At 60.9% G+C, this 57,671-nt stretch carries 44 protein-coding genes (1 of these 44 running past the window's edge); 29 read left to right on the forward strand and 15 right to left on the reverse strand.

Annotated elements, in window-relative coordinates; genetic code table 11:
* The first annotated feature begins 963 nt into the window (after positions 1–963).
* The 3 genes from ACILSO_RS25910 (at position 964) to ACILSO_RS25920 (ending at position 6,676) form a co-directional block, all read left to right on the forward strand.
* Complete coding sequence (locus ACILSO_RS25910; RefSeq protein ID WP_395740380.1) at positions 964–2,277, forward strand: PcfJ domain-containing protein; 1,314 nt, start codon at positions 964–966, stop codon at positions 2,275–2,277.
* Positions 2,278–2,877: 600 nt separating this feature from the next.
* Complete coding sequence (locus tag ACILSO_RS25915) at positions 2,878–5,076, forward strand: DUF1549 domain-containing protein (RefSeq protein ID WP_395740381.1); 2,199 nt, start codon at positions 2,878–2,880, stop codon at positions 5,074–5,076.
* Positions 5,077–5,251: 175 nt separating this feature from the next.
* Positions 5,252–6,676 carry an FAD-dependent oxidoreductase gene (locus tag ACILSO_RS25920; protein WP_395740382.1) on the forward strand — a complete coding sequence of 475 codons (1,425 nt, stop codon included), beginning with the start codon at positions 5,252–5,254 and terminating at the stop codon, positions 6,674–6,676.
* 61 nt (positions 6,677–6,737) lie between these two features.
* On the opposite strand, the gene ACILSO_RS25925 is transcribed toward ACILSO_RS25920, so the two are convergent.
* A complete protein-coding gene (locus tag ACILSO_RS25925; RefSeq protein ID WP_395740383.1) occupies positions 6,738–7,778 on the reverse strand; it encodes a LacI family DNA-binding transcriptional regulator in 1,041 nt (346 codons plus the stop codon).
* Positions 7,779–7,952: 174 nt separating this feature from the next.
* Complete coding sequence (locus tag ACILSO_RS25930; protein ID WP_395740384.1) at positions 7,953–9,407, reverse strand: aminoacyl-histidine dipeptidase; 1,455 nt, start codon at positions 9,405–9,407, stop codon at positions 7,953–7,955.
* Positions 9,408–9,806: 399 nt separating this feature from the next.
* Between ACILSO_RS25930 and ACILSO_RS25935 the strand changes: the two genes are divergently transcribed.
* The 15 genes from ACILSO_RS25935 (at position 9,807) to ACILSO_RS26005 (ending at position 28,493) form a co-directional block, all read left to right on the forward strand.
* Complete coding sequence (locus ACILSO_RS25935; protein ID WP_395740385.1) at positions 9,807–12,461, forward strand: sialidase family protein; 2,655 nt, start codon at positions 9,807–9,809, stop codon at positions 12,459–12,461.
* A complete protein-coding gene (locus tag ACILSO_RS25940; protein ID WP_395740386.1) occupies positions 12,458–13,666 on the forward strand; it encodes a phosphotransferase in 1,209 nt (402 codons plus the stop codon). Before ACILSO_RS25935 ends, ACILSO_RS25940 begins: the two co-directional genes overlap by 4 nt.
* Positions 13,663–14,376, forward strand: coding sequence for an HpcH/HpaI aldolase/citrate lyase family protein (locus ACILSO_RS25945; RefSeq protein ID WP_395740387.1), 714 nt, complete (start codon positions 13,663–13,665; stop codon positions 14,374–14,376). Before ACILSO_RS25940 ends, ACILSO_RS25945 begins: the two co-directional genes overlap by 4 nt.
* A 518-nt stretch (positions 14,377–14,894) precedes the next feature.
* Entirely contained in the window at positions 14,895–15,284 is a 390-nt protein-coding gene (madL, locus tag ACILSO_RS25950; protein WP_395740388.1) for a malonate transporter subunit MadL, read from the forward strand.
* A gap of 6 nt (positions 15,285–15,290) precedes the next feature.
* The gene (gene madM / locus ACILSO_RS25955; protein WP_395740389.1) at positions 15,291–16,058 is read left to right on the forward strand and encodes a malonate transporter subunit MadM; all 768 of its coding nucleotides are present in this window, start codon (positions 15,291–15,293) and stop codon (positions 16,056–16,058) included.
* A gap of 12 nt (positions 16,059–16,070) precedes the next feature.
* Entirely contained in the window at positions 16,071–17,558 is a 1,488-nt protein-coding gene (locus tag ACILSO_RS25960; RefSeq protein ID WP_395740390.1) for an acyl-CoA synthetase, read from the forward strand.
* Positions 17,559–17,615: 57 nt separating this feature from the next.
* A complete protein-coding gene (locus tag ACILSO_RS25965) occupies positions 17,616–18,017 on the forward strand; it encodes a YlbF family regulator (protein WP_395740391.1) in 402 nt (133 codons plus the stop codon).
* A 12-nt stretch (positions 18,018–18,029) separates the two neighbouring features.
* On the forward strand, positions 18,030–18,950 hold the full coding sequence (locus tag ACILSO_RS25970; protein ID WP_395740392.1) for a DUF4886 domain-containing protein: 921 nt from the start codon (positions 18,030–18,032) through the stop codon (positions 18,948–18,950).
* Between the two features lie 36 nt (positions 18,951–18,986).
* Positions 18,987–21,029 (forward strand): FAD-dependent oxidoreductase, encoded by a 2,043-nt coding sequence (locus ACILSO_RS25975; protein ID WP_395740393.1) that lies wholly within the window; start codon positions 18,987–18,989, stop codon positions 21,027–21,029.
* 11 nt (positions 21,030–21,040) lie between these two features.
* On the forward strand, positions 21,041–22,309 hold the full coding sequence (locus ACILSO_RS25980; protein WP_395740394.1) for a polysaccharide pyruvyl transferase family protein: 1,269 nt from the start codon (positions 21,041–21,043) through the stop codon (positions 22,307–22,309).
* 44 nt (positions 22,310–22,353) lie between these two features.
* Positions 22,354–23,769 carry an alkaline phosphatase D family protein gene (locus ACILSO_RS25985; protein ID WP_395740395.1) on the forward strand — a complete coding sequence of 472 codons (1,416 nt, stop codon included), beginning with the start codon at positions 22,354–22,356 and terminating at the stop codon, positions 23,767–23,769.
* Positions 23,759–25,702, forward strand: coding sequence for a DUF4838 domain-containing protein (locus tag ACILSO_RS25990; protein ID WP_395740396.1), 1,944 nt, complete (start codon positions 23,759–23,761; stop codon positions 25,700–25,702). Before ACILSO_RS25985 ends, ACILSO_RS25990 begins: the two co-directional genes overlap by 11 nt.
* Entirely contained in the window at positions 25,699–26,580 is an 882-nt protein-coding gene (locus ACILSO_RS25995; RefSeq protein ID WP_395740397.1) for a metallophosphoesterase, read from the forward strand. Before ACILSO_RS25990 ends, ACILSO_RS25995 begins: the two co-directional genes overlap by 4 nt.
* On the forward strand, positions 26,577–28,016 hold the full coding sequence (locus tag ACILSO_RS26000) for a DUF1080 domain-containing protein (protein WP_395740398.1): 1,440 nt from the start codon (positions 26,577–26,579) through the stop codon (positions 28,014–28,016). The genes ACILSO_RS25995 and ACILSO_RS26000 overlap by 4 nt, the downstream gene beginning before the upstream one ends.
* Before the next feature lie 54 nt (positions 28,017–28,070).
* A complete protein-coding gene (locus ACILSO_RS26005; RefSeq protein ID WP_395740399.1) occupies positions 28,071–28,493 on the forward strand; it encodes an OsmC family protein in 423 nt (140 codons plus the stop codon).
* A gap of 52 nt (positions 28,494–28,545) precedes the next feature.
* On the opposite strand, the gene ACILSO_RS26010 is transcribed toward ACILSO_RS26005, so the two are convergent.
* The 3 genes from ACILSO_RS26010 to ACILSO_RS26020 all read right to left on the reverse strand — a co-directional run bounded on the left by ACILSO_RS26010 (position 28,546) and on the right by ACILSO_RS26020 (position 30,314).
* Positions 28,546–28,956, reverse strand: a complete 411-nt coding sequence (locus ACILSO_RS26010) for a DUF1398 family protein (RefSeq protein ID WP_395740400.1) — start codon at positions 28,954–28,956, stop codon at positions 28,546–28,548.
* Positions 28,957–29,053: 97 nt separating this feature from the next.
* On the reverse strand, positions 29,054–29,887 hold the full coding sequence (locus ACILSO_RS26015; protein ID WP_395740401.1) for an RNA polymerase sigma factor: 834 nt from the start codon (positions 29,885–29,887) through the stop codon (positions 29,054–29,056).
* Between the two features lie 43 nt (positions 29,888–29,930).
* Positions 29,931–30,314 carry a winged helix-turn-helix transcriptional regulator gene (locus ACILSO_RS26020; protein ID WP_395740402.1) on the reverse strand — a complete coding sequence of 128 codons (384 nt, stop codon included), beginning with the start codon at positions 30,312–30,314 and terminating at the stop codon, positions 29,931–29,933.
* Positions 30,315–30,393: 79 nt separating this feature from the next.
* Here ACILSO_RS26020 and ACILSO_RS26025 point away from each other — a divergent pair, with 79 nt between their 5' ends.
* From ACILSO_RS26025 to ACILSO_RS26035, 3 genes are read left to right on the forward strand one after another with little or no spacing between them, the layout of a single operon-like run.
* Positions 30,394–30,981: a DinB family protein gene (locus tag ACILSO_RS26025; RefSeq protein WP_395740403.1), complete on the forward strand. Its 588-nt coding sequence runs from the start codon at positions 30,394–30,396 to the stop codon at positions 30,979–30,981.
* A 34-nt stretch (positions 30,982–31,015) separates the two neighbouring features.
* Complete coding sequence (locus ACILSO_RS26030; protein WP_395740404.1) at positions 31,016–31,453, forward strand: DUF5069 domain-containing protein; 438 nt, start codon at positions 31,016–31,018, stop codon at positions 31,451–31,453.
* Complete coding sequence (locus tag ACILSO_RS26035) at positions 31,453–32,862, forward strand: MATE family efflux transporter (protein WP_395740405.1); 1,410 nt, start codon at positions 31,453–31,455, stop codon at positions 32,860–32,862. The genes ACILSO_RS26030 and ACILSO_RS26035 overlap by 1 nt, the downstream gene beginning before the upstream one ends.
* Before the next feature lie 8 nt (positions 32,863–32,870).
* Here the strand turns inward: ACILSO_RS26035 and ACILSO_RS26040 are convergent, their stop codons facing one another.
* The gene (locus tag ACILSO_RS26040; protein WP_395740406.1) at positions 32,871–34,361 is read right to left on the reverse strand and encodes a hypothetical protein; all 1,491 of its coding nucleotides are present in this window, start codon (positions 34,359–34,361) and stop codon (positions 32,871–32,873) included.
* Positions 34,362–34,472: 111 nt separating this feature from the next.
* On the opposite strand from ACILSO_RS26040, the gene ACILSO_RS26045 reads away from it, so the two are divergent.
* The 5 genes from ACILSO_RS26045 (at position 34,473) to ACILSO_RS26065 (ending at position 41,360) form a co-directional block, all read left to right on the forward strand.
* Positions 34,473–36,581, forward strand: coding sequence for an agarase (locus tag ACILSO_RS26045; protein ID WP_395740407.1), 2,109 nt, complete (start codon positions 34,473–34,475; stop codon positions 36,579–36,581).
* Positions 36,582–36,685: 104 nt separating this feature from the next.
* Positions 36,686–38,290, forward strand: coding sequence for a fucose isomerase (locus tag ACILSO_RS26050; protein ID WP_395740408.1), 1,605 nt, complete (start codon positions 36,686–36,688; stop codon positions 38,288–38,290).
* Between the two features lie 16 nt (positions 38,291–38,306).
* The gene (locus ACILSO_RS26055; protein ID WP_395740409.1) at positions 38,307–40,313 is read left to right on the forward strand and encodes an FG-GAP repeat domain-containing protein; all 2,007 of its coding nucleotides are present in this window, start codon (positions 38,307–38,309) and stop codon (positions 40,311–40,313) included.
* 53 nt (positions 40,314–40,366) lie between these two features.
* On the forward strand, positions 40,367–41,119 hold the full coding sequence (locus ACILSO_RS26060; protein ID WP_395740410.1) for a sulfite exporter TauE/SafE family protein: 753 nt from the start codon (positions 40,367–40,369) through the stop codon (positions 41,117–41,119).
* A gap of 37 nt (positions 41,120–41,156) precedes the next feature.
* Positions 41,157–41,360 carry a hypothetical protein gene (locus ACILSO_RS26065; protein WP_395740411.1) on the forward strand — a complete coding sequence of 68 codons (204 nt, stop codon included), beginning with the start codon at positions 41,157–41,159 and terminating at the stop codon, positions 41,358–41,360.
* A 96-nt stretch (positions 41,361–41,456) separates the two neighbouring features.
* On the opposite strand, the gene ACILSO_RS26070 is transcribed toward ACILSO_RS26065, so the two are convergent.
* Genes ACILSO_RS26070 through ACILSO_RS26080 form a run of 3 tightly spaced genes read right to left on the reverse strand, consistent with a single transcriptional unit; the run spans position 41,457 to position 45,810 of the window.
* On the reverse strand, positions 41,457–43,631 hold the full coding sequence (locus ACILSO_RS26070; RefSeq protein WP_395740412.1) for a protein kinase domain-containing protein: 2,175 nt from the start codon (positions 43,629–43,631) through the stop codon (positions 41,457–41,459).
* A 50-nt stretch (positions 43,632–43,681) separates the two neighbouring features.
* A complete protein-coding gene (locus ACILSO_RS26075) occupies positions 43,682–44,401 on the reverse strand; it encodes an RNA polymerase sigma factor (protein ID WP_395740413.1) in 720 nt (239 codons plus the stop codon).
* A gap of 44 nt (positions 44,402–44,445) precedes the next feature.
* Positions 44,446–45,810, reverse strand: coding sequence for a Gfo/Idh/MocA family protein (locus ACILSO_RS26080; protein WP_395740414.1), 1,365 nt, complete (start codon positions 45,808–45,810; stop codon positions 44,446–44,448).
* 169 nt (positions 45,811–45,979) lie between these two features.
* Between ACILSO_RS26080 and ACILSO_RS26085 the strand changes: the two genes are divergently transcribed.
* A complete protein-coding gene (locus tag ACILSO_RS26085; RefSeq protein WP_395740415.1) occupies positions 45,980–46,639 on the forward strand; it encodes a hypothetical protein in 660 nt (219 codons plus the stop codon).
* Between the two features lie 63 nt (positions 46,640–46,702).
* On the forward strand, positions 46,703–49,933 hold the full coding sequence (gene mfd, locus ACILSO_RS26090; RefSeq protein WP_395740416.1) for a transcription-repair coupling factor: 3,231 nt from the start codon (positions 46,703–46,705) through the stop codon (positions 49,931–49,933).
* Here mfd and ACILSO_RS26095 read toward each other — a convergent pair.
* The 6 genes from ACILSO_RS26095 to ACILSO_RS26120 all read right to left on the reverse strand — a co-directional run bounded on the left by ACILSO_RS26095 (position 49,930) and on the right by ACILSO_RS26120 (position 56,303).
* Positions 49,930–52,107 (reverse strand): VIT domain-containing protein, encoded by a 2,178-nt coding sequence (locus ACILSO_RS26095; RefSeq protein WP_395740417.1) that lies wholly within the window; start codon positions 52,105–52,107, stop codon positions 49,930–49,932. The two genes, mfd and ACILSO_RS26095, sit on opposite strands and share 4 nt — an antisense overlap.
* Before the next feature lie 251 nt (positions 52,108–52,358).
* Complete coding sequence (locus tag ACILSO_RS26100) at positions 52,359–53,207, reverse strand: patatin-like phospholipase family protein (RefSeq protein WP_395740418.1); 849 nt, start codon at positions 53,205–53,207, stop codon at positions 52,359–52,361.
* The gene (locus ACILSO_RS26105; protein ID WP_395740419.1) at positions 53,204–54,214 is read right to left on the reverse strand and encodes a lysylphosphatidylglycerol synthase transmembrane domain-containing protein; all 1,011 of its coding nucleotides are present in this window, start codon (positions 54,212–54,214) and stop codon (positions 53,204–53,206) included. Before ACILSO_RS26105 ends, ACILSO_RS26100 begins: the two co-directional genes overlap by 4 nt.
* A gap of 22 nt (positions 54,215–54,236) precedes the next feature.
* Entirely contained in the window at positions 54,237–54,491 is a 255-nt protein-coding gene (locus ACILSO_RS26110) for a phosphopantetheine-binding protein (RefSeq protein ID WP_395740420.1), read from the reverse strand.
* Positions 54,492–54,527: 36 nt separating this feature from the next.
* Positions 54,528–55,256 (reverse strand): SDR family oxidoreductase, encoded by a 729-nt coding sequence (locus ACILSO_RS26115; protein ID WP_395740421.1) that lies wholly within the window; start codon positions 55,254–55,256, stop codon positions 54,528–54,530.
* Positions 55,257–55,292: 36 nt separating this feature from the next.
* Positions 55,293–56,303: a galactose oxidase gene (locus tag ACILSO_RS26120; RefSeq protein WP_395740422.1), complete on the reverse strand. Its 1,011-nt coding sequence runs from the start codon at positions 56,301–56,303 to the stop codon at positions 55,293–55,295.
* A gap of 65 nt (positions 56,304–56,368) precedes the next feature.
* Here ACILSO_RS26120 and ACILSO_RS26125 point away from each other — a divergent pair, with 65 nt between their 5' ends.
* A protein-coding gene (locus tag ACILSO_RS26125) for a DUF1501 domain-containing protein (protein ID WP_395740423.1) crosses the window boundary here: on the forward strand, positions 56,369–57,671 show its 5' portion. 59 nt of this gene lie beyond the right edge of the window; the window shows 1,303 of its 1,362 coding nt (coding positions 1–1,303); its start codon is at positions 56,369–56,371; its stop codon lies off the right edge, out of view.

The raw sequence follows: 57,671 nt of genomic DNA on the forward strand, positions 1-57,671 counted from the left end.
AGCGCTCAGGAAAGCAGCACAGCACTGAAGGCAAAATCGCTTGGCAGAATGCCAGAATTTAACCGGCATTCCGGGCAGGCCTCTCTAAAAAGAGTGTTTTCACACAGCCTGTGTCCCCAGCCCGCCGCCGCCGAAGCCCACACCAGTCGAACAAAAACACAGCCTCTGACCGGCAATCACTTTCTCCATTCACGACAGCGGCCCTCCACGTCATACATAAGGGTGCCCGCGCCACGCGACAGCGTTTTGGAGTGCGGTCGCGCAGATGCAAGGCGCAAGCCTTGCATCGCAGCTACCGCTTTCGTGGGGTAATGGGTCTTCTTCGTCTCATCCTGCCCTTCGGCTCCCCGGCATAAGCAAACGGCGCCTCACCCAAACAACCCGCAAGCACCAATTCGTCGAGGACCCCAACGTCTGTCCAACGCCGCCGCGTCACAGCGCATCCATATCACCCCACGAGGAGTCTGCCCGCAGGGCCGGTAGGGAACCGCTGCGTCGGGTCCGTGTTTATGGGTCTATGCTGCCGCAGGCGCTCAAAAAGGTGCGCCGTCCTCAAAGCCTGGAACAACGGCAGCTGCGTGATTCTTCCACAAAGTCTTCTTTTAAACACGCATCGTCTCTCCACCCGCCGCTCTCCTCTGCCACGCGCCGTAAAACCGTAAGCCTCTGCTCGCCCAATTTTCTCCCATCGCTAATACCACCTCCTGGTATCCAGCCCCCACCCGCGCTAAAAATTCAACCTCAACAAAACACTTTCCCCACACTTCCGCTGGAAATCCACCAAGCCACCGCTACTCTCCCGCATGATTCTGTCTCCCTTCGCTTGATCCTCGTGATCGTTTGAAGCCCCGGCCACGACGCCGGGGAAAACAAACCATCGTATCCGCACTCGTCGCGTTTGCCGTCATCTAGGCGTGTGCCTGCGCGGGTCGATCAAGCCAGACCCCATCCCATTTCAGAATCATGAACTTGCATCATGGGCGCGCCGCCTCGCGCCCGCAGGCCCCGGTCATGCCCGTGGTCCTTTCCGGCCGCGCCTGGACGGCGCGCCTCCTTCGAAACAACTGCTTTCGCCAGCACTGCCATGCCGCCGCCCGCAGTCGGCGTGTCATCGGCGTGCCGCACTGGCCCGTTCTCGGCACGCGCCTCCTCACCGTGCTGGAGGCACGCAGCCGTGTCTTGTTTGACCTCCATCCCAAGGAATTCGGCGTCGTGCCCGCCATCGTCCGCCTCGCCGCCTATGCGCCCTCCTGGGTGCGTCAGCCGGAAGACTGGCAGCCGGATCCCGCACAGCATGCCCGCGCTCAGTGGGCTTCCTTCCTGCGCCACCTCCTGGTCCTGTATCCCGTGCCGGAGTTTCTCGACTCCGCGTGGCACGTCTTCGGTCAGCCCGAGCATTTTGACCGCGACTGCTGGGTTGCGGTGGCCCAGGGCCGTTCCTTGAATGAGGTGCCAGGCTTTCCCGGCAGCATGAAAAGCCGTGTACTCCATGCCGCGCTCCATGGCAGCGACGGCGAGGCAACCAGCCTTGCCTCCGCCGTCTGGCACGCCGAACTGGATGCAGCAGGCGCGACGCCCGCGCTGCATGACGCGGTGCTGACCCACCGCGTGTTTCAAAACCTCGCCTGGCATGCTCTGGGGTCGCGGCTCGTGGAAAAATTCGCCGCCGCTCCGGTCGAGGCCCCGGTGGCTGCTCATTTCTCTTTGGTAGCGGACGCTTTGCATACCATCGACGCACATCAGGGCCGTGCGCAGGCGGAGCAGTTGCTGCGCCTGCCGTTGTTCGCGCTCATGCGCCACGCCGTGAAGTTTGTCACCCGGCTGATGCAGGAGGTTGGGCATGACCTCACGGAGGAGCAGGTGCGCGCTGCAGCCGGTAGCGCCGAGTTGCTGCGTCTCGCCGCCAGGCGCTGGCGGCCCATGCTCGGTGGCATCCCCTTTGAAAGCCGCAGCGGCTGGGTGGACGGCCATCCCACCTGGCGCGTGGAAGAGCTGTGCACGACCGAGGCCCTCAAGGCCGAGGGGCGGGCCATGCGCCATTGCGTGTCCGGCTACACCGGCCGCTGCCACAGCGGCCGGTCCGCCATCTTCAGCGTCCGTTATCTAAAGCGGGAAAAGGCCGTGGTGGAGGCCCTTTCAATGGCCACCGTCGAGGTGGCGCAGGCCACGCGGTCAATCATCCAGATCAAAGCCCCTCGCAACACTTCACCCAGGCACCATGTCATGCGAATCATCCACGAATGGGCCGCCGCCAGCCACCTGGAGCCTTTGAAATGATCGCATCGCCTGGTCACGTTTGAAAACCTCAAAGAGTCGCTGCCCTCCCGCCGTTCCGTAGAACGCGGAGCGTCTTGGAGTGCTCCAGTCCTCTGGAGCTTTCCGCAGGCCGTTGGACCTCCGAAAGCGCCAGAGAACCGTCGCAGTCCAAAACGCAAAGCGCACGCCCCACCAGTTTTTAAACGCAGCCAAGCTCATGCCTGAGCACTCACGGGCACCTGTAGCAAGCTGCCTCTCATCGCCGCTCCTTGCTTCCGCTCGCCCCTTCCGCAAGCCCGTAGGGCTGGCACAAAAGTAGCCGTGGGTGCCAACCCACGGACCCCATCACCCCATGTCTTTCAAAGCGCGCTGAACCGCGTAGCGGTGACACAAACCCTCTCATACCCATCGCCATCAAAAGCAGTCTCCCTCTCCTCGCCCCTGCCTTGCTCAAACACATGCTGTTTCCCTCGGGGAGAGGGCCGGGGTGAGGGGCGATCCCAAGCCCGCAGCCGCGATTCACAGCCTTTAATCATGGCACCTCTTCTTCCCCCACCTCTCCTCCAAGCCAGAATACCAAGAGAAGAACCTCCGCTCTCCGCTCGTTTGTGTCGCATTCTTATGAACTCTCAGGTCCGCACACTCCTGTGTCTTACATTGCTTGGCGCCGCCATGCCGCTGCATGCAGCCACGCCCTCTCAGCAGATCGACACCCTCCTCGCCCAAGACTGGCAGCAGCACAAGCTCGCTGCCAATCCTCCCGCGACCGACGAAACCCTCGTCCGCCGCCTTTACCTCGACATCATCGGCCGCATCCCCACGCTTCAAGAAGCTCAGTCCTTCCTCACCAGCACAGACAAAGACAAGCGCGCCAAACTCATCGACCATCTCCTCGCCAGCGAAGGCTCCGCTCAGCGCATGTTCCACTTCTGGGCCGACCTCCTGCGCGTGCAAACACGCTCCAACGGCGGGCAAGGCGACATGACCTCAAAGCCCTACCTCGAGCACGTCAAACAGCGCATCCGCGAAAACATGCCCTACGACGCCTTTGTGCGCGAGCTCCTCACCGCCCAGGGCAAGGTCTGGAACAATCCCGCCATCGGCTACTACATGCGCGATATTGGCATGCCCTTGGAAAATCTCGCCAATACCACCCGCGTCTTCCTCGGCACCCGCATCGAATGCGCCCAATGCCACAACCACCCCTTCGACAAATGGACGCAGATGCAGTTCTACCAGATGGCCGCCTTCACCTACCCGCTGGAGACAAACTTCACCGGCATCTCACAGCAAAAAGGCGCCTTTGAACTCATGGTGCAGGCCCGCAAGAAGCCCGAAATGGAAGCCTCCACCCGCAACATGGGCCGCGTCTTTGAAAACCTCGGCGACTTCGTCCGCTACAGCAAAGTCCAGGCACTCCCCACCCGCCTCCTCAAGCTCCCGCACGACTACCAGTACAACGACGCCAAGCCAAAGGACGTCATCTCTCCGCAGACCATGCTGGGCCAGTCCGTGAAATGCGAGCCCACCGGCGAGACCACCAAGGCCTTCGCCGACTGGATGACCTCTCCCGAAAATCCCCGCTTCACCCTCGTCATCGCCAACCGCCTTTGGAAAAAAGTCTTCGGCGCAGGCTTGATCGAACCTGTCGATGAAATCCTCGACAGCACCGTCGCCTCCAATCCCGCGCTCATGAAATACCTCGAGCAGTTCATGCGCGACTCCCGCTACGACCTGCAGGCCTTCCAGCGGGCCCTCTACAATACACGCGCATATCAAAGCGAAGTCACCCGCGCCGAACTCCTCCCCGGCGAAGTCTGCCACTTCACCGGCCCGCTCCTCCGCCGCATGAGTGCCGAGCAAATTTACGACACCTTCGTCACCCTCATCCAGCCCACGCCCGATCTCCCACGCCGCCACGGCATCGACAGCGAGATGGCCCAAAAAATCGTCTATCGCGGCAAGCTCAGCGATGCCCTCGATCTCCTCACCTCTCAGGAAATCTTCGACGGCGCCGCCAAAGCCTCCGAAGGCTACGAGCGCATCGCCGCCCGCTCCAAAGTATTGCGCGATCAATACACCCTCGCACAAAAAGCCAAGGACAAGCCCCTCATCGAAAAGCTCAATCTCGAAATTCGCTCCCTCGAGTTCGTCGCACGCACCGGCATCCACGACTACGTCGTCGTCCCCGCCGTCGCCCGCTTGTACGAAAAGAAGACCGGCAAGCCCGCCCCACCACCCATTCCCGTCAAACAGCCCACGCTCGAAGAACTCAAAAAAGCCGGCCAAAATCGCGCTTATATCGACATCCCCGGCTACGACATCGACCAGGCCATCCCCCGCGAAGAAAAAGCCGCTGAAGACGCCCGCGAAGCCATCTATCGCGAGGAGATCAAACGCCACCGCATCACCGACAGCGACGCCTACCTCCAGTCCCGCCGCGTCCAGGCCAAAGACTGGCCCCGCGCCGCCGATCTCGAATCACCCGCGCCCCGCGGCCACTACCTCCGCGAGTTCGGTCAGAGCGACCGCGACATCATCGAAAACGCCAATACCGAAGCCAGCATGCCCCAGGCCCTCGTCCTCATGAACAGCGAGCTCTTCCAGAGCACCCTCAAGCCCCACACCCAGCTCCGTCTCAATCTCGCCGCCGCCAAATATCCCGACGACCAGCTCACTACCGTTTACCAGACCCTCCTCTCCCGCGCCCCAACGGCATCCGAGAAAGCCTCCTGGACCCAGGCCTCCCAATCCGGCCTCACCATCGAAGACCTCATCTTCGCCCTCATCAACACCCAGCAGTTCATCTTCGTAAAGTAGTCATGAGCTTCAGCTCGTTCCGGCTGACGCGTTCATAGTCATTAAAACTCCCGGGAAACCTTGCACACGCTCCAAGTAGGCGGCCCCCATCGCAAAAACAGTGCGTGCTTCGTTTGCTGCCCTTGAGGCTACAGTTCCGATAGCTCCTCCCCCGTCCCTCCGTCATACTGCCCCCATGAAACCCTCTCCCGTTTCCCGCCGCCATTTCCTCCACGCCGCACTCGCCGGCGGCGCTGTCAGCCAGACCCCTCTCATCGCCGCTGACGCCCCCGCATCCAAACCCGGCCTCTTCAACGAACCCGCCCACGATATCCCCCTCGCCAACGACTCCGACGTCATCGTCTGCGGCGCAGGCCCAGCCGGCGTCACCGCCGCCATCACCGCCGCGCGCGCAGGAGCAAAAGTCCGCCTCTTCGAATGGCGCGGCTGCCTCGGCGGCATCTGGACCGCCGGCCTCCTCGGCTACTTCCTCGACTTCAACAAACCCGGCTTCGCCAAAGAACTCCGCGACAAGCTCGATGCCCGCGGCGCACGTGCCAACTCCACCAGCGCCAGCCGTTTCTGCTACGACCCCGAAGCCCTCAAGCTCCTCCTCGAAGAACTCTGCGTCGAGGCCGGCGTGAAGTTCCAATACCACACCAAAGTCTGCGCCGCCTTCCGCGAAGGCAAACGCCTCACCACCATCATCACCGAATCAAAATCCGGCCGCCAGGCCTGGAAGGCCCCCGTCTTCATCGACACCACTGGCGATGGCGACCTCGGCTTCCAGGCAGGCTGCGCCTTCGAAATCGGCGAGGCCAACGAATGCCCCTGCCAGCCCCTTTCTCTCAATGCCCTCCTCGTCGTCAAAGACGTCGAGCAGCTCCGCGAATTCGTCCGCTTCGGCCAGCCCAAGCCCGGCGAAAACACCGACGGCGAAAAGAAAAAGCGCATCAAAGACGCCATCGTAAAAACCGGCCACTTCCCCTCCTACGCCGGCGCCACCCTCTGGCACGTCAGCGGCAATCTCGTCTTCGCCATGATGAATCAGGAGTTCGGCATCAAGCCCTGGGACGCCGCCGAAATCACCGCCGCCACCGTCCGCGCCCGCGCGGAGATGAACCTCATGGTCAATGGCCTGCGCGGCCTCGGCGGCCCATGGGAAGGCATCCAGATTGTCGCCACCGCCGAGCAGATCGGCATTCGCGATGGCCGCCGCATCCTCGGTCGCTACGCAGTCAACAAAGAAGACGTTATCAAAGGCGCACGCCATGACGACGCCGTCGTCCGCGCCACCTTCGGCGTGGACATCCACGCCACCACCGCCGAGCACAATCAAAACGGCGGCGCCACTCATGTCACCGGCATCAAAGTGAAACCCTACGACATCCCCCTGCGCGCCCTCATCGCCAAAGACGTCGATGGCCTCATGATGGCCGGCCGCTGCATCAGTGGCGACTTCATCGCCCACGCCAGCTACCGTGTCACCGGCAACTCCGTCGGCATGGGCGAAGGTGCCGGTGTCATCGCCGCCCTCGCCGCCACCTCGAAGCGCCTCCCCCACGAAGTCCCCTGGTCCGAAGGCGAAGCCAAACTCAAGTCCATCGGCCACCGCGTGTAGGCCCCCCTGGGAGCGCGGCACTCCGATGCCGCTCTGGAACGCGCCGCGACGATCGGTCACGTCAAATTCCCCTCACACTCGGCCCCTCCACCCACCTCGGCGGGATCATGATCTGTCGCGGCACCATCGGCACCCCATGCTCATGTTGGGATAGCTGCGTCACAATCAAATCCACCGCCGCCGCCGCCAGGTGCTCCCGCTGCTGATAAATTCCCGCATACTCCGCCATCCTCGGCGTCCAGTCATGCACCACAAAGCCAATATCCTGTGGCACCCTTAGCCCCAGCCTCCGCAGCCACCCCGGCACATGCGTGTCAAACGTAATCAGCGCATCCGGCTCATGCTCACGCATCCATTTAGCAAACGCTTCAAACCCCTTGCTGATGTCGTTGCTCGGAAACAGCAGCAGCGGCACCCGATCCCCCTCCGGCAAACTCTGCTGCCAGTGAAACAGCCCCCCGCTGTACCCAAACTGCGATCGGTTCACAATCCACCTCGTCACCGCCACGCCGATGCGTTTATAACCACGCGCGCTCAGCTCATCCGCCGCCATGTGAATCCCCAGCGTCATGTTCCCCGCGCACATGTGCAGCGCCGGGCTGCTCATCGCATTCCCAAACGTCACCGCCGCAAACGGTGAAAAATCCATCCGGCTGCACGGCAGCTGCATGCTCTGCGGAGATACGATCACCCCCTCAATTCCGCGTGCATGCAGGATCTTCTGCAGCCTCTTCGGCGTCAGCCCGTCCTTCCCCAGCCAAAACTCCTCCACCGCATACCCGTGCCCATGCGCACGGCTGCGAATATCATCAATTGGCACATACTGGTATGAAGGCCCCAGCAGCCCGTCCTGCGGCACATGCTCCCGTATCACCGCGATCACCGCCCTCACCCGTTGCTGCTTCCTCCCCCTCACCACCTGCATCATCCTCGCCAGATGCGGATCTGGCTGATAATTCAGCCTCTTCGCCTCCCTCAGCACCACCTCCCTCTTTTCCGCCGAAACCTTCGGCGCCCCCCTCAGCACCCTCGACACCGTCATCAGCGAAAACCCCGTCGCACGGGCAATGTCCTTCAGTGTTGGCGCGTGGGTGGCAGGCATGGCTTTAGGGCATTTTGAAAAAGGGTATGTCCGAAAAAGCCTGTGCGGCAAACGCAGCTCTCCCTCTCCCCGCCCCAGACACACGACAGCAGCAAACAGTTCTCTTCGGGGAGAGGGCAGGGGTGAGGGGCCCACCTTTTCGGAGCGTCCGGAGAGTATGAATGTAAGCAGCCATCATAGCCCCCCCAGCGTCTCCACCAGCAGCCTCCAAAACTTCTGCGCCGACGACACACTCGCGCACTCCTTCTCCGAGTGCGCCTCATGAATGTTCGGCCCAAACGATATCATATCCAGCCCCGGATACGCCATCGAGATCACCCCGCACTCCAGCCCCGCATGGCACGCCCCCACCTTCACCTCGTGCCCAAACAGCTCGCGATAAATCTTCCGCATCTTCTCCAGAATCGGCGACTCCGCACTCGGACTCCACCCCGGATAAGGATCCCCTGATTTCACCTGCGCCCCGATCAGCTCAAACGGCGCACGAAACGCCCGCGCCACATCCGCCTTGCTCGATTCCACCGAACTCCGCTGCAGGCTCCCCCATTCCGCTTTCCCTCCACCCAGCGCGATGGTCGAAAAATTCGAAGACGCCTCCACCAGTCCCGGCACTACAGGGCTCATGCGATACACCCCGTTCACCACCGCCTGCATCGCCAGCACTAGTGCCCTCTGCTGCTCCTTCCCCATGATCCCCACCTCACCCGCATCCACTTCCACACGTGTAGAGGCAATGCTCATTCCCGGCTCGATCAGTCGAAACTCTTCACGAATCCCCGTGGCTTCACGCCCAAAACATTCCGCAAACTTCACGTCATCCAGCACCACCACCTGCGCAACACATTGCGCCGGTATCGCATTCCTCGCGCTGCCCCCACGCATCGTGCTCAGTGCCACCACCATCTCGCCGCACGCGCTCAGCAGTCGCGCCATCAGCTTGATCGCATTTGCGCGTCCTTCATGAATCTGCAGCCCCGAGTGCCCACCCCGCAGTCCCGAGATTTGAAGACTCATCACAGTCGTCGCCGCTTCATGCGCCACCTCCGTGTATTCAAAAGTCCCCACCGTGTCGATGCCACCCGCGCAGCCAATCGTAAAAGTATCATCCTCTTCCGAGTCCAGATTCAGCATCGTCTTCCCCGTCAGCAGTCCCGGCTGCAGCCCCAGCGCACCTCCCATGCCCTGCTCCTCATCCAGCGTGAAAAGCGCCTCGATCGGCGGATGCGAAAGATCCTTCGCTGCTAGCACTGCCAAAATTGCCGCAACCCCCAGCCCATTGTCCGCGCCCAGCGTCGTCCCCCGCGCCCGCACCCAGTCCCCATCCACCCACATCTCGATCCCCTGCTTGTCGAAATCAAACGTCACCCCGTCCCCCGCCTTGTGCACCATGTCCAGATGCGCCTGCATGATCACCGGCTCACGCCCCTGCCTGTCCGTCGAAGCCGCCTTCCGAATGATCACATTCCCCGCGCTGTCCAGCTGTGCATCCAGCCCATGACGTGCCGCAAATCCCAGCACAAACCCCACCACCCGCTCCTCCCTCTTCGACGGCCGCGGCACAGCATTCAGATCAGCAAAACAGTTCCACAGAGCCTTGGGTTCGAGAGCGCGGATATCAGAGGAAGACATAAAATGAGTATGATGAGGCTTGGATCGTTGCCGCCGAATGCAAGCAAGTTCGCCGATAAAAAAAATCAATCGTATGAGGGCCACTCGGCCAAGGCAATAGCGCGATCGACCTCGTCATTTCTTAGCACCAAAGGTGCGACCTATCGCAGCCCAGGGTAAGCGAGCCTCAGCGAGCGCCGCCCTGGGTCAGCAACCAACACCTGGGGGAAGCAAACCGGGCACTCCGCCACACCCCTCGCGCACCAGCAGCGTCTGCAAAGTATTTCGCCGCACGCTTGCGCACAGCTCCGCAATCACACGCCACCCCGCACAATCCATCATTCGCCAAGAATGTTAACATAACACCCCATCACCCCATTCCCCCCTGAAATCCCCCGTCCCCCACGCGTTCCTCTCCCCGTGAATCCCCGCCAGCTCTGCCTCCTCATCTCCCTTACCTTCACTCTCGCGTGCGCCATCACAGCGCGCGCCGCCGACTCCCTCGGCCATCGCCACCAGACCTGGCAGGGCATCCCCGGCCTCGAACGCACCGCTGCTGGCCGCGTATTCTCCTCCTGGTTCACCGGCGGCCCCAAAGAACCCTCCGCAGAAAACACCGTCCTCCTCTGCTACAGCGACGATCAGGCCAAGACCTTCACCACGCCCGAAATCATGGCCTCTCCCGCTGCCGGCACCCGCTGCTTCGATCCCACCCTCTGGCTCGATCCCAAAGGCCGCCTCTGGTACATCTTCAATCGCGGCAATCAAGACACCGCCGTGCACGACGTCCACGCCCGCATCTGCGATGCCCCCGACGCCACGCCTCCCGTCTTCGGCCCCGAGTTCCGCGTCGGCTTCGCAGGCCCCTACGCCTTCCGCATGAACAAACCCACCGTCCTCTCCACCGGCGAATGGATCATGCCCGTCACCCACGCCACCGAGCAAATCCACTCCTGGTTCGCCGGCCCCCGTCAGCTCCAAGGCGTCGGCATCTCTACCGATGAAGGCAAAACCTGGCAACTCCACGGCGCGCTCAAAGCCCCCGAGTGGGCCTTGGAGTGCATGATCACCGAGCTCAAAGACGGCCGCCTCTGGCTCCTCACCCGCACCGGCGCCGGCTTCCTCTGGGAAAGCCACTCATCAGACAAAGGCCGCACTTGGACTGAAGCCAAACCGAGCACCATCGCTAATCCCGGCTCCCGCTTCTTCATCCGCCGCCTCTCCTCCGGCAATCTCCTCCTCGTCAATCACCACGGCTTCACCGGCAAAACCCGCAGCCACCTCACCGCACAGCTCTCCACCGACGACGGCCTCACCTGGAACTCAGGCCTCCTCCTCGATGAACGCAGCGGCGTCTCCTACCCCGACGGCGTCCAAGACCGCGACGGCCTCATCTGGATCACCTACGACCGCGACCGCCAGGGCGCTGGCGAAATCCTCCTCGCCCAGTTCCGCGAAGAAGACGTCGCCTCCGGCAAAAACACCTCCGGCTCCGTAAAGCTCAGGCAAACCATCAGCGCACTCTCCGCTCCCTCCATCATCCCCGCCAAATGGGACCCAGCGCTGGCAGGAGATACCATCATGCAGCACCTCGTCAACACCTCCGCCCCACAGGTCAAAGGCGCCCACGATGCCGAGTTCGTCTGCGTCGCCGACCGCGCCTACATCGTCACCGAGGCCAACGATCTCAAAGCAGGCGAAAGCGCCGGATGGCCCTTCATCTACGCCACCCTCTCCATCGTAAACCTCAAGACGCTCACCCTCGAAAAGGTCATCGACTTCGCCAAAAGCGAGCAACACTTCGAAAACGAAACCCTCCCTACCGGCGCCTGCTTCGTCCCCCGCATCCTGCAAAAAGACGCCACCACCCTGCGCTGCTACTTCACCAGCGAAGACCCCGGCAAACGCCAGTCACAGATGTGGTATCGCGACTTCCATCTGCAGTCAGGCCAATTCGCCCCCACCATCCACAAAGCCAAATTGCAAACCGCCGCAGGCACCTTCGATTTCCAGCCCCAGTACTTCCACGCCGACGCCGCAGTCCAGGGCTTCACCAAGCCCGCTCGCGACTCCTCCTTCTTCATCTTTGACTCCTTCAAAAAGATCGACGGCAAACTCTACACCGCCCTCAACAACTTCGGCGGCAAACAAAACGCCCTCGCTCTCGTGCACGACGACCTCGCCACCTTCGAAGTCCTCGGCCACTACAACGAGCCTCAGTCCGAACAGCTCAGCGAGTCCGCCGTCAATCGCCTCCCCGACGGCACTTGGATGGCCATCTGTCGCAATGACAAAGGCAACTACCACTTCACCACCAGCACCGATGGCAAAGCCTGGACCACCGGCCGCCCTCTGCCCATCGTGCCAAACGGCGCAAACTCAAAGCCCACCTTCGATCACTTCGGCGGCATCTACTACCTCGGCTGGCAGGAGTCCACCCGCATCCAGGGTGTCGGCCGCAGCGTCTTCAATGTGGATGTCTCACGCGACGGCAAAATCTGGGAACGCAAATACCGCTTCGAGTCCCCGCACTCCTTCCAATACCCCACCTTCCACGAGCACGACGGCGCCATCTGGCTCGCTGTTACCCAGGGCGACAAAGACGCCAGCCGCAAAGAACGCATCATGTTCGGCAAACTGGAAGACATCGGAAAATTCGAATCACTGTCAGACAAAAAACGCATCGCCTGGCCCGCCCCACCAGAAGAAGCAGCCGTTATGAAACACGGCGTCAAACTCTTCACCGACCGCACCTACATCATCGAAGAAGTCCCCGTCCCCGTGCGCGATCTCCCCTTCCTCCGCACCAGCATCGAAAAGCTCGACGTCGAAGTCACCGAACCCGGCACCCTCTACGTCCTCACCCCGACCACCCGCCCCAAAGCCGCCAGCCAGGAAGAAGCCCTCAGGGCCGCAGGCTTCATCAAAGTAGATGTCCCCGAAACACAGCTCTTCCCCGGCGAGATCAATCTCATGAGCCTCTACCGCAAAGAGGTCGCCGCAGGCGAACAGTTCCACTTTAAAAAAGTCGTCATCTTGGTTTCCGGTCCAGGCACAGCACTCAAACAGCCATGAGCCGCCAAGACATCTACTACTGGAAATGCGACCGCCCTGCCGCCTTTCACGGCACGCAGACACGCGGTGCTGCCGATGCTAAAATCGAGCATCAACTCCGCGAAGTCCTGCAGCGCCACTTCGTCACGCAAGTTGTCGAACTCAGCACAGGCATCGGTCAAGGCAATCACCTCACTTGGAACGCCAAGGTCGCCGGCCAGCCCATGTTCATGCGTGTCGAAAACGGCCCTGAAAAAGATGGCCACCTCGCCATTGAATCAGCCCTGCTCTCCCGTGTTCGCGAGTCCGGCGTAGTCACCCCCCGCGTCTATGCCTGCGATGCCACTCGCACCCGCGTCCCCTTCGCCTGGCAGGCCCTCGAGCGCATCTCCTCCCCGGACCTCAACCACTGGTTCAAACAAGGCCGCCTCGACATCCCCCGCATCGCCCACAGCATCGGCACAGCCGTCGCCCAATGGCAGCAAATAACTCTGCCAAACTTCGGCATCCTAAAGTGGTCTGAGCCAAAGTGCTCCCAGTCAAAGTGGTCCGCACAGTCCTCTGTGCGGCACGAACGTCCCCTCGCTCCCGAATCGCATCCACGCCCCCAAGCCTCCGACGCTCACGAACCTCCCCTCGCCCCCCAATCCCCCCCCACACTCTCCGGCTACCACCCCACCTACGCCGACTACTTCCATCTCCGCCTCGACCAACACCTCTCCTTCCTCGTCTCCCACAACTTCCTCACCCAATCCCAAAGCGCCGATATCCTCGCCGAAATCGAAAACCACCGCGCCCTCCTCGATCTCGACACCGGTTGCTTCGTCCACAAAGACCTCGCCCTCTGGAACATCCTCGGCAGCGAAACCGAAATCGCCGCCTTCATCGACTTCGACGACGCCATCTCCGGCGATCCCATGGACGACCTTTCCCTCCTCGCCTGCTTCCATGATGACACCTTCCTCCGTCACGCATTCGAAGGCTATCAAAGCATCCGCCCTCTTCCAGAAAATCACCTCCGCCGCTTCTGGCTCCACCTCCTTCGCAACATGATCGTCAAGTCCGTCATCCGCGTCGGCGCCGGCTACTTCGACCGAGACGATGGCTTCTTCCTCATCTCCTCCGGCACCTCCGGCCGCTCGCTGCGCGACTTCACCCTCTCACGCTTAAACCTCGCCTTGCAGGGCTTGCGCAACTCCAGCAGCATCGACATCCTCCGACCATGAAAAAACACATCGGCGCCTTCCTCTCCATCGGCTCCCCCGCCGTTACCGAACTCGCCGCTGAGTGCGGTTTCGACTGGGTCCTCATCGACCTCGAGCACGGCTGCGAATCCGAAGCCGCCCTCCCCAATCAACTCCGCGCCCTCCGCGGCAGTTCCACCCTCGCCATCGTCCGCGTCAGCGCACCGCATTCAGATCTCATCGCCCGCGTCCTCGACTGGGGCGCGGATGGCATCATGATCCCTCACGTCAACACCGCCGCCGAAGCCCGCCACTGCGTGGACGCCGCCACCTATCCACCGCATGGCCATCGCGGCGTCTCCCGCACCGTTCGCGCCTACGGCTACGGAATGCGCCTCCCCGAAGGCGAGATGCCCAAGCCCATCATCCTCGCTCAAATCGAAACCGCCGAAGCCGTCGAAAACGCCGCTCAAATCGCCGCCGTCGAAGGCATCACCGCCCTCTTCATCGGCCCCGCCGATCTCTCCTTCGATCTCAAAGCCCAGAACTCCCCACGCCCTTACGACGACTGCGTGAACAGCATCGTCGCAGCCGCCAAAGATCACAACAAGGGCTGCGGCATCCTCGTCCGCCACGCCGACGACAAAGAAAAACTCAAAGCCCTCGGCTTCACCTGGCTCGCCATGGACTCCGACCTCTCCCTCGTCCGCGAAGGCTTCAAACGCAATCTCGCCACCGCCCGCGCCTGGTAATCACCACACACCACGATTCCTCGAGATCGGGTGCGTCTTCACCAGAAAAAGCCCTCCGCGCAGCGCCTCCGGCAGGAGTGGGATCATCCTGATCCCACACCCTTTCGCTTCGCCCATCCTTCCCGAACCAGCGGCTCACGATAGCCCCCGCTTCCCCTCAGCACTTGTACGCTTTAAATGTTTCGTGTCCTGTACACATAAGGCGGCAAACGCGATTCCCCCTCTCCCCGCCCCTGAAAAAGCGACCATGCCTATTATTTTCTTCGGGGAGAGGGTTGGGGTGAGGGGTATTCCAGCGGCTTCGCAAGCATACGGCATCCCCATCCCCTAACCTTTCTTCCAAGAATGTACTTGGCAATGCCATGTTCTCTATGGGGAGAGTGTATTCGCTTTGGTGCGCACCTCGCCCGCTGCGCCTTCACACACCGCGCAGCCTCATTTCAACCGCGTGTTCTCCACACCAAACTTCCCAGATTGACATCCCATCCCAAATCCTGCCATCCTCCCGCCACGTCATCATGATCATCTACGGCACCGCCCTTCTCGCCACCTGCCATCTGCTCGGCATCATCCTCGGCGATCTCCTCGGTCGCTCGCTCGGCATGACCACCAATGTCGGCGGCGTCGGCATCGCCATGCTCCTCCTCATCGGCATGCGCTTGTTCCTGCACAAGCGCGGCATGCTCTGCCCCACGTCGGAGAGCGGCGTGCATTACTGGGGTGCGATTTACATCCCCGTCGTCGTCGCCATGGCCATGAACCAAAACGTCGTCGCCGCCCTGCGCGGCGGACCGGTCGCGCTGATCGCTGCAGTGGGCAGTGTGGTGTTGTGCGGGTTGTTCGTCTCATTCATCAACCGCATGGAACCCGAAGAGCCCAAATCGGAACCGGAGGCATCAGCCGAGTAGTCCCTCATGTGGCCGATCCTTGAAAAAGCCGCCAAAGAAAACGGACTCGTGCTGGCATTCGCCGTCGTGGGCCTCGTGATGCTCGTGTCAGGCGTCATCTCACGAAAGCTCACCTTTGGCCGTGTGCAGGGCTCGGCCATCGCCATTCTCATCGGTCTAGCGCTCGCCTATGTCGGCGGAAAAATGTCCGGCGGTACCAAAGGTCTCGCAGACATCGCATTCTTCAGCGGCATCGGCCTGATGGGCGGCAACATGCTGCGCGATTTCGCCATCGTCGCCACCGCGTTTGAAGTCCACGCTGAGGAGGCCCGCCGCGCAGGCTGGATCGGTGCCATCGCACTGCTGCTCGGCACCGTGCTGCCCTTCATCGTCGGTGTCTGCGTGGCCCGGGCCTTCGGCTATTCAGACGCCGTCAGCATGACCACCATCGGCGCAGGCGCAGTCACCTACATCGTCGGCCCAGTCACAGGCGGTGCCATCGGTGCCAGTTCCGATGTCATGGCCCTGAGCATCGCCACCGGTGTCATCAAAGCTATCCTTGTCATGATCTCCACGCCAGTGGCCGCAAAATTCCTGCGCCTCAAGACACCTCGTTCCGCCATGGTATTCGGCGGCCTCGCAGGCACCGTCAGCGGTGTCTCCGCCGGCCTCGCCGCCACCGATCGCAGGCTCGTCCCTTACGGCGCATTAGTCGCCACCTTCCACACCGGCCTCGGCTGCCTGCTCGGCCCCTCGGTCCTGTTCTTCGCGGTGAAGATGTTTGCTGATCACTGACCCTTTTCATTCATGCCCGACCTCCCACTCATCGCCCGCGCCCGCTCCCACAGCGCTTCCACCGCATACCGCACCGCAACCCAGTCCTTCACGTACCAAGATCTCATCGACCGCTCAGCAGTACTCGCCACCGCATTGCTCGCTGACACCGATGACCTAAAGGAAGCCCGCGTCGCACTCCTCGTTCCCGCAGGCTTTGACTACTCCGCCTCCCAATGGGCGATCTGGCGCGCCGGTGGCATCAAAGTACCAATCTGCCTCTCCGCCACGGAGCCGGAGTGGGAATACGCCCTCACAGACTCCGGCGCCAGCACCGTGCTCGCAGACAAGTCCATGGCCGCAAAGATCGCGCCCCTCTGCTCCAAACTGGGCGTCCGCTTGCTCGACATCGATGCCATCACCTCCGCACCATCGAAGACCTTGCCCGACATCTCTCCAGAGCGTCGTGCCATGATCCTCTACACCAGCGGCACCACCAGCAAGCCCAAGGGCGTGGTCACCACTCACGCCAACATTCAGGCCCAAATCGAGAGCCTCGTCGAGGCCTGGGAATGGAGCGCATCAGATCGCATCCCATTGTTTCTGCCCATGCACCACATCCACGGCATCATCAATGTCACCTCCTGTGCCTTGTGGAGCGGTGCGCTCATCGAGCCATTCCCGCGCTTCGACTTGAGCGCCATTCTCGACCGCGTCCGCAGCGATGCCTTCACCCTCTTCATGGCCGTGCCGACGATCTACGTGAAGCTAATCCAGGCCCTCGAATCCGCCGATGAAAAAGATCGCGCCGCCATCGTCGCAGGCTTCGCACGCCTCCGCCTCATGGTCTCCGGCAGCGCCGCCCTCCCCGCCAGCGTGCATGAGCAATGGACCGCGCTCACCGGCCAGAAACTTCTCGAACGCTACGGCATGACCGAGATCGGCATGGCCATCTCAAACCCCTATCACGGCGAGCGCCGCCCCGGAGCCGTGGGCAAAGCCTTGCCCGGCGTCGAAGTCCGCCTCAAGGCCGAATCCGGCGCCATCATCACCGGCGAAGACGAACCCGGCGAGATCCAGGTGCGCGGCCCCGGTGTCTTCCGCGTGTATTGGAACCGTCCCGAAGCCAGCGCCGAAACCTTCGATGAAACTTGGTTCCGCACCGGCGACATGGCCGTGCTCGAGCGCGGCTACTACCGCATCATGGGCCGCCTCAGCGTGGACATCATCAAGAGCGGCGGCTACAAGCTCAGCGCCCTCGAGATCGAAGCCGCGCTACTGGAGCATCCCCTCATCGCCGAGTGCGCCGTCATCGGCCTGCCCGATGACGTCTGGGGCGAGGCCGTCACCGCCGTGCTCGTGCTCAAAGAAAACGCCACCCTCGACCTCCCCACCTTGCGCGACTGGTGCAAAGGCCGCCTCTCCGTCTATAAAGTCCCCCAGCGCCTCCTCGTCGTCACCGAACTGCCACGCAACGCCATGGGCAAGGTCACAAAACCAGCCGTCCGCGCCCTGTTTTGAATCAGGGCGAAATTTTCTCTGTGAACCCGCCTTTTCCGCCTACTCTCATCGCCCCCCATGAAAGCATCCCCCCAGATCACCTCCAAAATCGTCGAACTCTGCGAAGTCCTCGTGTCCGACGCCGAAGTTCAAGGCGCTCGCGAAAAGGCCGAGGCCTTCCTCGCTGACGAGTCCGCCGTCTCTCTCTACCGCGAGATGGCCACTCTCGGCCGCTCTCTCCACCAGAAGCAGCATCACGGCGAAGAACCCACCGGCGAAGAAGTCAGCCGCTTCACCGACCTCCAGGACAAGTGCGAAGAAAACCAGGCCATCTCCAGCTTCCTCGAAGCCCAGGACATCCTTCGTGGCATCGCCGAAGTGGTGAACGGCTACGTCGGCAAAAGCCTCGAGCGCGGCAAGGTGCCGACCGAAGCTGAAGTGTTTCCCCAAGGCTGTGGCGAAGGTTGCGGCTGCCACTAATCACCAGCCCTTATGAAAGCGTTCGCCCTGATCGCCTCTCTGCTGTTTTGCGTCTCGTCCTTCGCGGGCGAGGCCAAAACCGTGAAGCTCCTCACCATTGGCAACAGCTTCTCCGCCAATGCCACCCACTACCTCGGCGATCTCGCGAAGGCAGGCGGTCACACCCTCCTCCATCAGCCCCTCGTCATCGGCGGTGCCTCATTCCAGGTCCACGCCGAGAAGGCTCAAAAACACGAAGCCGACCCCGCAGACAAGGCCGGCCTCTACACCAGCGGCCGCGGCCTGAAGGAAAATCTTGAACTGCAAAAGTGGGACTACGTCACCATCCAGCAGGCCAGCATCAAGAGCCACGACTTCGCCACCTACCAGCCCTACGCCGCCTGGCTCCGCGATTACGTCACCAAACACGCCCCCCAGGCCAAACTCCTGATCCACGAAACCTGGGAATACCGCAAAGACGACCCACGCTTCACCAAGCCTTCCGACAAATCGGGCGAACCCAAAACTCAGGACGAAATGTACAACGGCCTTCACGCCGCCTACGACAAACTCGCCGCCGAATTCAGCGCCCGCATCATCCCGACCGGCGATGCCTTCCATATCGCCGACACCGATCCAAATTGGGCCTACCAAACCGATACAACTTTCAACCCAAAAATCGCGAAGACGCCAGAATTGCCGAATCAGACACACAGTCTGCATGTCGGCTGGCGCTGGAACAAACCCAAAACCGGCAACGGTCCCGTCACTCTCGGCATGGACGGCCACCACGCCAACATGCTCGGCGAATACCTCGGCGCCTGCGTCTGGTATGAAGTGCTCTTCGGCGACAGCCCCGTCGGCAACACCTTCATCCCCAAAGGCCTCGACCCCAAAGACGCCGCCTTCCTGCAGGAGACCGCCCATCGCGCCGTCCAGGCCCGCTTAAAATAGTGTCCAAAACATGGCGTCAGGTTCCTTGTGATTGCCATGTCACGCCTCGTCCTGCTTCTCTTTGCGCTCAATTTCTCCGTTCATGCCGCCACGGAAGCGGACGTCATTGTCTATGGCGCCACCCCCGGCGGCTTCTGCGCGGCCATCGCCGCGGCACGTGAAGGCGCCTCAGTCATCCTCCTGGAACCCACCGCCCACGTCGGCGGCGTCAACACCGGCGGCCTCTGCTTCAGCGACTCCAATCAAACCGTGCGCACCACCGTGCTCGGCCTCTTTGAAGAATGGCACTCCCGTGTCGAAAAAGACTACCAGATGCGCTCCGTTGCGCTTCCTTACCACGTCAGCGAAAAAGACCACAAGCCCTGGACCTACGAGCCACATGTAGCCGCCAAGATCACCCAGCAGATGCTGGACGAAGCCGGAGTGAAAGTGCTGACCAAGCGCGTGTTGCAAACAGTGGCAAAACAAGGCACCCAGATCACTCAAGTAACCACAAGCGACGGCGATTTCGCTGCCAAAGTCTTCATCGACGGCACCTATGAAGGCGATCTGATGGCCGCCGCCGGAGTCAGTTGGACCATCGGCCGCGAAGGCCGCCAGGAATTCGGCGAGCCACTCGCCGGAAAGCAATACTCAAAACCAAAGCTGCCCATCTCCGGCCTCGATGCCTCCGGCAAACCTCTCCCCCTCATCACCACCACCGACGCAGGACCAGACGAGGCAGGCGACAAAAACGTCATGGTGTACAGCTTCCGCCTCTGCGTCACCAAAGATCCCGCAAACCGCGTCCCGTTTCCTCAGCCTGCCAACTACGACCCCGCGCGCTTTGAAGTCCTTCGACGCTACTTCGCGCAGGAAAAACGCCCTCATCTGCTGTGGGATCTCTATCCTCTCCCTGGCAACAAATTCGACGCCAACAACGGCATCGGCAAACAGTTCTCCATGGGCCTCGTCGGCGCCTGCAATGGCTGGAGCGAGGCAAATGAGCGCGCGCGAGCGCAAATCTGGGAAGCCCACAAGCAATACACCCTGGAGATGCACCACTTCCTCAGCACCGACCCCGCCGTGCCGGAGGATCTGCGCAAGCAGATGGCAGAGCTCGGCCTCTGCCGCGACGAATTCGCCGACTACGGCCACTGGTCCCCACAGCTCTACGTCCGCGAAGGCCGCCGCATGATTGGCGAATACATCGTCTCGCAGAAAGACATCATGGACCAACCCAAGAAGGACGATCCCATCATTGTCTCCTCATTCCCAATCGATTCGCACGACTGCCAACGCGTGGGAACACAGGACATGGTCACCGATGAAGGAACCATCATGCCCGTCCGCATGGTAGGCCGTCGGCATGGTTATCCCTACCACATCCCCTATCGCGCTATCACACCGAAGGCCGCCGAATGTGACAACCTGTTGGTGCCCGTTGCGCTCTCCTGCACCCATGTGGGCATTTCTTCCATCCGCGTGGAGCCCACCTGGATGATCCTTGGCCAGAGCGCAGGCATCGCCGCTGCTTTGAGCGCCAAACAAAACATCGCCGTGCAAAAGCTGCCTTATCCCGCACTGCGTGAGCGCCTGCTGGCGCAAAAGCAGGTACTTGATCTGCCCGTCCTGCCGGATCTTCCACCGGAGCCAAAAGGCGTGACCAATGTCGATCCCCAATCCCTGCCCGGCATCGTGCTTGATGATACACAAGCGGAACTCAAGGGACCTTGGGGAACCTCATCCAGCTTCAAGCCACACGTCGGCACCGGCTACCGTCATGACGACAAACGCGGCGACGGCCAGTCCATCGCCATCTTCCGCTGCAAAGCACCCAAGACAGGCCGCTACACTCTGCGCATGGCCTACTCACCCCATGCCACACGCGCCACAAAGGTGCCCGTGACCATCGAATGCGCCGGCCGCAAGACCGAGGTCACCGTCGATCAGACCCAGCCGCTGGCCGCTGGAGAAGCATTCCGCACCATCGGCACTGTTCAGCTTGATGGTGATGTGGAAACAACCCTCACCGTCAGCAACACCGGCACCGACGGCTTTGTGATTCTTGACGCTCTGCAACTCATCGAAGCCAACTGAAAAAACAACTCATGACCACCCGACGCCACTTCATTTCCTCTGTTGTCACCGCTTTGGGCGGCTCGGTCTTCGCAGCAGACGGCAGGCCCAAAACCATCCTGCTCCAGTCAGCCTGGGACACGGTAAACATCGGCGACATCGGGCACACTCCAGGCACTTTACGAGTCATTGAGGAACATCTGCCGGAAGTAAATGTGGTCGTGTGGGCGATGAAACTGGACGAGCGCGTCACTGCGATGTTGCAGGCACGCTTCCCGAAGGTGGACCTTCTGCAAGGCAGCCTTACCGGAAAAAGCGAAAAGGACCTGGCGCTCCAGCAGGCCATCACCCATTGCGACCTCTTCATCCGCAACTCCGGCATGGGCCAGGACATCAGCTACATGCAGTTCTGCACGAAGGTTGGTAAGCCCTACGGCCTCTTCGGGCAGTCATATTTCCCCAGCATGATCGAAGGCAAAGGCGCAGAAGAACGCATCACCTTGCTCAATGCTGCTTCGTTCATCTACACGCGTGAGACGAAGACACTGAGCATCCTCAAAAACGGCGGCATCAAGACGCCCGTTCTCGAGTTCGGCCCCGACGGCTGCTTCGGTATCGACGTGCGCGATGATGCGCGCGGACTCGCCACCATGCAGAAACTCGGCCTGGAGGAGCGCAAGTTCATCACGGTCGAACTGCGCACCAACACGCCCAAGTTTCCCGGCGTGGATGACTCCCGCACACCGAAGCTCAATCCGCTGCACCCCACGCCGGAGCAGATCGCAGACGATGAACGTCGTGCCGCGAAGTTTCGTGAGGTCGTCACGATGTGGGTCAAGAAGACCGGCCACAAGGTGCTGATCGCTCCAGAAACGATCAAGGAAATGGGTCACAACAAGCGCCTCATCCACGATCCGCTGCCGCCGGAAATTCAGAAGCATGTGGTGAATCTGGACTCGTTCTGGAATGCCGATGAAGCCGCCTCCATTTTTGCGCGGGCGCATACCATTGTCTGTCACGAGCCGCATTCACCCATCATTGCCCTGGCCAATGGCACGCCGATCATCCACACCTACTCCGAGTTCCACTCGCCTAAGTGCTGGATGTTCAACGACATCGGCCTCGGTGAATGGCTCATGGAAATGGACGAAACGCCAGCGGAGAAGATGGCCGAGACCCTGTTCACCATCGATGCCGACTACTCGGCGGCCCAGGCCAAGGTGAAGAAGGCCATGGCCTATGTGCATGAATGCTTCGGCAAATCGATGCAGCATGTGAAAAGCGTCCTCGGCAAAGCCTGACGATTGACGGCAACAAAGAAGCATGGCTCCCGTTTTTACACGCCATGTCTTCCATTTCCCGCCGACATCTTCTCCGCACTGCCGCAGCCATGCCCGCAGCGGTGCTGGTGCCTCGCAGCGAAGCCGCTGAGACCAAAACCAAAGCCCCAAAAGCGGCGGTGGCAAAAAAGCCGGTGGCACCGCTCACCTTGCCGCCGGTACAGCCCGGCCCTGCCTACCTGATGGCCGGGCCGATGCTCGGCCATGTGGGGCCGGACCGTGCGCACGTGTGGGTGCGCGGCACGGCGGCGGTGCCTTGGAAGCTTGTTCTCACCAAAGCCGGAGCGCCAACGCGGGAAATCGATGGCGGCTCTCTGAAAGCAGAGGCAGGCCTGAGCGGCATTGCGATCATTGAGGGGCTGAAGCCCTCCACTCACTACACATATCAGATCGTGCTGGACGGTCGCGAGCAACTGCCTCTGCCATTGCCCTCCTTCACCACAGCGCCGGAAATCGGGAGCGCGTGCAGGCAGCGCATCGCTTTTGGCTCTTGCGTTGGCAGGACCACCGCCGCTGCCGCACCCACCTGGGCAGAACTGGCAGCGCGCCGTGCAGCGACCACGGACGAGGGCGCGTTCGATTTGCTCCTCATGCTGGGAGACAATCACTACGGTGACACGACCGAGATCGAAAAGCTGCGCGTGTACTACACCGCGCACCGCCTCGGCGCCGGATGGCGCGATCTCTCCGCACGGTCCCCTGTCTATGCCATCTGGGATGATCACGACTACGGCCCCAACAACTCCGACGGCACCGAGGCGGGCAAGGCGGACTCATTGAAGACCTTCCAGGAATTTTGGGCCAATCCCGCCTGTGGCGAAGCTGACAATCCCGGCTGCTACTTCACCTTCACCCGTGGCGATGTGCAGTTCTTCATGTGCGATGGCCGTTACCACCGTTCGCCGAACAAGGCAGAGGACGCTCCGGGAAAAACGATGCTCGGCGAAAAGCAGCTCGCATGGCTGAAGCGCGAACTGCTGGCCAGCAAGGCGAAGGTCAAACTTGTGGCCAATGGCAGCGAATGGGAGTCGTATGGCAGTGAAGACTCGTGGACGCAGTTCAAGCAGGAGCGCGATCCATTCCTGCGCTGGATCGACGAGCAGAAATTGGAAGGTGTCATCTTTCTCAGCGGCGACCGCCATTTTTCTTCCGGTTACCACATCAACGGCCGCTTTTTGGAACTCAGCGCCGGCCCCTTTGGCAGCGACAATTCCAAGCTGAGGGCAAACCAGGAGCGCTTCACCGGTTTTGACGACGGCCGCCTCTGGGGTGTGCTGGACATCGACACGACGGCTTCTCCCCCGCGCGTGGCCTATGAGTTCTGGCAGACCGGCCACTCCATGCGCGAGCGTCGAGAAATCTCCTGGGCGCAGCTTCATGGCCGTGAAAAAATCGAACGCAGCAAGGGATATGAAATTTGATGCTGTACGTGCATGCAGTCTCGCACTGGGGCTGCTTCTGGGTCTGGCCCATGCCGATGTAACGCTGGTAAGCGAAAGCAGGCCGCAGGCGGTCATCGTCATCGCAGACAAACCAACGCGCGTGGCACGCTACGCGGCGGAGGAACTGGTGCGCCATGTGGAAAAGGCCAGCGGAGTGAAGCTGGGGATTCACGCAGAAAGCGAAGATAGCGGCGCACTTCAGCGGATCTACATAGGTGACAGCGCGGCGGTGCGCAAAGCAGGGATCAATGTGGAAAAGCTTGGCGCGGAAACGTTTGCGCTGCGTGTGACGAAGGAGGCCGTGTTCATCGCCGGTCAGGATGGTGGTGGCGAGCCTCTGGAAGCAGACACGATGGCGGGCACGCTATGGGGTGTGTATGAATGGCTGGACCGCGATCTGGGCGTGCGCTGGCTGTGGCCGGGAGAACTGGGCACCCATGTGCCGAAGACGCAGACCGTGGTTGCAAAGAAATGCGATGACACCGTGGCTCCGCGCCTGTTTCAGCGTCGGCTGCGTGCCGGATCTGGCTTTGAGAGCGAGCATCCCGCACTGGGTTTCACCAAGGAGGCGGCGAAGCAGTTCAGCGAAGAGCAGGGCATCTATCTGCGGCGGCATCGCATGGGAAGAAGTTTTCCCGTGAGTTATGGTCACGCTTTTACCGACTGGTGGGAGAAGGATGGCAAGGAGCATCCTGAATGGTTCCAACTGCTCGAAAGCGGGAAGCGCGGTCCAAATAAGAAAGGTGGGCGCTTCTCCATGTGTGTTTCGAATCCAGAGCTGCAGCGTGAAATTGTTGCACGCTGGAAAGCAAAGCGCCCGGCTGATGCCACGACACCTGGATTCATCAATGCCTGTGAGAATGACATCCTCGGTCTCTGCGCCTGTGAGAAATGCCGCGCACTGGATGGCACGGCACCGGCGGATTACCTGAAGTTTTACCCGGCCACTTCAAAGATGGCTGGATCTCGCTTTGTTTCTGACCGCTATGCGCGTTTTTGGCTGGGCATTCAGCAGCAGGCACCCGCAGATGCGACGGTAATAGGGTATGCGTACTTCAATTACTTCCAGGCGCCGACCAGTGGCATTAAGCTCAATGAAAATATCCTCATCGGCTACTGCCCTTCCGCAGGGTGGTTTCCGCGCTCTGATGAGGAACACGCGTGGATGAAGCAGCAGTGGGCGGACTGGCGGGCAACGGGTGCGCGACTCTTCATGCGCACGAATCATCTGCTGGATGGCTACTGCATGCCCTTCATTTTCGCCCATCAGTTTGCCGATGAGTTCCATCATGCCGTGGAGAAGGGCATGGTAGCCACGGATTTCGACTCACTTACCGGCCACTGGGCAACGCAGGGGCCGAATCTCTACACGGCAGCCCGTTTGCATGTGCGCCCCGAGGCCTCCGCCGATGCGGTACTATCGGAATACTATGCGGCCTTTGGCAAGGCAGCGAAGGCGGTGGAAAGTTATTTCAAGCACTGGGAAGGCTACACCACGGACAGCCGCGAGAAGATCGGCCAGACAATGGAGTCGCTGCAGGCCTCGCGCTGGCGGAGCTGGGCCAAGGCGGCGCACGTGCTGTATCCGCCGGAGTGTTTCACACCTGCGGAAAAGATTTTGGAGGAAGCTGTGCGAGCTGCGGGCAGCGATGCCGAAGCAGCCGCTCGCGTGAAATTTCTCCAACTCGGGCTGGAGCATGCCAGGCTCTGCGCCCGTGTCTCTGCCCAGCTCTCGCTTGCCACTTCCACTGCAACTAAAGAGGAGATCAAAAAAGCTGTGGACGAACTGATCGCCTTCCGCCGTGCGAACGAACGTTCCGGCATCGGCAACTTCAATCACCTTGCGTGGGTGGAGGACTTGAGCTGGAAACTGTCCGAAGAAACCCGGAAGGCACCCGATTTATACCCATGAACCATCCTTCAACGCGCCGCGCCTTTTTTCAGCACCATGCCCTTGTTCTCGCTGGATTCGGCGCTGGAAAGCTGCTGGCGGCAGACACAGATGCCAAACCGCTGCTGCGTGCGGGCTTGATGACAGACCTGCATTATGCGGACAAGGCACCGACGAAAACGCGCTTCTACCGCGAGGCATTGGCCAAGCTGGATGAAGCGGTGGAAGTCATGAACCGCGAGAAACCCGCGCTGGTGGTCGAACTGGGCGATTTCATTGATCAGGCGGATTCCGTGGAACGCGAGATTGAGTGGCTGAAAACGATGGAATCGCATTTCGCGAAGCTCTCCATGCCGCGGCATTACGTGTTGGGGAATCACTGCGTCGGCACTTTGACGAAGCAGGAGTTCGCCGCGCATACAAAGGCACCTGGAGGCCATGCCTCGTTTGAAGAAAATGGCGTGACGTTCTTGATTCTCGACGCCTGCTTCCGTGAAGATGGCACGCCGTATGAGCGGAAGAATTTTAACTGGCAGGACTGCAACCTGCCCAAGGCGGAGCTGGCGTGGCTGGAAGCAGCATTAACCTCGGCCAACGGGCCGGTGATCGTCTTCGCGCATCAGCGGCTGGACATGGACAAGGCGCATGCCGTGCGCAATGCGGCCGAGGTGCGTGCCCTGCTGGAGAAGTCCGGCAAGGTGCTGGCGGTGTTTCAGGGCCACTCGCACAAGAACGACTACCAGCAGATCGCAGGCATTCACTACACCACCCTCGTCGCCATGGTGGAAGGCAGCGGTTTGGAAAACAACGGCTATTCGCTGCTGGATGTGATGCCCGATGGCTCGCTGCGCTTGAACGGCTTTCGCAGGCAGACAAACCGCACTTTGACTCACGCATGAAACTTCTCCTTTTTTCTCTCGCATTCGCAAGCTCTGCGCTCGCTGTGGAGCCTGGCTTTGAATCTCTCTTTGACGGCAAAACGCTCGATGGCTGGAAGCAGAGCGGGAACTGGGAGGTGGTGAATGGCGAGATCGCCCGCGTGAAAAAGGGTGGCTCGCTCACCTATGAAAAGGCGAGAGTGCCGGATGACTTCGAGCTGCGTTTTGACTGGAAGGTCGCCAAGGGATGCAACAGCGGCGTGTACTATCGGCCCGGGCAGTATGAGTATCAGCTGCTCGACAATGCCAACAGCCCCTATGGCGAAAATCCGCGGTCCAGTGCTGGGGCGTTGTACTTCTGCATGGCTCCGACCATGGATGTGGTGCGGCCGTTTGAGCAGTGGAATGAGGCGCGCATCGTCTGCAAAGGGAGCGTGATCCAGCACTGGCTGAACGGCGAGAAAGTGGTGGATTTCGACTATGCGGACCCGCGATGGAAGGATGCGGTCAAGCTGGTGAGCTATCGCGGCACGGATCTGACCAAGCGAGGCGGCAATCTCTGGCTGCAGGATCACGGCGCAGCGGTGTGGTTCAAAAATTTGCGCTGGCGTGCCATTCCTGCGGATGAACCTCTGGTGAGTGAGAACCTCACGCCGATGCCCGTTTCCGAAGCGGCGCTGAAGAAGGAGCAGCTGCGCATTCAAGAACTGCTGAACGCGAAAGCCAAGAAATCCGCATGGAAGCATCAAGAGGTGAAACGCTTCAAAGCTGAGGAAGCGCATCAAGGCGTGGCGGTGGATGACGTGTATTTCTACGCCATCACCAACGCGGCCCTTGGCAAATATCGAAAGGACACTGGCGAGCGCACGGGCGGCTGGAAGGAGGCCAAAGGCGGACGCCTCAAGCATTTGAATGCGGGGCTTGTACTCGACGGGAAACTTTACTGCGCGCATTCCAATTTCCCCGAGGTTCCCGAAAAGAGCTCCGTGGAGATCTGGGATCCGCAGACGATGCAGCATCTGGAGTCGATTGATGTGACGAGCGATGTTGGATCATTGACGTGGGTGGACCGCCATGAGGGAAGGTGGTACGCCTGCTTTGCGCAGTATGCGAAGACCGGCGATCCCGGGAAGACGCGGGTGGTGATGTTTGATGCGCAGTGGAAGAAGCTCGGAGACCTGAAGTTTCCGGACGAAGTGGTGGCAAAGTTTGGCAAAAACAGCAGTTCCGGCGGCAGCTTTGGGCCGGACGGACATCTCTTCATCACCGGACATGATGCGCAGGAGCTGTACGTGCTGGACCTTCCGGCCAAGGGTAACACGTTGATCCTGAAAGACACTGTTCCGATCAGCGCCCACGGCCAGGCCTTTGCGTGGGATCGCGGAGAAGCCGGAGTGCTGTATTCCATCGATCGTAAAACCTCCGAGGTGATTGTGTCGAGAATGTCGAAGTCCTGATTTCATCCACGGGCGTAGGATGTGTGCGTCAACCCCTCACACACCTACCCGATCATGAAACAAAAAGCATCCGCCCAATGGCAAGGCTCCCTCAAAGAAGGAGCCGGCACTCTCAGCACCGGCTCCGGCGCCCTCACTGACAAGCCCTACTCCTTCAAGACACGTTTTGAAGGTGAGCAGGGAACCAATCCGGAGGAACTCATAGGCGCTGCGCACGCAGGCTGTTTTTCCATGGCTTTCTCCATGATTCTTGGGCAGGCGGGTTTCACCCCGGACAAGATCGCCACCACCGCCACCATCACGCTGGAGCCGAAGGACGGCGGCTTTGCCATCACCGCCAGCCACCTGGATGTGACTGCGACCATTGCGGGCATCGACGACGCCACTTTTCAGGATCTCGCGGGCAAAGCGAAAGCCGGGTGCCCGGTCTCGAAGCTGCTGAATGCGACGATCACGATGGACGCGAAGCTGGGATAAGTCATTTTGATCTTCAAGGAGCCGGGCCGTGAGGTCCGGCTCTTTGCTTTCTTCAATGGACGTCCTGCGGCTTTGCGCCTGGAAACCATTCCGTGTGCTGATCTCCCTGGCGGCCGAAGTAGGTGACGCGCTGGCCGCGCAGAAAGGCGAAGTAGCCCTGCACTCCGGCCTGCATGGCGCGGATGCTGAAGTCCCGGTAATGCTGGTTTTTCTGCTGGCTGTCCAGGATGTTCGCACGAAGGGCCGGCGCATCAAAGTCGGCGGCAATCGATGGCAGATTTTCATAGGGAATGGCAGTGATGACGACAGCCCCGCCACCGCTGTAAAAGGTCTTCCGCAGGGCAAGGTAATCGACGTGGTAAAACTCCACGCCTGCCTCGATGAGCATGGCGACAATTTTTGGAAAAGGAGTGCCCCCGGCGAGAGTGGCGCTGGCGGCGGTGGTGATGAGAGCTGTGTTCATAGTGGTATGTCTGGGGAGTTTGTGCGAGGCACGCCATGCGGGGCCTCTCCAGATGTGACAGCAGCTGCGCTGAGCTGTGACAGTTCGTGCGTTTTTTTTAATTTTGGCCAAACCCTGAACCAGAGAGCATGTCGCGAAGCCTGCCGGCAAGATCCGGACCCGCGAGCATGGGCTGGGTGCGGTAGAGTTCTGCATGCAGGCGGTCCATTCCTTCAAGTTCTTCCAGCCGTGCGGTGACCTGCCGCTGCACCGAGGTGATGCGGTCTTTGCAAAATTGGAGGTTTGCCGGGTCCAGCCAGCCTGCGCGCATGAAGCCCTGGGTCTTGCGTGCGCAACGGCAGGGATTGGCTGTGTTGACGAGTCCGCAGCGGTCGTTCATGAACTGGTACAGATCCTGCCGCGCACGCGAGAGAAGCTGGCGGAAGTTTGCAGGTGTAACCTCGAGCGCTGCTGCTGCCGTCTCGCTGGATTCTCCAAAGACCTCGCCCAGAATGAAGGCCAGCCGCTGGCGGCGGTCCAGGCACATGAGCATGGCGGTGATGCAGCCGAGCCTGGCCTCCTCCAGCAGCACCTGAGTTTCCACGGGCAGAGCATGCGTGTCAGGGAGGTCTTCGTCAGGCACACCGGCGATGGATTCGCCCATGTCGGTGAAGGTCATCGCTTTTTCCTCCATCTCTGATTTGCGCACATTGAGCAGGTGATTGACCGCGATGCGGTGCAGCCAGGTGCTGAACTTGGCGCGGCCTGCAAAGCTGCCGAGATGCGTCACGGCCTTGATCAGAATTTCCTGGGCTGCGTCTTCCGCCACTTCACGTCGCCAGACCATGCGCAGGGCGAGGTTGAAAACCCAGGACTGATGTCGCCGCACCAGCGCGTCCAGAGCATCCATATCTCCGCCCTGAGCTTGCAGAACCAGCGCTTCGTCAGTCATCTTAACCAGCCATAGATGCAAAGATGGGCGGCGTCCATGACTGTCAGCCTTGCTGCAACAAGGCCTTCGTGCCTGGTTCCCAGGCAAGGCCCCAGTCGCGCAGGGATTTCATGATGGGGCGGAGGGAGTCGCCTTTCTCTGTGAGTTCGTAGGCCATGCGTTTGCCGCCATCGGCGGCGGGAATCTGGCGCACGATGCCGGATTCGAGCAGGCGCTCAAGGCGGTCGCTGAGGATGTTGGTGGGGATGCCTTCGGGAGATCCGACGAAGTCTTTGAAGCGGCTGCGGCCCAGCATGAGATCGCGGATGATGAGCAGCGTCCAGCGGTCGCCAAACAGATCCAGCGCGCAGGCGACAGGGCAGGGGGAGCGGCGTGCGGGCGGCACGGCTGCCTTGGACGGGCGTTTGGATGCTGGGGATTTTCGCATGAGGGACCATTCCTTCGAATGCTTGCATTTCAAAAGTAAAATACTTGCAAAGTGCAAGTAAATGGAAATTGTGCCCGGCATGAGCACTCCCGCTGATCCACAACTGGCCCCACCGGGAGCCGGACTTCCAACTTTCGAACTCTGGGCCGCCCGGCTGTTTTTTACGCTGAAACGCTGGCGCGGCGACCGTGAGACGTTTGTGCGCCAATTTGAGCAGGAGCGGGCGACGATACGCGCTCTGGTGAACACCTGCCCGGACGCAAAGCGTGGAGAGCGGGTGCTGATCATACGGCTGCGTGGTCTGGAGGACAGCAGCAGACACTGGTCGGTGTGGATGACGCTGGACCACCTGCGCATCACCAACACAGGCGTCGTGCGCGTCATACACGCACTCACTCATGGCAGAGTGCCTCCGGGGCAGGCCAGCACTGCGGCGGTCAAACCAGATGTGAAGGTGACGTCGGCCGTGGAAGCAGAATACGAGCGTTCATGCGATGCCGTGCTCGCTGCGATCGCCGAGTCCTCCGACTTGAATACCACGCTGAGATTTGCGCATCCGTGGTTCGGAGCGCTGAATGCAGCGGGGTGGGCGGCAATGGCGGGCACACATCTGGGGCTGCACCGAGCGCAGATACAAAGCATCCTGGCAGGATTGAGCAGCGCCTGATTGACAAATCCCTGCCACCGGCGAGGCATTCTGCATGTCTGCGAAACCTGACCCCGCCACGCTGCCCTGCAGCCCTCTTGATGAAACCGATGGCCTGAAGTACTTTCCGCGCATGCTGGGGAAGATACGTCTGTTTGCGGAAGGCAGGCTGTGGGAGGAACTGCAGGCGAATCTCGGCAAGGGCAGTGACGGCGCCTGCACGGGGTTTTTGCATGTGAATTATGACGACCTGAAGGCCCGCGTGCTGGAAGGTGGAACGGACGAGGAGATCCTCCACTGGTGCCAGGTACACGGCCGCCCGCTCAATGACACGGACAAACTTGTCTGGAACTACTACACGCTGAAGCTGGGCATCAATGACCACATCACGGCCATTCTGGCGAAGCGTAAGGCTGAGAGCGGCCTCGGAGATCGCGATGACATCCAGACCATCACGCATTACATTGATGTGGATGAGGGAAGGCTGCCTTGATGAGTGCAGAGGCGCCACCACCAGCGGTTTCGTTCTGGCAAAGCGTGCGGCAGTCGCTGCGCGGAGAGGAGCATGACTACACGGCTCTGCCGCTGAACCGTGCCGTGGTTCTGCTGGCGGTGCCGATGGTGCTGGAGATGGTCATGGAGTCTCTGTTTGCGGTGGCGGACGTTTATTGGGTTTCGCACCTGGGAAAGGGTGCTGTGGCCGTGGTGGGCCTCACGGAATCCATCATGACGCTCATCTATGCGGTGGCGATGGGCATTTCGATTGCGGCCACGGCGATTGTATCGCGGCGCATCGGTGAAAAGGAGCCGGAACTGGCCGCGCAGGCGGCGGGGCAGATCATTCTGCTCGGCGTGCTGGTGTCGGCGGCCATCGGCATGGTGCTGGGATATTTCGCGCCAGAGATCCTGCGGCTGATGGGCGCGGAAGAGGAGATCGTGGTTCTCGGCTCCAACTTTGCGCGCATGATGCTGGGCGGGAATGCCACAGTGTTCCTGATCTTTCTCATTAACGCCATCTTTCGCGGTGCGGGCGATGCAGTCATCGCCATGCGAACGCTGTGGCTGGCCAATGCGCTGAACATCGTGCTGGGGCCGTGTTTCATTTTTGGCTGGGGCCCTTTCCCGGAGCTGGGCGTCACAGGGGCGGCGGTGGCTACGAACATCGGCCGTGGCACCGGCGTGCTGTATCAGCTGTGGCATCTGGCGGGGCATCACAGCCGCGTGAAGGTGCACTGGGGGCATTTCAGGCCGGTGCGGGAAGTGATCGGCGGGGTGCTCGGCAAGTCCGGCAGCGGCATCGTGCAGCTCCTCATCAGCACCACGAGCTGGGTGGGGCTGTTCAAGATCCTCGCGCTCTTTGGCAGTGCTGCGCTTGCAGGTTATACCATCGCGATCCGCATTGTGATCTTTGCGCTGATGCCGGCGTGGGGGCTGGCCAGTGCCGGTGCCACGCTGGTGGGGCAGAATCTCGGGGCAAAGAAGCCGGAGCGCGCGGAGCAGGCGGTCAAAATAGCGGTGAAGTTTGATGTCATTGCCCTGTGCCTGATCGGCCTTGTCTTTGTGCTGCTGGCGCATCCGCTGATCCGGCTCTTCACCCACGAGCCTGAGGTGGTGGCCTATGGCACGCAGGCCCTGTGGATTCTGAGCCTGGCCTTTCCGATGTATGCGGCGGGCATGTGCTACGAGTCCGCCTTCAATGGTTCGGGCGACACTTGGACGCCAGTGTGGCTGAATTTTTTCTGCCTGTGGCTGGGGCAGATTCCGATTGCCTGGGTGCTGTCAAAATCCCTGGGCTTTGGACCCATGGGAATTTTCATTGCCGTGCCGGCGGCTAACTCGCTGCTGGCTCTCGCGAGCTGGCTGCTCTTCAAGCGAGGCCGCTGGAAATCGCAAAACGTTTGAGGCGGAGATCAGGGTTTTGGCGCTTCGCCGGCGGAGAGGCTGTACAGGCGGCTCTGCTTCATCGCGATCACGATTTTCACCGGGCGGTCCGTTGGTGCGGTGGTGTGCTCTTTCCAATGCACCGGCCAGCGTGTTGCGTCTGTTTTGAGGACTTCGCTGTCTTCCAGAGCACAGCCTGAAATGGGGCGGCCATCGGCTTCGAGCAAGGCAACGCGCAGCTCTCCGCCAGCGGCATTGGCGTTCACCATCAGGGTGCCGGAACTTAGACGCAGGGGCTTGGTTTCCACATGCCCGCGCTCTCCGGAATCGAGCGAGGCAAAGCCGTGACGGCGCCACTCCGCTCGGCCGATGGAGATGCGCTTGGGGGGCACGGGCGCTCCGTGGCTGGTGGTTAGAGCGGTGTAGTAGACCCAGGTCTCATCGCCCGCGTCCACGCTGGTGCTGGAGACGCCGAGGATGGTTCCTCCATTAAACGTGCCGGGCTGACCGCGGCCGATCACACTGATTCTTGGGTGCGTGCGCTTCCAGGCATTGCCATCGGCGCTGGTGATGAGTTGAACTTCCACGATGCCATCGGTGGCGCTCTGCCCGGGCGTGATTTCCGAAGGCTGGCGGTTCTTGCCAAGCACATGAAACATCGTCGGCAGTCCGATGAATCCGGCGGCATGGGGAAAGACGGACAGGTTGTTCACCTCGGTATGTTCGTCGGGGTTGGTGGTCCACGCGTTGTCTTCTGCATCGGGCAGGAAGACCAGCTTTGGTTCGCTCCAAGTTTTGAAATCAGGGCTGCGTGAGAGGCTGACCGTGCGTCCGAGCTTTTCGTGGGGCTGGCGGTTGAACGCGAGGTAATCGCCTGTGATGGGATCGCGGGTGAGGCTGATGTTGTCCGAGGATTTTAGAATCGCCTGCCTGGGGTAGCTCTTCCACTGCGTGCCATCGGCGGAAACAGCGGCGTAGTATTTGCCCATCAGGGAGCCGAGCATCTTGTAGCGGCGTGCAGGGTCGGGATCGCGCATGTCCACGTACACGCTGGGGCTGTGCAGATCGAAAATGATGTTGTTGGCGGTGGAGCCCTGGAAGCTGTGCAGGCCCAGCTCAGGCCTGTCCCAGTGCAGGCCGTCCTGGGAGGTAGCGTAGAGAACCATGTCGCCCTTGCCTTTGCGAAAGCCGGGGACTGAAGGTTTTACGCCTGCCGAGTCCACATCCGGGTGCCCGAGGTACCACATGCAGAAGCGTTTTGTGGCGGGATCAAAATGGACCGAGCCATAGACATAGACACGGCTGCCTTCCCATGGTTTCTGCGCTTCCAGCACCGGCGCGCTGCGTGCCCGTGCGGGGTGGATGGTGCGCAGCACACCGGAACTGGCGGCGACACCGCTGTCGTCCGCGAAGAGCAGCGGCAGCTCGCGCAGTTCCAAAGTTCCTTCCGCTGCATTAGCATGGCCGATGAGCAGGACGAGGAGAGCGACGCTGACCTTGTTGAGCAGGAGGCGGGTCATGGCTGGGTTCAATTTCATCGGATGCAGATTAGAAAGTGCGTCGATCTTCTCCAGGATTGTTTGCTTCCTGGTGGAAAACGAGCGGAAGGAAGCTAGAAATCCGACCCCTCTATGAAATGTGTTTTGTTCCTCCTGTGCGGCGTGCTGGCCGCGTCTGCCGCTGACCTGAAAACCACCGGTGCCGGCATTGAAATCTCGGCCGGCAGCCTCGGGAGTTTCATGCTGAGCTATCCTGAACTGGAGCCCGCGCACAAGCAGATCGAGGTGAAGGCGTCGGGAGCAAACGCGACGGTGCGCTATGAGGGAGGGGCCGAGTGCGCGGTGGCCATCAACAAGGATGAGATTGATCTTAGCTTCAAAGGAGGATCAGATTTGAAATCCTGGAAGATGTCCGTCCTCATCGACATCGGCTTTGCCAAAGGCGGGACTTGGAAGATTGCGGAAAAGGAGGGCGCGTTTCCGGCGGAGAAGTCCACACCGCCACAGTTTGCGAGCCTGAACAGCACGAGCTTCATGCTCAAGAACGCGCAGGGGCAGAGCCTGAGCTTCACCACTCCGGATTTTGCCTTTCAGCAGATCACGGACAACCGCGAGTGGAACTGGGCCATCTACAACTGGTTCTTCATGGTGCCCTTCAATGCGGACAATCCGACGGGGAAAATCCGCGTCATGTCGGATCTCGCCTCGGTGGCCAAATTGATCGATCCCTTTGGCCAGAGCATCAAGGACAGCTTTCCGAACAAGCTCAAAAGCCTGGAAGACCTGAAGGCGGATGTGGAAGCGGACAAGGCGTATTATGCGAGCATTGAAACGCCGAAGCTGGACCGTTTCGGCGGACAGCCTGGCAGCGGTGAGGCGCTGGGTCTGAAGGAGACCGGTTTTTTCCACGTGGAGCAGAAACAGGACAAATCGTGGCTCGTCGATCCTGATGGCAACGCCTTCTTCCACCTCGGCATCTGCGGCTTCGCGCCGAGCGATGACTACACTTATGTGACCGGGCGCGAGGGCATCTATGAGTGGCTGCCGAAGGCAGAGGGTGAGTTTGCCAGCGCATTCCGCCCCGGAGATGGCAATGCGCATTTTTCCTTTTACCTCGCGAATGTGATCAAGAAATTTGGCGCTCCCTATGACTATGAAACGCATGCCACGCGCATGATTGAACGGGTGCGCAAGTGGGGCTTCAACTCCATCGGCGCCTTCAGCCCCACGCCGCAGCAGGCGCATGTGAAGGCAGATTTCCCGTATGTGGCCAGCCTGCCGATCAATGCCTGGGAAGGCGTGCCGCGTATTCCTGGTGCGCATGAAGTGTGGGATCCGTATGATGCGGAAACGGCGGCGAAGATTGCGGAGAATCTTGCCCGGGAACTGCCGGCGCGTGCGAGTGATCCGCTGCTCATCGGCTATTTCATCGTGAATGAGCCGCGCTACGACGAGCTGCCACGTGTCGTTCCCTCCCTCACGGGAAAACAGGCCTGTAAACGGCGCCTGGTGGCCGTGCTGAAGGACAAATATCACTCCATTGATGTCTTCAACAACGCCTGGGAGGCCAAGGCCGCCTCTTTTGATGACTTGATTGATGCAGGGCTGGCCGTGACCACGAACGCGGCCAAGGCGGACATGAAGGACTATGTGCATGCGTTCATGGAAACCTACTTCGCGCAGGTGGAGAAAGTCTTCCGTCAGCACGATAAAAATCACCTGCTTATCGGCAGCCGCCTGCAGCCAGTGACGATCAATGACGAGCAGCTCTGCCGCGTGATGGGCAAGCATCTCGATGTGGTTTCATACAACTATTACACCATGGGCGTGGACACGGCGGCTTTGAAGCGCTTTCACGAGTGGACGGGCAACAAGCCGATGATGCTCAGCGAATTCTTCTGGTCCTCGCCGAAGGACAGCGGGCTGGTGGGCGGACGTGATGTCAGCAGCCAGCAGGAGAGGGGACTGGCCTACCGAAACTACGTCGAGCAGAGCGCGGCGCTCGGCTTCGTCGTCGGCATCGAGTGGTTTACGCTCATTGATCAGGCCACAACGGGGCGCTGGTTCAGCAAATACAATGGCGAGAGCTACAACACGGGACTCGTGAGTGTGGCGGACCGGCCGTGGAAGAACATGCTGGCAGAGATGATGAAGACCAATCATTCGATCTACGACCTTCTGATGGGGAAACGGCCGCCATTTGCGTGGGATGATCCCCGATTCCGCGTGGAAGCGAAGTAGGCCGGCCAGGTCAAGGATGGTCAACCAGGTGCCAAGGATGCTCATTCGCGGCTGGTTGTCAGTTGTGCTGGTGCTCGGCGAGACTTCTGGCTAGGATTCTTTTTATGCCTGCCAAATCCAAAATTGTCCAGCTCGTGGCCAGCGGTGACCTGCGCCTTTCCGCCAATCAAACCTGCTGGCCCGCCCAGGCTGCGATGGAAATGGCGCTGGGCTCGGCATTGAAGGCGGAGGGGTGGGAGGTCAAACGTGCGCATGCGGCGGACAGCGCGAAGAAGCATGGGTTCATCGATTCGCAGAAGATGGGCATCGAGGTGTTTCGCGGCATTGATCCTGATGCGCCGCTGATCGTGGCGGAGGCGGTGTGGCAGTATTCGCACCATGTGCTGGCAGGACTGACCACGCATCGCGGGCCGATTTTGACCGTGGCCAACTGGAGCGGCCAGTGGCCGGGGCTGGTGGGCATGCTGAATCTGAACGGGTCGCTCACCAAGGCGGGTGTAAAATACTCCACGCTGTGGAGCGAGGATTTCACCGACGCGTTTTTCAAGGCCAAGCTGAAGCAGTGGCTCAAGACCGGGAGCATCACGCATGACCTCAGCCACGTGCAGAAATTGGAAAAAGTGAAGGCTCCCGCCAAACCTACGGCGCTGGGCAAACAACTGGCGGCCACGCTGCGCACGGACAAGGCGATCATGGGCATCTTTGATGAAGGCTGCATGGGCATGTTCAATGCGATCATTCCTGATCATGCGCTGCATGCCTGCGGCGTGTTCAAGGAGCGGCTGAGCCAGTCGGCACTTTACCATGAGGCCATGCAGGTGAGCGATTCGGATGCGCTGGCGATTCATACCTGGCTGGTGAAGCACGGCATGACCTTCCATCTGGGCGATGACCACGCCACACAGCTCACGCGGGATCAGGTGCGGCTGCAGTGCAAGATGTATGCGGCGGCGCTGCGGATTGCGGATGATTTTGGCTGCGATGCGATCGGCATCCAGTACCAGCAGGGGCTGAAGGATCTGCTGCCCGCGAGCGATCTGGTCGAGGGCATGCTGAACAATTCAGAGCGGCCACCGGTGAAATCTCGTGATCGCAAACGCACGTTGCTGGAAGGCCAGCCGCTGCTGCACTTCAATGAGGTGGACGAATGCGCGGGGCTGGACGGCATGCTCACCCAGCGAGTGCATCGGGCGTTAAAGCAGCCGGTGGAAACCACGCTGCACGATGTGCGCTGGGGCGAAAAATTTGGCGGGGACTACGTCTGGGTGTTCCTCATCAGCGGTGCTGCGCCGCCCGCGCATTTCGCGGAAGGATGGAAGAGTGCGGAGGGCTTCCGCCAGCCTGCGATGTATTTTCCCAGCGGCGGTGCCACGTTGCGTGGAAATTCCAAGCCGGGGGAAATTGTGTGGTCGCGCATTTACGTTCAGGATGAAGCGCTGCACATGGACATCGGCCGCGGCTGCGTGGTCGATCTTCCGCCTGAAGAAACCGAGCGCCGCTGGCAGCTGACCACGCCGCAATGGCCGATCATGAGCGCGGTGACCTATGGCGTGAGCCGCGACCAGCTGATGGCAAAGCACCAGGCCAATCATGTGCAGGTGGCTTATGCCAATGATGCGAAGGCGGCTGACGAATGCCTGTTTGCCAAGGCGGCCATGGCCCGGGCACTCGGCATGCAGGTCAATGTATGCGGCACGCTCTCACGCTGATCGATTATTTCCAACCATGATAAAGCTCCTCCACCCCCTCCTGCTCGCCTGTCTCTGCGCAAAGACTTTTGCCGCCGACGGCCTCGCGCCGCTCAAATACAACAACCCCGGACTCGTGGTGGATCTCGGGGTGGGCTTGTGGGCCTGGCCACTGCCAATGGACTTCGATGGCGATGGCGATCTCGACCTTGTGGTGAACTGCCCGGACAAACCCTACAACGGGGTTTATTTCTTTGAGAACGCCAGCGGCGACACTGCGAAGAACAAGATGCCGGTGTTCAAGCCGGCGAAGCGCATCAGTGCCGGAAAACAGAACGTGCAGGTCAGCTATGTGGACGGCCGGCCGCGTGTGCTTTCTCCAGGCAAAGAGTATCCAGACTTCCTCAAGACCGGGCTGGAGCATGAGCAAAAACTGCCGGTGGATGCCAAGGTGCACATGAACAAAGTTCGCGGTGACATGTGGCATGTGGCGGACTTTGACGGAGATGGGAACAACGACCTCCTTGTGGGGGTCGATGACTGGACGGAATACGGCTGGGACAACGCCTACAATGAAAACGGCCGCTGGATGAACGGCCCGCTGCGTGGCTACGTGTATGTGCTGCGCAACACGGGCACCAACGAAAAACCTGTCTACGACAAGCCGAAGAAGCTCATGGCCACGGACCGTCCGGTGGAAACTTTTGGCTGGCCTTCGCCGAACCTGGCGGATTTTGATGGAGATGGTGATCTCGACCTGATCTGCGGCGAGTTTCTTGACGGCTTCACGTATTTTCAAAACACCGGTACGCGCAAGCAGCCGAAGTATGCGCTGGGAGTTCGTCTGAAGACAGACACGGGCCGATACCTTACAATGGATCTGGAGATGATCACGCCTGCCGCGATCGACTGGGACAAGGACGGCGATCTGGACATCATCTGCGGTGACGAGGATGGTCGCGTGGCCTTCATTGAAAACACCGGCAAGCTCGACAACAAGGCGCCGGTATTCGCCGAGCCGCGCTACTTCCAGCAGGAGGCGGATCAGGTGAAATTTGGAGCGCTGGCAACACCCGTAGGGTTTGACTGGGATGGCGATGGCGACACGGACATCATCTGTGGCAACACCGCAGGCTACGTGGCGTTCATTGAAAACCTCAGCGGCAAAGGCGTGGAACAGCCGAAGTGGGCCGCCCCGGTGCGCCTCGAGGCCGCAGGCAAAGTGATCCGCCCCATGGCCGGCGGCAATGGCAGCATCCAGGGGCCGTGCGAAGCCAAGTGGGGCTATACGACGCAAACCGTGGCAGATTGGGATGGCGACGGCCTGCCGGATCTGCTGCTGAATTCCATTCTCGGCAAGGTGCTGTGGTACAAGAACGTCGGCACTCGCCAGAAGCCTGAGCTAGCCGCGGCGCAGGCCGTGGAGGTGGAATGGAATGGCGCGCAGCCCACGCTCGCCTACGGCTGGCTGCGTCCTGAAGGCAAGGCGCTGCTCACGCAGTGGCGCACCACGCCTGTCGCCGTGGATTGGAACAAGGATGAACTCATCGACCTCGTCATGCTCGACCAGGAAGGCTATCTTGCGTTCTTCGAACGCGCGAAGCAGGACGGCAAGCTCATCCTGAAACACCCGCGGCGTGTCTTGTGCGCCACGCAGGAAGCCAGGGCCCCCGGGCTGCTCGACAAAGCAATGGAGCAGATCAAGGTCAAAACTCCGGTGGCCATGACACCGGGTGAACCGCTGCGCCTCAACGCGGGCATCGCAGGGAAAAGCGGCCGACGCAAAATCTGCATCATGGACTGGGACCAGGACGGCAAGCTCGACATCCTGCTGAACTCCGCCAACGCCAACTTTCTGCGCCAGACCTCCAGCAGCGACGGGAAGTGGTACTTCGCCGACATGGGCCTGCTGATTGACACCAACATCGAAGGCCACGACGTGAGCCCCACGACGGTGGATTTCAATGGCGACGGCGTGCCGGACTTCGTGGGCGGAGCCGAAGACGGGCATTTGTACTACCTGAAAAATCCGAAGACGAAGTGACTCAAATGTGACTTTCCCCATGCGCGGTGCGGCGCGCTGAGTAGTGACGAGGCATGACCCTCCTCGAATTCCTTGCCCTCGCCGCCGTGGGTTGCACCGCCGGGGCGATCAACGCCATCGCGGGCGGAGGCACCCTGCTCACATTTCCCGTGCTGCTGGCCTGGGGCACGCCGCCGGTCCTGGCCAATGCCACGAGCACCGTGGGGCTTGTGATAGGCACGGCGGGAAGCATCGTGGGATTTCGTGGACATCTGAAGGCCATCCGCACGCAGTTGATGCAGTTTGTCCCGATATGCCTCATTGGCGCGACCATTGGCAGCTGGCTGCTCACGCGCACGAGCGATGACCAGTTCTCAAAGCTCATTCCCTTTCTCGTCCTGTTTGCCACGGTGCTGTTTTTTCTGCAGGGATTTTTGCGCAAATCCGCCACCACGGCCAGACCGCAGGCGCTGTGGTTCTCCCTGGCTCTGCAGCTTCCGGTGGCGGTCTACGGCGCGTTTTTCGGTGCGGGAATCGGCATCCTAATGCTGGCCTCGTTTGGATTCATGGGCATGACGCACATCCATGAAATGAATGCGCTGAAGAATTTGCTCGGATCGCTGATCAACATCATAGCGGCCGTGTGGTTTATCGCTGTCGGAATGGTAAACTGGCCGCAGGCCCTGGCGCTGACGGCCGGTGCGCTGATTGGTTATTACCTCGGAGCACATTATTCCCAGCGCATTTCACCTCAAAGAGTGAGGCACGTCATCACGGCCATCGGTTTCATTATTTCTGCGGTGATGTTCTGGAAGCAGTTCGGGTGACAAGCGCGGGCCGACGGCCGGCTGCGTATTACAAGGTATGAAAACGAGCATTTTACCGGTTTATCTCCTGTGCCTCATGGTTCCCTCCTGCTCCCTTGTTACGGTTCCGGTCAAGACGGCAGGCAAAATCGTCACGACCACAGTATCCACCACCGGCCACGTGGTCGCGGCTCCTTTTGATGCAGTCGGCGGGCACAAAGAAAAAGCTGAAGCGAAAAGAGAGAAGGAAAGTGAACTGTGAGCAGACCGCCCGGCTGCGATGGAGATGTCATCGAAACGGATGGCGTCTGCCCTCGACCGAAGTTCCGTCTGTTTTTCCCTGGGCGGCACGGAGCGATTACCGTGGTGTGGGAGGTTCGTTCAGCATGCGTGACACCGGGACCGGCGGAGCATTTTCGACCCGCGGAGCATGGCTGAAAAACCACACCATTCCCGGAATCAGCAGCAGCAAAAACAGCGCAAGCAGAATGATGAGGGTCACGGCGCAGCCAATGCGCTGATGTTTGAAAAGAATGCGGATCAACCAGACAAGGCCACCCACGATCAGCACCAGCACAATGAGCTGCACGATAAAAATCATGGAGCTGATTCCGAATTGCCTCTGAGGTGTGATCACAGGTGAATGCGGGCTGGCACGGAGCGGAAGCTCAAGCGCCACAGGCTGGCCCAGCAGGCGGCAGATGACGATGCTGGTGCCTGTTTGTGTTTTCGCGGACACCATCGCAGAGGTGAGCAATTCCTCACGGACTTGAGTGAAACTGCCCGCCACCTCGCGGGTCCTTCCAGAGTCCCCGATTTTGGTGTGGATGCGGAGCATTCCTTCTGCAATCCGCGTGACTTCGATCTGCACCTGCAACTCATGCACGTGGCCTGTCTGATTCCAGTGCAGGTGGTCGGACTGGATGCCGTTCACTTGCACAATGCGTGCTTCAATGGGCGCATGGGCGCTCACGTTCCATCGAACGTTCAGGGTGGATTCGCTCTGTTTATTCGCACTGGTGATGTCCACACGGTCTGGCAGTCCGGCTGAAGCCACATGCGTGGTGCCGAGGCGAAGAATGAACAGCGCCGCCAGAACTCCGGCGCAGACGGCGCCAGCCATGACTACCTGCCTGCCGCGCCCGCGCATGACCCGCCCCAACGGAAACACGGCGATGAAACCTCCTGCGACCAACCCACCCGCGATCAAAAAGAAAATCGCGATTCGCTGCTGCTCATCGGCCTCTTTTGCATGTGCGACCTGGTTCAGCGCCACCTCCGCCTGCTGAGTCTTGATTTGAAGTGCCTGCCTCTCGGCGGTCAGGCGCTCGACTTCGGCCTGATTGTTTTGTTTTTTTGCGGCTTCCAGCTCCTGAAACTGGGCTGCCATGTGAGCCTTCAGGGCCGCGAGATGGGCCCCGGCCTCCTGGCGCATCAAGAGATGCCTGCGCGCAATAGGGGTGATGCCAAAGTCATCGATGGCCTCATTTAAAAGGGTGGCCCCGATCAGCAGGGCAGTGCCGATCACCATTCCGAGGACACCCAGCCAGAAGCGTGGTTTTGTCGCCGCCGGGCCGGGCTTTTCTGGTGGAGCCGCCACCACTCCGGCAAGTTTTGTGCGAAACTCCGCGGCTGTGGCAAAGCGCAGCTCCGGCCGCGTTTCCAAAGCACGGAGCACCACCTCATCCAGCCGGACGTCGATCTGCACGCGCTTGGACGGAGCTTCGATTTTGTCCTTCGGCAGCTCCCCGGTGAGGAGTTCGTAGAGGACGACGCCGAGCGAATAAATGTCTGCGCGATGATCCACCTGATGGGTGTCATCCTTTTGCTCCGGTGCCGCATAGGCAGGAGTGCCGAGTGGCTGGGACAAAGAGTCGGCGCCTGTTTCGCCGGCAGCTCCGATCATTTTAGCGATGCCAAAGTCGGCGATCTTCAGGCGGCCCTCTTTGTCGAGCAGGAGGTTTTCCGGCTTGATGTCCCGATGCACAATGCCGTGCTCGTGCGCATACTGCAGGGCATCGCAGATGGGAGGCACGATGGCCAGCGCCTGCTCGGGTGTGAAACGTCCCGCAGTCATTGCCTGGCGAAGATTCACTCCGTCTACGAACTCCATCAGCAGATAGAAAAAGCCGCCGGCCTGGCCGAAGTCATGAATGGTGACGATGTGGGGGTGATTGAGAGCCGCGAGTGCCTGCGCCTCTTTTTCAAAACGTGCGGCAAACTTCGCGTCGTCTGCGCGCTCAGGCGCGAGAAGCTTGAGCGCCACGATGCGGTTCAGCGTTTTCTGACGTGCCTTGTAAACGACACCCATGCCGCCGCGGCCGAGGCAGCTGAGGATTTCCAGCTGAGGAAAATGCGGCGCCAGCTCCTCCGGTGTCAGCGGCGGCTTGGGCGCAACGGGCAGTGCGTCCGGAGGCAAGGTTTCGGTGGCAAAATTCAATGCAGCGAGGCAGCGAGGGCAGAGGCCCAGAGGGGCATCGGCGGGCAGCTGGCAGCCGCATTTGGGACATGGAATGGATTCGGAAGTCTTCATTGCCATGAGTAGTTCAGTGAGTTCGCGGCTTTGTTACAAGCGAATTCCCGTCAAACACCGGCGAGCACCGCGACCACGTGTTTCATCTCCGTTTCCACGTCCTCCCCTTCCGCCAGCGTGGCGGCGATGCCTTCACGGAAAAGTTCTCGGAAGCGTTTGCGAAGGCGGTGCACGGACACGCGTGCCGCACCTTCGCTGCAGGCCATGGTGGCGGCCAGTTCCGCGTAGGAAATGCTGCCTCGGTCCAGCGTAAGGCAGTGCTTCATGGCATGAAAATCGCCGGCCCTGCTGGACGCGAGAAATTCAGCCTCCAGTGCAGCAAGAGCCTGCTCCAGCAGTGTCATGGCCCAGCGTCTCTCATAAATCGCATCGGGAGCAAGGTCGGGCTCGCCTGCAAACCGGCGCTCGGCGTCCTCGGCATCCAGCGGGACATGGGTGATGTGGCCGCCACGTTTCAGCGAAGCGCTTTTGTGCCATTCATTGATCAGAAAGCGCTTCATGGCCACGAGGAGGAAGGTGCGGAAGCGACCCTGCTCCGGAGCTGCGGAGCGCAGCCAGTGTTTCTCCACCAGCCGGGAGAAAAACTCCTGCGTCAGATCCTGCGCGTCATGGGGAGAGTGGCCGTCGCGCCGCACATAGGCATAGAGCGGGTACCAGTAGGAGCGGCAAAGAGTCTCCATGGCCTGGCGGGAGTCTTCATGCCTGGCCGCCAGCACGACGGACCAGCGGGTGGTGGCAAAGCGCGGGGAAGGTGAAGGTGTGGCTGGCATCTGGGCGCTTCTTCAGGAAACGCAGGGGCCTGTTACATGCAAATTTACACCAGCTGCCACGGGCCGCGCATGGGGCGTGTGAGCATGGCCGCAGCTTCGGCGTCTTCCAGGACCTGCTCCCTGGCGGGATCCCAGCGCAGCTTGGTGCGGTTCAGCCTCAGTGCGATGTTGGCCAGATGAGCGATGGTGATGCTGCGGTGTGCGTACTCCACCGGAGCCGCGGTCCTGGCGCCGTCGCGGATGCCATCGATGAAATTGCGGAAGTGGTCCTTGCTGTCGTAGAGGCGCACATCCTTTTCCGCCAGCGGTTTGCGGAGGGAGTCTGGTTTGATCTCCAGCTTGCCGCGCATGCTGAGGATGCTGCCGTCTTCACCTTCAAACATGATGCCGGAGCCGAAGTCCTGCTTGTCTGCCACTCGGACGGTGGTGCCGTCTTCGTAGCGATAGGCGAAGGAGAAGCTGGGGGCCGTGGAATAAAGGCTGCCCGGCGCGGGCCATGTGGCCTTGAGGTCAAAAAACTCCACGGGCCCGCTTTCGTCCCGATTCAGCGCCCACTGCACGATGTCGAAATGATGCGCACCGAAGTCGGTGATGTTGCCGCCGGAGTAATCGTAAAACCAGCGCCAGTTGGAGTGCAGACGTGCGGGGCAGAAAGGTGCGTCCGGTGCGGGGCCGAGCCAGAAATCATAGTTCAGGCCTTCTGGAACGGGGGTGGGCGCGGTTTGAGCGGCGCAGCCGTTGTTGTCCCGGTTGTCGCTCGCCAGCCCTACTCGAATTTGCTTCAGTTTGCCGATCCTGCCATTGCGCACGTATTCGCAGGCCATGCGAAAATGGATGTCGCTGCGCTGCTGGCTGCCGGTCTGCCAGACGACCTTGCTCTGGCGCACGACATCGCTCATGAAGCGGCCCTGCGCCACGGTGAGGCTGAGGGGCTTTTCGCAGTAGATGTGTTTCCCGGCCCGAGCCGCCGCCACAGCCATGAGCGCATGCCAGTGGTCCGGGGTGGCGATCTGCACGGCATCCACGTCCTTGCGTGCGAGCACCTCGCGGAAGTCTTCATGCGTGGCGCAGCCCGTGGTGCCGTAGGACTTGTCCACGAGCCTGCGTGCCGGTTCGCGGCCCAGGGTGCCGGCTTTTTTGATGATGCCCTTGTTGTAGCGATCCGATTCGCGCTCGACATCGCACACTGCGATGACTTGAACGCGCTCGTCCTGAAGGAAGTTCTTTACCACATCCGTGCCGCGTCCGCCGCAGCCGATGAGCGCGAGCGTGGTGCGGTTGGAGGGGGCCACCGCACCATCCTTGCCCAGGGCTGAGGAAGGGATGATGGTGGGAAAGCCGAACGCAGCGCCTGCGGTGGCGCATTGCTGAAGGAAGTGGCGGCGAGAGGTCTGGGGGGCTGGAATCATCACCGGCAGTCAACGTTGCCGGCGGGCCGGTCCTTCACCGTCGTTTGGTAGGAAAGAGGTGCTGGATCCGGCATGCGGGCAGGAAATTCGGTTAGGGCAGTGATAATTAAAATTGACGAAGTCTGAGCAAAAATACTAATGTCTTCATTGTTGCCGCAAAAGTACTCTCATGAAAACATACACTGCGACCTGCCTCTGTCTTCTCGTCTACGTCTCAGCGCTTTCAGCCCGCGAATTTACCGACCTGCAGGGGCGCAAGCTTGAGGCGGAGATCACGTCCGCCACCAATGAGCAGGTCGTCCTGAAAAGGGCGGCGGACGGACGGTCCATCACAGCCAACGTCTCGGTTTTTTCAGCCGAAGATCAGCAATTCATCCGCGAATATGCCGCGGCCAACGTGAAGTACTCTTTTGATGTGCGGTACACCAAGAAAAAGCAGGGGGAGAGGAAAGTCGAAGGAGGCGGCTCCGAGGGCACTCTGGAAAACTGGTTTTATCTCATCTCGATCCGCAACATGTCGGCCGTCGGGGTGGAAGGGGTAACGGTGGAGTATTCGATCTACATGAAGGAAGCCGCTGCCGATGGCAGAACTCCCGCCAAGGTGGTCTCGAGTGGTTCCGAGAAGTTGAAGGATCTGGTCAGAAACGAGACGGGATCGATTCAAACAAAGGCGGTCGAGGTGATCCGTCTGCGCCCCAAGGCCGGCTATTACTTTACCAGCGGAGAGGGTGGCAAATCGGACCAGCTGGCAGGTTTTGCTCTCAAATTCACCAAGGGAGGCAAGGAGCTGTATACTTATTCGACGACACCGGGACTGGTTTACCGATGAGCGCTTCAGGCGGCTTGCCCCTTGTCATCATCATCGCATGAGTTGATATAGTGCGCCGGACGCATGAGTCCGGCGTTTCTTGTGCCCCCCGCCAAACGAGCCTCTCTTCGCAAAAGCAAACCGCCCTCACAGCATGCGCGGGGGGATGCGCTCGGGCTGGTGGATCTGACGCTCAAGTCAGGAGCGTTTCAGCAAAAGCTGAAGAAAAAGCCGCTCGTGCTCGATCACGTCACGCCGCAGGCGTTTGGCTTTGCGGCGGCGCTGATGGTGCGGCATGCGGAACTCTCCGCACCGGGCAGGCGGGTGTGGATCCTGTGCGCGGATGTGAAAACGCAGGACCATGTGCATGCCGAGCTCGGCGTATGGCAGTGCCCGGCGCTGTATTTCCCGCGGCTTGGGCAGGTGGTGAACGATGCGCTGGTCGATCCTGAACTGCTGGCGGAGCGCGCTGGCGTGCTCGGCACCATGATGCAAACAGATGCGCCGGTGATGGTGCTGTGCGCGGACAGCCTGGACGAGCCCGCGCCTGCGCTGGCGGAAATCTCCAGCCAGCGCCGCGTGCTCAGCGTGGGTGCCAAGCTGGACGTGGAGGATCTGCTGCGTGATCTGGGCGAGGCCGGCTATGAGCGCGTGCCCGTCGTCACTGAGCGCGGTCAGTTTGCGCGCCGCGGGGGCATTGTGGACTTTTTTTCCTGGCAGGCGGAGGAGCCGCTGCGGCTGGAGTTTTTTGATGACGAGATCGAGTCGATCCGCGCCTTTGATCTGCACAATCAGTCGTCCATCAAGCGGCTGGAAAGCGTGGGCGTCATTTTGCAGATGAATGAGAACGCGGAGGATGCCTCGCGGGTGCGCGAGCATCTGCGCAAGGATGATTTCATTGTGGCCATCGACTGCGAAGGAGAAGCGCAGGCGCGCATCCTCAGCGGCGCTGACAATGTGGAAGGGATGGAAGATTACACGGCGGCCATCCATGAAAACCCGCTCGGTGTTTTTGATGCTTCCGACTTCGTGCTGCATGAGGCGCGGCGCGAGCACTTTGCCCGGCAGATCCGGGAATGGCATGAGGGCGGCTGGCGCTCGGTCATTTTCTTCCACAATGAAGCGGAGCGGGAGCGCTTCGCCGAATTGCAGAGCGGCCTGCCGACCTCGCTGGAAACGAAGCTGGGGCTGCTTTATCGCGGCTTCACAGTGCCTGCGGCCAAGCTGGCGGTGCTGACAGGCGCGGAAATTTTTGGCAGGCATCAGCAGATCCGGCGCGTGCGCGGCTCGAAGCTGGATGAAGCCGAGGTGCTGCGCAAAGCGCGCGATGTGATGCGTGACCTGCGCGAGGGCGACATCGTGGTGCATGCGGAGCATGGCGTGGCCCGCTTTGGTGGCGTGGAGGTGCGAGACACTGGCAAGCGCGAGGAGGTGCTGGTGCTGCATTATGCGGAGGGAGCGAAGCTGTTTGTGCCGGTGGCGCACACGCACCTTGTCACGCGCTATGTGGGTGTGGGCGGCAAGGCGCCGGCCCTGAGCAAACTGAGCGAGGCGCGCTGGCAAAAGACGCGCAAGAGCGCGGAGAAAAGCGTGGAGGATTTCGCCGCGCGCATGCTCAGTGTGGCGGCGGAGCGCCAGACGCTGAAGGCGTACTCGCACCAGCCGGACACCAAGTGGCAGGTGGAGTTCGAGGAGTCCTTTTTATACCACGAAACGCCGGACCAGCTGCGCAGCGTGGAGGAGATCAAGCGCGACATGGAGGCAGAGAAGCCCATGGACCGCCTGCTCTGTGCGGACGTGGGCTTTGGCAAAACGGAGGTGGCCATCCGCGCTGCGTTCAAGTCCGTCATGGGCGGGCGGCAGGTGGCCATCCTGGTGCCCACCACGGTGCTGGCGCGGCAGCACTGGGAAAACATTCGGCAGCGCATGAGCGAGTTTCCCGTGTCGGTGGAAATGCTCTGCCGCCTCACGCCGCCGAACAAGGAGCGCGAGATCTTGAAAGGCATCACCGAAGGCACGGTGGACATTGTTGTCGGCACGCATCGCGTGATATCCAAGGATGTGCGGTTTAAAAACCTGGGCCTTGCGGTGATTGATGAGGAGCAGCGTTTTGGTGTGAAGCACAAGGAGAAGTTCAAAGACCTCTTCCGTCTGGTGGATGTGCTGACGCTTAGCGCCACGCCGATCCCTCGTACGCTTTACATGGCGCTGATGGGCATGCGCGACATGAGCACCATCGAGACGCCCCCGCCGAACAAGCAGGCGGTGCAGACGATGATCTGCCCCTATGATGAACGCACGATCAAGCAGGCGGTCGAGGCGGAGATCGAGCGCGGCGGGCAGGTCTTTTTTCTGCACAACCGCGTGATGACGATTGAAAAAATCGCACAGCGCATCCGCGATCTTTGCCCCAAGGCCCGCGTCATCATCGGCCATGGGCAGATGGACAGCGAGCTGCTGGAGGACGTGATGCACACCTTTGTGGATGGCGGCGCAGACGTGCTCGTCTGCACCACCATCATCGAAAGCGGTGTCGATATTCCGAACGCGAACACCATCATCATTGACCGCGCTGACCGCTTCGGGCTGGCGGATTTGTATCAGCTTCGTGGTCGCGTGGGACGTGGAGGCGTGCAGGCGTATGCGTATCTGCTGCTGCCGCAGGATGCGGTGACGGCGGGAGATGCGCGCAAGCGCGTGAACGCGATCAAGCAGTATGCGGGCCTCGGCAGCGGCTTCAAAATTGCGCTGCGTGACCTTGAAATCCGCGGTGCGGGCAATCTGCTCGGCACGGAGCAGAGCGGTCACATCGCCGCAGTGGGATTTGATTTGTACTGCCAGATGCTGAAGCAAAGCGTGGCGCGCATGCAGGGCCGCCGCGTGGCGCGCCCGGTGGAGGTGGGCCTGCGCACCGACTTCCTGGTGATGAACGAGGCCATGATGGTGCAGGCATCCCCGGGGGCCACGCCCGCCTTCCTGCCTTCGACGTTTATCGAAGACCTGAAGCTGCGCATCACGGCGTATCGTCAGGTGGGAGAAATCATGACGCGCAAGGAGCTTGAGGAACTCGAGGCGCAGTGGCGTGATCAGTATGGAGAAAAACTCCCCCACGCCGTGCAAAACCTCCTCACCTGCGCCTCCATCCGCCTCGCCGCCGCGCATGCCGGCATCAGCGATGTGGAGATCAAAGAGCGCAAGCTCATGCTCAGCCGGAACGGCAAGTTCGTCATGATCCAGGGCAAGTTCCCGCGCCTCAGCTCGCGCGAAGGGTTCAAGCAGCTCGCTGAGGCGCTGGAGATGCTGAGGTCTCTCTAGGCCGGCACCCCTTGGTCCTGGATTGCCATGGCAGGCACATAGGCCCTGAAGTACGCCAGCAGTCCTTCCTCGAGGATGTGTTCATCGATAAAGCGGCGCAGGCATTCCACGGGTTCCAGGGAGTTCTGCATCTCCAGAACAAGCTTGTCGAAAAGCTCGTAGCGGTCCTCATCGCCGGAATAGACCCAGCTTTGGAGATACAGGGCTATCTTGACCGCATTGCTGTATGGGATTCCCTCCTCGATCAGCACCTCGCGCAACTCATCAGGGCCTTCGTCCACCGGCGCTTCCGGGCATGGCGCACATTCAAACTCCACCGCGTCCATCATGTCTGCCGCGCACGGCTGGTAGAGCTGTGTCGTGGCCACCTTCACTTGTTCCACCTCGTCCCATGCCACAAAGGCGGCGCCCCGGCAGATGAGATTGTGCTCGATCGCCAGAGCCACGGCCTCGTCCTCCTGCCTTAAACTGAGCAAGTGCTGAATCCTCCTTCGCGCCCAGATGAGCCGTGGGGCGCACTCGGCATGACCTTGGACGCCCTCTTGAAGCTCGAAACGGTGAGACCATGACGAACCATCCGGCAGCAAGCCGGTGACCACTGCTGCCGTCGCGCCCGGTTCGCAGCGGATGGCCAGCAGGCTGACCTCTCCGGCGTGCAGGTCTGGCAGACGTGAACTGCCATGGGCTGGCAAATGCCCGCCCTGCAGTTCCAGACTGACAAGCACCGGCCTCCGCAGCGTTTCCGAAAGGCGGCCCACTGCCGCGGCGATGTCGTCCTCCGGTGTCAGCAGTGCGCAGCGGCCGCCAGTCTGCTTGGCCAGCGCTTTCAGCAGTTCATCATTCACCATGTGATCAATGCCGAAGCAATGCACAGGCAGAGTGGCTGCGTCTTTTTGTTTCATGCACTCGCAAAGTGCGTCTTCATTCGCCACCTGGCCGTCCGTGATCAAAACTAGACGGGCACGACGTCCGCTGCTGTGCCTGGCGCGCATTTCCAGCACGTGCGTGAGGGCCGGCAGCAACTCCGTGCCGCCTCCCGTGCCTATCTCGGCCAGTTTCTGAAAGGCGGCCTTGCCCAGAAGCTCATCGCGTCCCAGCGGCTTTGTGTCGAAGTCCCGATAGTCGCTTTCAAAGCACGTGAGCCACACCCGGTCGTTCTTCCCCAGAGCGCGAACAAAGACGTGCAGCGCCTGCGCGGCCTTTTCCCATTTCGTGCCATCCATGCTGCCCGAGCGGTCGAGCAGGAAGTATACGTCCTGCGTAAAATCATCCTCAGCCGCAGGTCCACTGCTTTGTGGCGCGCGGATTTGCAGCAGCGCGTACCGCGCCTCAGCCGTTGTGGCCACCCAGGCACAAGTTGAAACCACCGCCACAGCGCTTTCCTCCCACCGCAGTACAAAGTCCCTGCCGGGCACCTCCACATTCGCGGCAAGCGTCACCTCTATCCCCGACTCCACGCGGCGCAGGCTTGTGGCATGGCTGGGCGAGTTCAGCGTCCGCATGTCCACGGACTCCGCATCCAGCATCCCCTCGAGGTGCATGGTCGCCGCTTCAGGGTGCCCCGCGCTCAGGCGAGGCGGCGAGATGCGGCTGGCATCCGGCACTTCGTCAGTGTCCTTCATTACGCCCGGGCCGCTGTTTTCCCGCAGCAGCGGCCTGCCCGGAACGTACCGCACACCCGGGCTGAAAGGAATGCGAATGCTCATCTGCGACGCCTGCCGCTCCATGGTTTCAAGGTAGGCAAAGCGGATCGCAATCCGGTCTCCCGGCGCGACATTGCCAAGCTCCAGCGTGAAGAGGTTGTCCCGGATCATCTCCATCAGCGTAGTGCGGTGCCCGGCGGCCTGATGCTCCTTCACCACTTGTCGTGCCTTCTCCTCCGCCATCACCACGGCGCGGATCACACGCCCGTTCACGATCATCTCGCAGCGATGCACTGCCGCGCCCGCCGGCACTGGAAAGGTGTAGATCACATTCATGGCCGCATCTGCTGTTTGCTCAAACACCTGGTCGATCTCCATCAGCACCACGTCTCCCAGTATTTGGAAACGGGCCTCCACATGCCGCAGCGGCAGCGTTACCGGGAGATCGTTCATCCAGGCTGTGAGGCCAAACGGAGTTTCGGTGGTATTGAGTTCGGAGGGCGAATTCGTGGTAGTATGTGGTATTAACATGGTATGTGGTTTGCTCATGTTTTCCTGACTGGTCTTGCGCGTCAGCAGGGCTGCATCCCGCCCCATTCCAGGGCACGACAAGGCATCGCTGGCTCGTTCAGATGTCCTGGCCCGCCTCCGCAAAGTAAATGAACTTTGTTCGGGGCATTGACGGCACATAGCCGTGCTGCAAAGACATCGTTTACCGAGGGTGATCTAAACGCATGATGCGCCGATGTCAATCCCCCCCCGGATCGGACCCCTTCCGCGATTCACACTTGCCCCGCCAGATGTTCTGACTCGAAAAACTTCTGCGCCGTGGTCTCGCCCATTGCATATAGCTCCTTCAGCTTTCCTGGAAACAACGGTGAGGGGCGCGAATGGTCTGTGGTGACGATGGTCAGCTTTTTACCGTGCAGACGTGCGAGCTCGATGCGGTCGAGGAGGATCTGGCGGTTCAGGGAGGCATGCGTGGCGGCGACGGTGGCCATCAGGCGGCTCAGGGGCATCAGCGGAGGTTTGCCCTGGGGCTGGACGATGCGGTGAATGATGATGTGGTCGATGCTGTCATCGGTAAACCATGGGTCCACTGGGGATTCATGCGCAACGCCACCATCGGTGCATTTCCGGCCCTCGAATTCCAAGGGCGTAAACATCATGGGGACGCAGGCACTGGCGGCCATGGCGGTGGCGAGCGGGCCTTTGCGCACGAAAAGGGTTTCGTGGTTTGAGAGGTCGCTCAGGGCGATGAGCAGCTGGGGATTCGAAAGGGACTCGATGGTGCGGCTGCCGACGAGCGATTCGAAATGGGGCACCGCGCCCCTCGGATCGAAAAAGCCAGGATGGCGGTGAAAGAAGCTGTTGATCAGCTGATGCCAGATCCACTGGGTGCGGCTGGCAAAGGACAAGTAAAGTCGCGGGCTGAGAACGGCCTGGCGGATGGCCTCCTGCTCCAGACCAGCAGCGAACAAGCCCGCAGTGATGGCGCCAGCGGATGAGCCGGACACGGCGACGGGCCGCACGCCCAGAGCCTGAAGGCGCGCCAGGAAGCCGGCATGCGTGGCGTAGCCCATGAAGGACGCACCCAGTGCCACGGCGATGCGAGGGCGGCTGGTACTCATGCGCTGACGGCCTCCGGTGGGATAATGGCCGTGTGCCTGGCACGCAGAAACAGCACGCCGCCCACAAGGCCCCAGAACAGACTGAAAATCCAGCCGGCGAGAGAGGCGGACACGCCCACGGCTTCTGGCACATTGGCCAGGCCTGCCAGAAGGGCCTCAAAGGTGCGCTCACGCACACCGAGTCCGGAAACGGAAACCGGCAGAGATGCGGCGGCGTCGACGATGGGCATGGCGGTGAGGACGTCCAGCAGCGGGGCCACGCCGCCCACGGCACGCAGGCCGCAGTAAAAGCTCAGGAAAAACGCGGTGTGCATGCCGGTGGAGACCACCGCGGCAGAGAGGGTGCGCTGCCACAGCACGGCAAAAACAGAATGGATCTTGGTCAGGCGTGCGATGAGTCCGGCGAGCTTGGGATGGCCCATGGTGCGCGGAAAGGTCCGCCGGCCCCAGGCCAGCAGATTGGGTGTGAATGAAACCCAGCTGATGAAAAGGCCCACCAGCGCTCCGCCCACGTACATGCCGTATCCGGTGATCAGCATGCGCAGATCGTACCCGACTTCATTCCAGTGCGAGGCGCGCGCCAGCATGCAGACGCCGAACAGGGCGGCCACGGAGACCAGCCCGGTGAGGTGATCCAGCACGAGAGAGACGCTCACGGGCATCGTTTGCCCCGGAAGGCGCCGGGACAGCGCCATGATCTTGTAGGTGTCCCCGCCCACCACGCCGACGGAGCTGATGTTGAAAAAAGCGCTGATAAGTTCCGCGCGCAGCACGATGCCAAACGGCAGGTCCGGCACCAAACCGCGCAGGATGATGTGCCAGCGGACGGAAGCCAGGAAGAGCGAGAGGAATGCGCAGAGAATGCCGGCAAGCGTCCAGTGCCAGTTCGTGAGCAGGGCATGGAAGCGAGGTGCAATCTCCGCAAAAAGATCATGCTCCCGGAACAGCAGCACGAGAAGCACGCCGCTGATGAGCAGACGCAGGATGATGGAGGCAAAGCGTTTCAAAACGCGGGGCTGGGCAGTGGGATTACGCCGCCGCTTTTTGATCCATGGCCTCGGCGATCGTGTTCACACTGTGCAGGATGCGCTTCGCCTGGTCTTGGTCGGCCATTTTGAAACCAAAGTGCTTTTCGATCATCACCACCAGCTGCAGGGCATCCACGGAGTCGAGACCGACGCCTGCGGGACCAAAGAGGGGGGTGTCATCGCCGATTTCATCTGCGGTCATGTCGAGCATGAGTTCGCTGATCATAAGTTCTTTGAGGCGCTGGCGGGTCGGCATGCAGGGGATACGAGTCGTAGGGTGCGGAGGGGAGGCCTAAAGGAGGCCACCGTCAATTTTCAGGGTCGAGCCAGTGATATAGCTCGCTTCGGGGCTGGCAAGGAAGAAAACCGCCGCCGCAATCTCCTCCGGCCTGGCAAAACGGCGCATGGGGAGCTGCATTTTAAGGGCTTTGAGGTGCTCCGGCGTCCAGTCGGCAGGCAGTCCTCCCTCGATGTAGCCAGGGCAGACCGCATTCACGGTGATGCCCATGCGGGCGGATTCCTTGGCGAGGCTCTGAGTCAGGCCGATCACGCCCGACTTGGCCGCGGAATAGTTGGTCTGCCCGGCCGGGGACGAGATGGCGCTGAGTGAAGCGATGTTGACGATGCGCCCGCGCCGCTCGCGCATCATGGCTGAAAGGGCGGCTTGGCAGCCATGGAAGACGGCGTTCAGGTTGGCATCCAGCACGCGAAACCATTGATCCTGAGCCATGTTTGCCAGCAAAGAGTCTTCATGGAAGCCTGCGTTGTTGATCAGGACTTCAAGAGGGGAGGCTTTGGATGCGATTTCGGCCACTGCTGCTTTCCATTCGTCTGGTGAGGTGACTTCGAGCGTGATTAATTCAGCCCGGTCCGAATATTTTGCGGCCAGAGCCTCCGCACGGTCCCGCCGCTCCCGGACCCCCATGAACACACGGCAGGAGGGCTCCCGTGTCAGGAAAAACTCAGTGATGGCCAGGCCCAGCGCTCCATTGGCACCGGTGATCAAAATGCTGCGACTCATCGGGGAGCTTTGGAGTTCACCGGGGTGAGTTTCAAGTCACTTCATCTCCCCGCCCCACACTTGGGGAGATCGCACGCCGGGGCGCGCCTCGCCGCCGGGGATCACGACCTGGCCGTTCCAGGGCACGGCATTGGTCGTGACGAGAGAAAAAGGCACCTCTCCGGCCTGGCTCCAGGTTTGTGTCTTCACATCCAATGCCAGGACGGAGCGCGGGAAGCCGGGATGCTTCTCCTTAGGCATGAAGTTGACGTTCGCGCCGTCGTCACCGCCGATGACATAAATCTTGGAGCCGACCACCGGGGCGGGATTTGGGGCCGCCACGGCCACGCGGGGCATGTCGGGGAGCTTTTTCCAACCCGTGGCTGCCGCGTAGGCCCACGCATCGTTCAGCCATTCCCGCTCCGGCTTGCCGTCCTTGTCCGCATGCAGAGCCGCGCCGCTGAACAGGTGTACCACGCCGTCCACCGCGGCCATGCAGCCCAGGATGCGCGGTTTGCCGGGGCAGGGGAGGAGTTCCTGCCACTGCGCGCCGGGTTGCTTCAGATCGAGAGACCAGAAGGTGTTCATCGCGCTCGTGGCGGTTGGCGTTTCGATGCCCCCCGCGATGTAGATGACTCCATCGCTTTCGCAGCCGCACATGAAGGCGCAGGCTTTCGGCAGCGGCGGCAGCGAGGCGTCCTTGCTCACCCAAAACACTTCGCGGAAATGCTCGGTGGCATTGCCGCCACCCAGAATGATCCACCCCTTTGGAGTCGTGATGCTGACGCCATAACCATTCGGCTTCGGCAGTTTTCCCGCCACCCGCCAGGCACCGTGTGGCTTCTCCAAGACATAGAGTGTGTCATACCAGAGCTTGGTGCCGCCCTCCCAGGGCATTTTGTCGATGAAATGCGTGCCGCCCGCGACCATGAGGGAGCCGTCCACCACTCCGGCAAAAGAACCAGCAAAGCCTCGTTCATCAGGTATGGCGGGCAGGGGAGACCATTGAAAATCAGCGGCGGAGACGGAAGAGGTGAGGTACATGAGGCAGAGCAGCGGGCGAAGCATGGCCCGCACATAACGCGGTTTTCATGATAGTTCCGGCACATTGAGTGCTTATTTTGGTCCCCCTCATGCTCACTCTCTCCGGCAAATCCCACGGCAAGCTCTGCGACGGCGTTTCGCGTCGCGACTTCCTGCGCATCGGCGGTCTCGCCATGGGCGGGCTGTCGCTGCCGGAGCTGCTGAAGGCCGAGGCGGAGGCCCGCACGGGCCGCAGTTTCAAGTCGGTGATCATGATCTACCTGTGCGGTGCGCCCCCGCACCAAGACATGTATGATTTGAAGATGGACGCGCCGCTGGAAATCCGCGGCCCCTACAAGCCGATCAAGACCGCCGTCCCCGGCATCCACATTTCCGAGCACGCGCCACGTCTGGCCAAAATCATGGACAAGCTGGTACCCATTCGCAGCATGTATGGCTCGCCGAACGGTGCTCACGACAGCTTCATCTGCTACACCGGCAAGCCGCCGCCTCCCAACGGCGGCGCGGCGCCTGTCGGCCGACTTTCCGATCCACCTGCTTTCGGCTCCGTTATTTCGCGCCTCAAAGGCCAGGCGGACCCGGCGATGCCCGCCTTCGTGGGGCTCGCCCCCAAGGCCGGCCACCCGCCCTACGGCTCCCCCGGCCATCCCGGCTACTGCGGCAATACGCACGCAGCCTTCCGGCCCAATGGCGCGGGCATGGATGACCTTCAGCTCAATGGAATCACGCTCGACCGCCTGGAAGACCGCCGCTCTTTGCTGACCGGTTTTGACAGCTTTCGCCGCGAACTGGATGCCAGCGGCCTCGTCGGCAGCATGGACGCTTTCAATCAGCAGGCGCTCAATGTCCTTACTTCCAGCAAGCTGCTCACGGCCCTCGATCTCGGCAAGGAGAGCGTCAAAACCCGGGAGCGTTACGGCAAAGGCGACTCCAAAAACTACGGCGACGGCGCCCCGCTCAATCTCGAGCACTTCCTGCTCGCCCGCCGCCTCGTTGAAGCCGGTGCCCGTGTAGTGACGCTGAACTTTGGCCGCTGGGACTTCCACGACAACAATTACCCGCAGCTCCTGCGCCATCTGCCGCTCTTCGATCAAGGCATGAGCGCGCTGGTGGAAGATCTGCATGAACGCGGTCTGGACAAAGATGTGGCCGTCGTCGCCTGGGGTGAGTTTGGCCGCACTCCTATCGTGAACAAGGATGGGGGCCGTGACCACTGGCCGCGCGTTGGCGGTGCCTTGCTCGCGGGTGGTGGTCTGCGCACCGGGCAGGTGATCGGTGCCACGGACAAACTCGGCGGTGAGCCCACCGAGCGACCGGTTCATTTCGGCGAAGTCTTCGCCACGCTTTACAAGCACATGGGCATCGACACCGTGAAGACCACGCTCAACGATC

It is taken from the genome of Prosthecobacter sp. (assembly GCF_044226605.1).
Lineage (GTDB): Bacteria > Verrucomicrobiota > Verrucomicrobiia > Verrucomicrobiales > Verrucomicrobiaceae > Prosthecobacter.

Bases quoted from the DNA above. Each gene is read 5' to 3' on its own strand.
- ACILSO_RS25940 (WP_395740386.1), top strand. From the start codon at position 12,458: ATGAGCCGCCAAGACATCTACTACTGGAAATGCGACCGCCCTGCCGCC.
- ACILSO_RS26035 (WP_395740405.1), top strand. From the start codon at position 31,453: ATGAGTGCAGAGGCGCCACCACCAGCGGTTTCGTTCTGGCAAAGCGTG.
- ACILSO_RS25980 (WP_395740394.1), top strand. From the start codon at position 21,041: ATGACCACCCGACGCCACTTCATTTCCTCTGTTGTCACCGCTTTGGGC.
- ACILSO_RS25995 (WP_395740397.1), top strand. From the start codon at position 25,699: ATGAACCATCCTTCAACGCGCCGCGCCTTTTTTCAGCACCATGCCCTT.
- ACILSO_RS26015 (WP_395740401.1), bottom strand. From the start codon at position 29,887: ATGACTGACGAAGCGCTGGTTCTGCAAGCTCAGGGCGGAGATATGGAT.
- ACILSO_RS26085 (WP_395740415.1), top strand. From the start codon at position 45,980: ATGAAAACATACACTGCGACCTGCCTCTGTCTTCTCGTCTACGTCTCA.
- ACILSO_RS26040 (WP_395740406.1), bottom strand. From the start codon at position 34,361: ATGACCCGCCTCCTGCTCAACAAGGTCAGCGTCGCTCTCCTCGTCCTG.
- ACILSO_RS25910 (WP_395740380.1), top strand. From the start codon at position 964: ATGAACTTGCATCATGGGCGCGCCGCCTCGCGCCCGCAGGCCCCGGTC.
- ACILSO_RS26115 (WP_395740421.1), bottom strand. From the start codon at position 55,256: ATGAGTCGCAGCATTTTGATCACCGGTGCCAATGGAGCGCTGGGCCTG.
- ACILSO_RS25985 (WP_395740395.1), top strand. From the start codon at position 22,354: ATGTCTTCCATTTCCCGCCGACATCTTCTCCGCACTGCCGCAGCCATG.
- ACILSO_RS25970 (WP_395740392.1), top strand. From the start codon at position 18,030: ATGAAAGCGTTCGCCCTGATCGCCTCTCTGCTGTTTTGCGTCTCGTCC.
- ACILSO_RS25990 (WP_395740396.1), top strand. From the start codon at position 23,759: ATGAAATTTGATGCTGTACGTGCATGCAGTCTCGCACTGGGGCTGCTT.
- ACILSO_RS26110 (WP_395740420.1), bottom strand. From the start codon at position 54,491: ATGCCGACCCGCCAGCGCCTCAAAGAACTTATGATCAGCGAACTCATG.
- ACILSO_RS26005 (WP_395740399.1), top strand. From the start codon at position 28,071: ATGAAACAAAAAGCATCCGCCCAATGGCAAGGCTCCCTCAAAGAAGGA.
- ACILSO_RS25920 (WP_395740382.1), top strand. From the start codon at position 5,252: ATGAAACCCTCTCCCGTTTCCCGCCGCCATTTCCTCCACGCCGCACTC.
- ACILSO_RS26030 (WP_395740404.1), top strand. From the start codon at position 31,016: ATGTCTGCGAAACCTGACCCCGCCACGCTGCCCTGCAGCCCTCTTGAT.
- ACILSO_RS25945 (WP_395740387.1), top strand. From the start codon at position 13,663: ATGAAAAAACACATCGGCGCCTTCCTCTCCATCGGCTCCCCCGCCGTT.
- ACILSO_RS26020 (WP_395740402.1), bottom strand. From the start codon at position 30,314: ATGCGAAAATCCCCAGCATCCAAACGCCCGTCCAAGGCAGCCGTGCCG.
- mfd (WP_395740416.1), top strand. From the start codon at position 46,703: ATGAGTCCGGCGTTTCTTGTGCCCCCCGCCAAACGAGCCTCTCTTCGC.
- ACILSO_RS25965 (WP_395740391.1), top strand. From the start codon at position 17,616: ATGAAAGCATCCCCCCAGATCACCTCCAAAATCGTCGAACTCTGCGAA.
- ACILSO_RS25925 (WP_395740383.1), bottom strand. From the start codon at position 7,778: ATGCCTGCCACCCACGCGCCAACACTGAAGGACATTGCCCGTGCGACG.
- ACILSO_RS26075 (WP_395740413.1), bottom strand. From the start codon at position 44,401: ATGCCAGCCACACCTTCACCTTCCCCGCGCTTTGCCACCACCCGCTGG.
- ACILSO_RS26000 (WP_395740398.1), top strand. From the start codon at position 26,577: ATGAAACTTCTCCTTTTTTCTCTCGCATTCGCAAGCTCTGCGCTCGCT.
- ACILSO_RS25930 (WP_395740384.1), bottom strand. From the start codon at position 9,407: ATGTCTTCCTCTGATATCCGCGCTCTCGAACCCAAGGCTCTGTGGAAC.
- madM (WP_395740389.1), top strand. From the start codon at position 15,291: ATGTGGCCGATCCTTGAAAAAGCCGCCAAAGAAAACGGACTCGTGCTG.
- ACILSO_RS26025 (WP_395740403.1), top strand. From the start codon at position 30,394: ATGAGCACTCCCGCTGATCCACAACTGGCCCCACCGGGAGCCGGACTT.
- ACILSO_RS26095 (WP_395740417.1), bottom strand. From the start codon at position 52,107: ATGTTAATACCACATACTACCACGAATTCGCCCTCCGAACTCAATACC.
- ACILSO_RS26055 (WP_395740409.1), top strand. From the start codon at position 38,307: ATGATAAAGCTCCTCCACCCCCTCCTGCTCGCCTGTCTCTGCGCAAAG.
- ACILSO_RS26080 (WP_395740414.1), bottom strand. From the start codon at position 45,810: ATGATTCCAGCCCCCCAGACCTCTCGCCGCCACTTCCTTCAGCAATGC.
- ACILSO_RS26100 (WP_395740418.1), bottom strand. From the start codon at position 53,207: ATGAGTACCAGCCGCCCTCGCATCGCCGTGGCACTGGGTGCGTCCTTC.
- madL (WP_395740388.1), top strand. From the start codon at position 14,895: ATGATCATCTACGGCACCGCCCTTCTCGCCACCTGCCATCTGCTCGGC.
- ACILSO_RS25915 (WP_395740381.1), top strand. From the start codon at position 2,878: ATGAACTCTCAGGTCCGCACACTCCTGTGTCTTACATTGCTTGGCGCC.
- ACILSO_RS26065 (WP_395740411.1), top strand. From the start codon at position 41,157: ATGAAAACGAGCATTTTACCGGTTTATCTCCTGTGCCTCATGGTTCCC.
- ACILSO_RS26120 (WP_395740422.1), bottom strand. From the start codon at position 56,303: ATGCTTCGCCCGCTGCTCTGCCTCATGTACCTCACCTCTTCCGTCTCC.
- ACILSO_RS26010 (WP_395740400.1), bottom strand. From the start codon at position 28,956: ATGAACACAGCTCTCATCACCACCGCCGCCAGCGCCACTCTCGCCGGG.
- ACILSO_RS26045 (WP_395740407.1), top strand. From the start codon at position 34,473: ATGAAATGTGTTTTGTTCCTCCTGTGCGGCGTGCTGGCCGCGTCTGCC.
- ACILSO_RS26060 (WP_395740410.1), top strand. From the start codon at position 40,367: ATGACCCTCCTCGAATTCCTTGCCCTCGCCGCCGTGGGTTGCACCGCC.
- ACILSO_RS26070 (WP_395740412.1), bottom strand. From the start codon at position 43,631: ATGAAGACTTCCGAATCCATTCCATGTCCCAAATGCGGCTGCCAGCTG.
- ACILSO_RS25975 (WP_395740393.1), top strand. From the start codon at position 18,987: ATGTCACGCCTCGTCCTGCTTCTCTTTGCGCTCAATTTCTCCGTTCAT.
- ACILSO_RS26050 (WP_395740408.1), top strand. From the start codon at position 36,686: ATGCCTGCCAAATCCAAAATTGTCCAGCTCGTGGCCAGCGGTGACCTG.
- ACILSO_RS25960 (WP_395740390.1), top strand. From the start codon at position 16,071: ATGCCCGACCTCCCACTCATCGCCCGCGCCCGCTCCCACAGCGCTTCC.